The following is a 56555-nucleotide window of genomic DNA, read 5'->3' as shown; positions in this document are numbered from 1 at the left end:
AATAGCGGCCGAAAAGCGCCTGCCGACCGACAAAGTTCAGGGCACCGGCCACGGGCAAACCGTCACGCATTGCCAGAACCAGCAGCATGTCATCGCGCAAGGTTTCCTGTGCAATCTCGAAAAACCGGCGCGTCAGATAGGGCGTGCCCCATTTGCGTGCGCCGGTGTCCTGATAAAACCGCCAGAAATAGTCCCAATGCCAGTGTTCGATCTGGTCGCCGGCCAGCGAGACAATCTGCCCGCCGAAACCCTGTGCCCGCTCGCGTTCCTTGCGAAGCATCTTGCGTTTGCGGGATGACAGCGACGCAAGGAAGCCGTTGAAATCGGTATAGCTGTCATTCTCCCAGTGATACTGCTGGGTCACACGCTGCATCAGCCCCATCTGACCGCCTGCCTCGGCTTCGGGCTGGGTGCAAAAGGTGATGTGGAGCGAGGACAGACGGTTCTTGGCGGCAAGTTCCACCGCACCTTGCACCAATGCGGCTTGTCCGGCCTCCTCGAATCCGGGGCGTGTCAATAAACGCCGCCCCGTTGCCGGTGTGAACGGCACGGCGATCTGGAACTTTGGATAGTATCGCCCGCCCGCTCGCTCAAAGGCATGAGCCCAGTTGTGGTCAAAGATATATTCGCCCTGACTATGCGACTTGGCATACATCGGCGCGCAGGCAATCATCTGTCCATTCTGGCGGGCGGTAAGATAACTTGGTTGCCATCCCGAACCCGCGCCAACAGACCCGCTGTCTTCTAGTGCTTTCAGGAACCGCCACGTCGTGAAAGGGTCATTGGGCCGCCCGCCATCCATGGTTTCAGGACAGGCGCAGGCGTCCCATTCCGCCTGTCCGATCTCGGACAGGTTTCCTGACATAGATATTTCGATGGTGTCATCCGTCATGACGGTGCGCCCCCTATGCACGCCCTTCTATCTGGAGCGGTGGCAAGGCCGATCAAGCAGGGATTGCAGCGGCATAGCCCTCGAACGTGACATTCTGTGCGATCTGTCGTGCCTGTGCTTCTTCGCGGGCTGATTTGATCGTCCAGCACAGAATCGCGGCACCGCGTGCCTTGAGGTCTGCAACGCGCGTTGCTTCCAGATCAGACGCATCGTGACTGATGAAACAGGCGCGCGCGGCGTCAAAATCTGGGATCGCGCGCAGGCGGTCCCGTGTGCCTTTGGGCAGCAGGGGCCAATCCTCGGCCGCATAGTCGCACGTGGTCAACCCGCGTGGAATGTCGGGCGCAAGCGCTGCCATGGCAATCATGGAATGCGGGTTGAAGGACATGACGGCCACAAGACCCTTGTAACCGCCCAGCACCTTTGCCGCCGCTGCCTCAAGAGCGCCGACACGCGCGCCCATAGCCCCGTCCTGATCCTTGATCTCGATCAGCAGCGGCACACGTCCTGCTACCTGATCCAGTACCTGTTCAAGCGTCGGTATCGTGTCGGTTCCACCTTTCAGTCGGATCTGTCCCAAGGCTGCGGCGCTTACTTGTCGAACCGCACCTTTGCTATCTGTCAGGCGCCCGAGATCGTAGTCGTGAAACACCATCGCCACCCCGTCAGAGGAGAGTTGCAAGTCGATCTCGATCCCGTAGCCCGCCTTGCAGGCAGCCTCGATTGCGCTGGGCCCGTTCTCGGGCCGTCCTCTTGACAGGTCATGTAGCGCGCGATGCGCGATCGGGGCCTTCAGGAAGTCTTCAGGCAACCTGCTCATCTGATCTGGAAAATGGCTTCGATTTCCACAGCGACGCCAAGAGGCAAAGAGGCTGCCGATACAGCAGAGCGCGAATGCCGCCCGATATCCCCTAATGCTTCGACCAGAAAATCGGACGCGCCGTTAATCACTTTGGGCTGGTCGGTAAAATCAGGCGTAGAATTGACAAAGCCCGTCAGCTTGACGACCCGCACCAGACGATCAAGATCGCCGTCGCAAGCGGCCTTCAACTGCGCCAGCAAGCTGATTGCACAGGTTTTTGCGGCTGCAGCACCTGCAGCCACATCCATGTCCGCACCCAGTTTGCCGGTGATGAATCCGTCTGGTCCGTTCGAGATCTGTCCCGATACGAAAACCAGATCACCCGACTGCACGAAGGGCACATAATTGGCAGCAGGTGCCGGCGCGTTCGGCAAGGTGACACCAAGATCGGCAAGACGTGTTTCAAGGATGCTGGTCATGGACATGCTCCGTTTCAAAAGGTGGTTCGCGGCGGACGCTAGCTGGCTTGGCCAGAGATTGAAACCGCAAAGAGAAGGCAGATTGCAGCGCTTGCAAAATTGAAAGCCGGTCCGCGATGTAGCGCGCTGTAGCGGTTCGGGCGCGCTGGCCGCAAGCCTTAGTCCTCGCGCAAGGCTGTGCTGAAATAATCAGACAACGGCTTGATCAGATAGTCCAGCGGCGTGCGGTCGCTGGTACGGATAAACGCCTGAACCGGCATGCCGGGTATCAGGGTTGTGTCCGCCGGTAGACGCGCCTGCTCGCCTTTTTCCAGAGCGATCTCGGCGCGGTAAAAAGATGTGCCTGCGGCATCGTCCGTAAACGCATCGGCTGAAGTTTGGACAACCCGTCCCGTCAACTCAGGCGTGCGTCGCTGGTCAAGGGCTGTAAATCGCAATGTCACCTCCTGCCCGGGAAAGACTTGATCGATATTCACGGGGTTCACTTGCGCCATGATGATCAGCGGACGGTCCTGCGGAATGATGAAAAGCACGGGATCGGCAGCGCGCAGCACGGCGCGGCGGGCAAAGACCTGCAGACTGTAGATGATCCCTGCTACGGGCGCGCGAATTTCCAGCCGCTCCATTTGCTGCAAAAGTGCGCGGCGTTGTTCAAGAAGCTCCAACTCGCGGAATTGCAGATCGCGCAAACGGGTGATCGCTTCTTCCCGTCGCGATTCGGTCAGGCGCAGAATGTCGATCGCGGTTTCGGTGATCCGGCTTTCGGCGGTGGCGGTTTCGGCGGTCAGCGCCCCGATATCTCCGTTCAGGCGGGCCAGTTCGCGTTGTAGCGCCAAAACACGGCTGGCTTGGGCAAGACCGCGATCCAGAAGGCTTTGCTGGTCTGCAAGCTCTTGCTCGATCAACCCCACTTGCAAGCCCAGTGCGTCGCGTTGGGCTGCGATCCCTGTAATCTGGGTTTCGATTTGCTGGCTCCGCTTGGTCAGTTGCTCGACCTGACTGGCAAGCGATGTAGCGCGCGCCTGCAAAAGCTGTCGCTGACCATTCACCAGCAAGGCGACATCGGGGTTGGATGCCGCAGCCGCCACTAAGAGGGGATCGAATACCGCCTCGTTCCGCGCGTCCCGCTCGGCCTCGTGGCGGCCGCGGCGGGCCATCAGTTCGTAGAGTTGGCCTTCGATGATGGTCAGATCGGACATCAGGCCCGAAGGGTCCAGCCGGATCAGCACCTGATCCTTGGTCACGCGCATCCCCTCGCTCACCAGAATGTCTTGAACGACGCCGCCATCAGGGTGCTGGACAACCTGCCGGTTCTGGTCGACTTCGATACGTCCATTGGCTACGATCGCACCGGCAATATTGGCAATGGCAGCCCATGTGCCAAACCCGCCCAGAAGCAGCAACAAGGCCGCAAGCCCTACGATAACGGGGCCGCGAACAGAAACGCGCCTGTGTCGGTCAGGGGTCATCCTACCCCTCCAGCAATGTTCTGGCCAAGGCTGTTTTGGACATCGCTATAATTGCTGAGCACCTGCTTCAGCACGGCATCCCTTGGGCCGAATGCTGTACGCGCGCCCGCTTCCAGCACAAGAATCACGTCGCATTCCTGTATCGCGGCAGGCCGGTGCGCCATAATCAGGACCGATTTGCCCTCGGCTTTCAGGCTGCGTATCGCCGTGTTCAGCGCCTGCGATCCTTCATTGTCGAGGTTGGAATTAGGCTCGTCCAGAACAAGGATCACCGGATTACCATACATGGCCCTTGCCAATCCAATCCGTTGGAGCTGGCCGCCGGACAATCGCCCGCCTGCAACCGAAACTGCGGTGTCATAGCCGTTGGGCAGTTTCAGGATCATCTCATGCGCTGCGGCCTTTTGGGCTGCTGCGACAACAAGCGCTGGGTCGGGCTGCAAGGACAACCGCGCGATGTTTTCGGCGATCGTGCCATCGAACAGATGCACCCGCTGCGGGAGATAGCCGATATGCTGCGCCAGCGTGGCTGCGGGGTATTGATCAAGCGTTGCTCCGTCCAGCCGGATGCTGCCAGTTGCGGGCAGCCACATGCCGGTGACTGCGCTGGCAAGCGTCGACTTGCCTGCGCCGGACGGTCCGATAACACCCAGCGCCTGCCCCGGTTCGACCGTGAAGCTGAGCATGCGGAGCACCGGTGATCTCTCGCCCGGAGGGATCAGCGTAAGGCTCTGAACCTCGAGACGGGCGCGCGGAACCGGCAGGGCGGTACGCGCTTCTTCGGGTGCCACATCGGACAGCAGTTGCGCCAGATCTGACCAGCCTTTGACCGCGCGCTGGACAAGCGTCCAACTGCCTATTGCCTGTTCTATCGGGGCCAGCGCCCGCCCAAGCAGAATGGACGCCGCGATCATGGCGCCCGGCGTCACTTCGCCCCTGATCACCAGAAAGGCGCCCAGTCCCAACATCGCGGATTGCAGAAAAAGCCGGAGTGTCCGCGAGACTGACCCGAAACTGCCGCCAAGATCGGCGGCCTGCAGATAATGCCTTGAGGCAGTATCGCGCACCTGTTGCCAGCGTGTGAAGACAGCATCGTTCATCCCCATTGCCTGCACCATCCGGGCTTCGCCGCGTGTTTGCGTTGCGATGGTGTCGGCCCGCGCTTGCGAATAATTGGCGCTGGCCACGGGGGTGCGTGTCAGGATCTGATTCGCCAGTGTCACTAAAACCAGCAGTGCCCCGCCGCCAAGCGCAAGATATCCCAGCCAAGGATGAAACACCGCGATTCCCACCAGAAACACTGGCGTCCAAGGTATATCGAAAACGGTCATCGCGACCGGAGAGGTCAGGAGGCGGTGCAACGCGTCAAGGTCGCGCAACCCCGGCCCTTGTGTATGGCCGGGATCGAGCGCCGATTTTCGCAAGGCCGCATCGAACACCCGCCGTTCAAGGCCCGATTGGAATCGTGCGCCGACCCTTGCCATGATTCTACCGCGGGCGAAATCCAGTAGACCCATCACCGCATAGAGAAATGCAACAAGCACCGTCAGAGCGACAAGCGTGGCGACAGACCTGCTGCCAAGCACCCGGTCATAGACCTGCAGCATATAGAGCGGTCCGGTCAGCATCAGGAGGTTGGCAAAGACACTGAACAGTCCGACGATCCAATAAAGATGGTGGTCTGCACGCCTTGCCGCGCGCAATTCTTCGCGCCCTCGTGCGGAATCCGTCTTTACCATCTACCGTTTCCCGCCACTCGTACCACCAAATTGCCGGTTTTACCGACTGCTCCCTTTCGTCCAACGGGTGGACGTTATAAGAACAAACCCTACTATGGGGTTAAGTGCAGCACCTTTTTAGTGCTGCAAAACCGCCCCTTCCGCTGGCCAGGAATTCGACCAGACTCCTGAAACACAAGCATATAACCTGTGAGATATCTAGTGTCGCAAACGCCCACGATTATGCCCGCCCTTTCGCTGCGCAACTTCGGCAAGGCCGTTGTCATCCCGTTTCTGTTGGTTGCGACCCTGTCGGCCTGTGCGACGCCCGAAGGATATGTCGCGCGGGACGGGATCAACGATCCGTTCGAGGAGCGGAACCGCAAGGTTCATGCCTTCAACAAATCCATAGATCAGGCTATTCTGCGTCCCGCCTCACGCGGATACAACAAGGTGCTGCCGCCGGAAATGCGGATGATGGTGAACAACTTCTCGGACAACTTGTCCGGTCCGGGTCTTGTTGTGAACAATCTGCTGCAGGGGAATTTCAAAGGCGCGATCACCAATACCTACCGGTTCGCCCTCAACTCGACGCTTGGTTTTGCCGGACTTGTGGATGTTGCCGAGATGGCAGGTGTGTCCGAGGTCGACACTGATTTTGGCGAAACCCTGCATGTCTGGGGGGTCGGAGAGGGCCACTATGTCGAAACACCGTTCCGTGGGCCATCAACCGAACGCGATACCGTTGGCATGGTGGTCGACTTCTTCACAAACCCGTTGTCTTACGCCATGTCAGGCACAACGAACGAGTACCGTCAGGGAGTGCGCGTACTGGACATTGTCGGCGATCGTGGCCGTTTCGGTGACACGATCGATTCCGTCCTGTATGACAGCGCCGACAGCTATGCGCAGTCACGCTTGATTTACCTGCAAAGCCGCCGGTTCGCGCTGGGCAGGTCTGGCGATGCGACTTATGACGACCCATATGCTATTGGAACAACGGACCCTTATGACGACCCCTATGAGGACCCCTATGCTGAATAAAGTAAACCGACGCTTTGCGATTGCTTCGATAGCCGCGTGGGCCGGAACGGCCATTATGGGGCTGGGCTGGCCGCAAACCGCCCATGCCATGACCCAAGCGCGCGCAAAAACGCTCGTTGATGCGCTGGTCGCCGATATCAACGGCGTGATTGCATCGGGTAAGTCCGAGCAGGCCATGTATGTGGAATTCGAAAGGATTTTTACCCGCTACGCCGATGTTCCGACGATTGCGAGCTATGCTTTGGGTGTGGACGCGCGGCGCGCAACCTCCGCGCAGATGCGCGACTTCACGGTGACTTTCAGGCGCTACATCTCGGTCAAATACGGAAAGCGCTTCCGCGAGTTTATCGGCGGCCAGATCGAGGTGCAGGGCGCGCGGGCCATCAAGAATTTCTACGAGGTCAAAAGTCTGGCCCGTTTGCGCGGGCAAGCCCCTTTCGAGGTGACTTTTCTGGTATCCGACCGCAGCGGCAAGGACCTGTTTTTCAACCTCTTCATTGAGGGGATCAACATGCTGCTGACAGAAAGGACCGAGATCGGCGCGATGCTGGACCGTCGCGGTGGCAATATCGACGCGATGATTGCCGATTTGCGCGCTGCGGTCTGACGATCTGACCGCTGGGAAAAAGAAGCAGGCGCGCCATGACCGGCGCGCCTGCTTCTTTTTGCTTTCAGTGAGGCCTAGTTCCGGCGACTGCCGAAAAGGTCACGGAACAATTGTTCGATGGCGTTCTGTGTTTCGGGTTGGGCGGTGCGACCGCCGGATTGGCCCTGTGCCTGTCCGCTATTGGGTTGCTGCACAGGGGCCTGTGTAACCGGCGCCTGCATCGGCAAGGGGCGCGCAGGCAGGCCATCATGAACGCGCACCATCACTTCGTGCCAGATCTCTGACGGCAATCCGCTGCCGGTCACGCCCGTCAGTGGGGTATTGTCGTCATAGCCCATCCAGACGCCTGCCACGTAGTCAGCCGAATATCCGACGAACCATGCGTCACGTGCCGCTTGGGTCGTGCCGGTTTTTCCTGCGACTTCGCGGTCTTTCAGGTTGGCCCTTGTGCCGGTGCCGCGCGTGGTCACCTGATGCAACATCCATGTCAGCTGTTCGGCGGCCTCCTGGCGAATTACCCGCTCTCCCATACCGCCTGTTGCGGTCATCAGCGGCTCGTCGTCGTCGCGCATCCGCAGTTCGATCAGGCCGTAAGGCGTGACAGCCGAACCACCGTTCAGAATGCCAGCAAAAGCGCCTGTTGTTTCGATCAAGGTCGCCTCGGACGCGCCAAGCGCCAGCGCTGGGCCCGCAGCCAGATCGGACTGGATGCCGAATTGCGCGGCGACATTGCGCACGAGTTCAAGGCCCACACTCTGCGCGACCTTGACGGCTGGCACGTTCAAGGAACGGCTTAGCGCCTCGGTCAGTGTGACCTGCCCGCTAAAGCTGCGGTCATAGTTGTTGGGACACCACTCTCCCGATCCGGCGATGTTCACACAGTAAGGTGAGTCATCCACAATGTCGTTCGGTGAATAGCCAAGGTCTAATGCCGCGGCATAGACAAAGGGTTTGAAGGCCGACCCGGTCTGTCGCCGCGCTTGTGTTGCGCGGTTGAATGCCCCCACAACGCGCGTATCGCGCCCGCCCACCATTGCGCGCACAGCGCCGTCTGCGGACATGACGACGATGGCCGCCTGCGCCTTTGAGCCTTCGCGCACCTTGTTTTCAAAAATGAATTGCATCGCCTCTTCGGCGGCTTTCTGGATGCGCGGGTCGAGTGTGCTGCGGATCACGACATCTTCGGTCGTGTTGCGGGTAAAGAATTCGGGGCCGGACGACATGACCCAATCCGCAAAGAACCCGCCTGCGCGGGCTTCGGCGGCTTCCGACAGTCTGGCAGGATTGGCAAGCGCGTTGCTGGCCTCTTCTTGTGTCAGATAGCCCTGTTCGCGCATCAACCTGATCACCACCGCCGCACGGTTCTGGGACCGCTCCAGATTATTTGTCGGAGCAAGGCTGGTGGGCGCGGTCAACAGGCCTGCCAGCATCGCAGCCTCGGCTGGGCTGACCTGGCCCGAAGTCTTGCCGAAATAGCGCTGCGAGGCAGCCTCGGCGCCGAAGGCGCCGCCACCCAGATAGGCGCGGTTGATATAAACTGAAAGGATCTCGTCCTTGGTATATTTTGCCTCGAGCGCAAAGGCGTAAACCGCCTCCTTGATCTTGCGCGACAGGGAACCGCGACGGCAATCGGCCTCGTATTCCTGTTCGGTTTTCCAGACCTGCGGATCGTAGGGCACCCCAAGGCACAAAAGCTTTGCTGTTTGCTGCGTGATGGTAGAGCCGCCATTGCCCGACAATGGGCTCCGGCCTTCGCTGACGTTGATACGGATCGCACCGGCGATACCGCGCGGCGATACTCCGAGGTGACGGTAGAACCTTTTATCCTCGGTGGCGATGACAGCATTCTTCAGATGGGGCGAGATCGCATCCGCACTGACGACGCCGCCAAACTGATCCCCGCGCCAAGCGAATACCTTGCCATCCGCGTCGAGCAAGGTGACCGATCCGCGTTGGCGACCGTCAAGCAGCGTGTTTACATCGGGCAGGGTCGTGTAGAAATACCCTACAGCCCCTAAAAGGATCAGGCCTGCCACAAGGCCGACGCGCCAGGAAAACCCCCAGACCAACCGCCATATCCAGCTGAAAATCCCTACGACAAAGCGGACCACAGGGTTGCGGTGCCCGCTTTTCTTGCGTGCCGGTGTCTTGCGTCCCGAACGGCTCGCCGATTTCGCAGATGCGGGTTTGGCCGCTTTTGCGGGTGGTTGCGCGCGACTGCGCTTGTCCGCCACCAAGGGGGGCTTCCTGCGACCTGAATCACTCATGCTGTGCGATGCCTGACATTTGTTGTTTTGGGCAATATAGCGATGCGCGTGGGAAATGTTGACCCATGCCGCAGCAGACAATGCCTTTTTGTTTAGCTCAGAATGTGGGCGAAAAATATTTAACGCACAAATATTAGGCAAAAAGCCGGGAATCCGAGACGGGTTTGCCCCGTTTATCTTCCTTTCACACGCTTTCGCCCGTTTTGCTGCAACTGCAACATGCGGGCCTGATCCCGCTCCAGACGAAGGGGACAAAGGTGAAACTCATCATTGCAACGATCAAGCCGTTCAAGCTCGAGGAGGTCCGTGAAGCACTGACCGATATCGGCGTGCGCGGCATGATGGTCACTGAAATCAAGGGCTTCGGATCGCAGTCCGGGCATACCGAAATCTACCGTGGCGCTGAATATGCCGTGAATTTCGTGCCCAAGGTGAAACTTGAAATCGTGGTGAACGACGCGATGGCCGATCAGGTTGTCGACACCATCACGACGACCGCCAAGACCGGCAAGATCGGCGACGGCAAGATTTTCGTGCTGGATGTCTCGCAAGCTGTGCGCGTGCGGACCGGCGAGACCAATGAGGACGCGGTTTAACCGCGCCGGGGGAAAGGAAAAATGAACATGAACCGTATCACGAAACTGGGACTTGCAGCGACGCTGATCGCCTTGCCAAGTCTGGGTCTGGCGCAGGACGCTACCGAAGAGGTAGCTGCCGTTTCGCCGGAAGTCGTCTGGATTTTCAATACATTGCTGTTCCTGATCGGGGGTTTTCTAGTTTTCTGGATGGCGGCCGGTTTTGCCATGCTCGAAGCGGGTCTGGTGCGTTCCAAGAACGTGACCATGCAGCTGACCAAGAACATCGCGTTGTTCTCGATCGCCGCAATCATGTATTACCTGATCGGCTATAACCTGATGTATCCGCTGGGTGACTGGGCGGTTGAGGGTGTCTTCTCGGCCTTGTTCCCGATGGTGGCAGTTCTCGAAGATGTCGGTATCGCGCTGGCTGATGCGGACGATGCCGAATATGCGGCAACCAGCTCGGATTATTTCTTCCAGTTGATGTTCGTCGCCGCAACTGCGTCAATCGTGTCGGGTGCCCTGGCCGAGCGTATCCGCCTGTGGCCCTTCCTTGTTTTCGTCGTCGTTCTGACCGCAATCATCTATCCCTTGCAGGCTTCCTGGAGCTGGGGCGGCGGTTTCCTGAGCGAAGCAGGCTTCTCCGACTTTGCCGGCTCCAGCATCGTGCACTCGGTTGGCGGTTGGGCAGCTTTGACTGGCGCAATCATCCTTGGTCCGCGTCTGGGCAAATATAGCAAAGATGGCCGCGTCGTTCCGATGCCCGGCTCCAATCTGGCCCTCGCAACGCTGGGTACGTTCATCCTGTGGATGGGTTGGTTCGGCTTCAACGGCGCGTCGCAGCTTGCGATGGGTTCGGCAGGCGATGTGGCTGATATCGGTCGTATCTTCTCGAACACAAACGCCGCTGCTGCAGGCGGTGCAGTGACAGCGCTGATCCTGACCCAGCTTTTGTACAAAAAGCCCGACCTGACAATGGTGCTGAACGGTGCTCTGGCCGGTCTGGTGGCCATCACGGCTGAGCCGCTGACGCCGACCCTGGGCGCAGCAACCTTGATCGGTGCCGTCGGTGGTCTGATTGTGGTCCTGACCGTACCGCTTCTTGACAAGCTCAAGATCGACGATGTTGTCGGCGCTATTCCGGTCCACCTTCTGGCCGGTATCTGGGGCACACTTGCCGTGCCGCTGACCAACTCTGAAGCGTCCTTTGGCACGCAGATCTATGGCATTCTCGTGATCGGTATCTTCGCGGCTGTATCGACCGCTGTGGTCTGGTTTATCCTGAAAATGGTGGTTGGTATCCGCGTATCCGAAGAGGCCGAAATCGCCGGTCTGGATACGGCCGAACTTGGAATGGAAGCCTATCCTGAATTCAGCAAAGGCTAATCTGTCCTCCCATAGATTGGCAAAGGAAAACCCGGGCGGTGACGCTCGGGTTTTTTCAATGCGGTTAATACTCTGGAAAGGCGCGGGTGTTAGGTTTGCCAGACTGCAGAAGCATCCTGTCTGGTCCGTAGCTTCGGCGCCGTTGTCCGACCGGCGGACCAGATAGTGTGCGCCTCGTCGATCTCAGCTGACTTTTTGGGGCGCTCCTGTCGCCATATTGGTCCCGATATGGGGCAGTTTCGCAGCCTTCCAAGCAGCGAACCCGCCTTCCAGATGGGCGATGCGGGTCACACCCGCGTCAATCGCAGCACGACAGACCCTTTCGCTCCGCACACCGGAACCACAGTGGAACACGATCCGTTTGTCAGACTGCCCCGGTAGTTTCGCGGCGTCGAAAAAGGCCAGCGGCATCAGCAGCGCGCCTTCGATATGTTCGAACATGTATTCCTGCGGCGTCCGGACGTCGATCACGACTACATCGTTGCGATCGAAAGCCGCGGCCAGTTCTGCGGCGGTCCATGTCTCGAAAACAGCATCGCCAATAGCTTCGGTCTTCATAGGGTTCTTCCTTTCATCTGGATGGCTGGACTGGAATGGTATCAAGGCCCGCCAGCGCTTCTTTACAATGGGCGATCATAACGTCGGTAAAGCGCTGCACCTTGGGATCGCGATATTTCCGGCTGGGCGATAGGCAGGCAAGTTGCGTAGGCAGCGGCGGGGTGGTTGTTGCTACGGGCACCAACGTGCCTTTGCGAAGATGCTCAGCTACCTCGAAGATCGGCTTCATCACGATTCCGGCCCCGTCCAATGCCCACCCCGTCAGAACATCGCCATCATCGGACTCCAAAGGCCCCGATACGTCGAATCGCCTTGGACCGTCCGACGTCTGGAGCGTCCATTGGAATTCCTTGGCACCGGGAAAACGCAGGTTCAGGCAATCGTGTTTTTCGCGCAGAAGGGCGTTGCCGTCTTCCGGCATGCCGCGCCGCGAAATATAATCTGGCGCTGCACACAAGACGCGCGGGCAATCGGCAATCACGCGGACTTTGAGATCGCTATCGGTCAAGGGACCAAGGTGAAAGGCCATGTCCAGCCCCTCACCAGTAACGTCGATCACCCTGTCGGACAGGCGCAAGCGTATGTCGATCTGCGGATAATCCCGTTTGAACCCCGGAACGGCAGGCGCGATAAAGCGGCGCCCCACGCCCAAAGGCGCTGACACGAACAAGGTTCCACGTGGCGATTGGGTGGCGGCCATGACCTCGGCCTCGGCCTCGTCGATCGTTTGTAGGATGCGCGCGGCCCCGTCATAGAACATCCGCCCGTGTTCGGTCGGGTTCAACGCGCGCGTTGTCCTGTTGAACAGGCGGACCCCCAGATGTTTCTCAAGCTCGGCAATCCGCGACGACGCAACAGCAGGTGATGTGCGCTGATCACGCGCGGCGGCACTCATGCTGCCCAATTCATAGACGCGCAGGAACATCCGGATATTGTTCACATAAGCCATTATCAGTCTTTGCTTGAAACTCTTGCGGTTATTGGAAGGATTAACAAACAAGTCGCGCTAAGGGTAGCCTGCTTGAAACCCCTGTTCTAAGGAGAGCGCGATGTACGATCTGGCTGCAATGGGCGCCTGGCTGGAATTTGCGATCCGTTGGCTGCATGTGATCACCGCGATCGCGTGGATCGGATCGTCTTTCTATTTCATCGCGCTTGATCTGGGGCTGCACCGCGACCGCAATCTGCCCTCTGGTGCGGATGGCGAGGAATGGCAGGTCCATGGGGGCGGTTTCTACCATATCCAGAAGTATCTGGTCGCCCCGTCGAATATGCCCGACGGTCTGATCTGGCATAAATGGCAAAGCTACTGGACGTGGATGAGCGGCTTTATCCTGCTCGTGCTGGTCTACTACCTTGGCGCGGAATTCTATCTGATCGACCCTGCCGTGATGGAGCTTGCCACTTGGCAGGCGGTAAGTATCTCGCTGGCATCGCTAGCCTTTGGCTGGCTCGTTTATAACACGCTTTGTAAGGTCTTTGTCGATGCCAACCAGACCGGCTTGATGCTGGCCCTGTTTGTCGTTCTGGTGGCGATGTCCTATTTCTACGCCAGCGTGTTTTCAGGCCGTGCCGCCATGCTGCATCTGGGCGCATTCACCGCCACGATCATGAGCGGGAACGTCTTTTTTGTTATCATTCCCAATCAGAAGGTGGTGGTCGCCGACCTGATCGCAGGGCGCAAACCCGATCCGAAATATGGCAAGATCGCCAAGCAGCGCAGCACGCATAACAACTATCTGACGCTTCCTGTGATCTTCCTGATGCTGTCCAACCATTACCCGCTGGCTTTTGCCACCGAAAACACATGGATCATCGCCAGCCTGGTGTTCCTGATGGGTGTGACGATCCGGCATTACTTCAACTCGATGCATGCGCGTACCGGTAACCCGACCTGGACATGGGCCGCCACTGTGCTGATTTTTATCGCGATCATGTGGCTAAGCACGGCACCCATGTTCCGCGCCGAGGCATCCGAAGAAGCGCAGGGTGCCACCTTGCGTTTCGTGCAGGCAGAGGGTTTCAGCGAGGTGCATGATATCGTCATGGGGCGTTGTTCCATGTGCCACGCAGCGGAACCTTTCTGGGAGGGGTTGCTTTGGGCCCCGAAAGGCGTGCGGCTGGATACCGAGGCGCATATCGCCGGTGCGGCGCGCGCCATCTACCTGCAATCCGGCGTAAGCCACGCCATGCCGCCTGCGAACCTTTCCTATATGGAAGATGATGAACGCGCAGCCATCGTCGCTTGGTACAAGGCCGCAACAGGCGGTTGATCTGACCTGTGGTCGAATCGGATCACAACATGCTAAGTCTTGGGGCATGGCTCAGGCAAACCCCAATATAGGCGATACTCGTCCGGTCATCCGTCAGTTGGATGAGGCCGCGATCAACCGGATCGCTGCGGGTGAGGTCGTGGAACGCCCTGCCTCGGCGGTCAAGGAACTGGTCGAGAATGCGCTGGACGCGGGCGCGCGGCGCATCGACATTGCCATGGCCGATGGTGGCAAGACCCTGATCCGCGTTACAGATGACGGCTGCGGCATGGCACCGGATGATCTGCCGCTTGCGTTGTCACGACATGCGACCTCCAAGATCGACGGAACCGATCTTCTCAATATCAACAGCTTCGGTTTCCGTGGCGAGGCGTTGCCATCCTTGGGGGCGGTAGGACGGCTGACAATGACCAGTCGCGCCAAAGGGTATGAAGCGGCGCAAATCGCCGTGGCTGGAGGGCAGATCGGCCCCGTTAAACCCGCCGCCCTGACAGCAGGCACCGTTGTCGAACTGCGCGACCTCTTCTATGCCACCCCAGCACGGCTAAAATTCATGCGATCGGACCGTGCCGAACAGCAGGCCGTCAGCGACATCATCAAGCGCCTTGCCATGGCAGAGCCTTTTGTCAGCTTCATACTACGCGATGTGTCTGGTGGTGGTGAAGGCCGCGTGCTGTTTCGTGCGGATTCCGAGACTGGTGATATGTTCGACGCATTGCACGGCCGACTTGCCCGCGTGCTGGGAAGCGAATTCGCGGATAACTCCTTGAAGGTCGACGCGGAGCGCGACGGTTTTCACCTGACCGGTTATAGCGCACTTCCCACCTATTCGCGCGGCACCGCGGTGGCGCAATTCCTTTTCGTGAACGGACGACCGGTTCAGGACCGTTTGCTGATCGGCGCGTTGCGTGGGGCCTATAGCGATTTTCTGAGCCGTGACCGGCATCCCGCAGCCGCTTTGTTTCTGGATTGCGATCCGCAGATGGTGGATGTGAACGTCCATCCCGCCAAATCCGAGGTGCGCTTTCGTGATCCCGGTCTGGCGCGTGGTTTGATCGTCACGGCCCTGCGCCACGCATTGGCCGAAGCGGGACACCGCGCCTCAACCACTGTCGCGGCGGCCACTTTGGGTGCATTCCGGCCCGAACCCGTTGGCCATCACCAGCCTGCACGCATTTACCAGATGGACAGGCCCGGCCCTGCTGCAAGGCAGGCCGCCTATGCGGCGCAGGCCCCCGGTTTTGCCGACATGCCGGCGACCTATACCGCGCGGGTCGAGGAGACCTCGCCCGAGGTCGAAGAGACCGCACTGCCCCTGGGTGCCGCACGCGGGCAGGTGCATGAAAACTATATCATCGCCCAGACAGATACCGGCATGGTGATCGTCGATCAGCACGCGGCCCATGAACGGTTGGTCTACGAGCGTCTGAAACGTCAGATGGCGGAAAACGGCATCGCGGCCCAAGCGCTGCTGATCCCCGAAATTGTCGAACTGTCGCCTACCGACTGCGCCCGTTTGTTGGAGCATGCGGATGATCTGGCAAAACTCGGACTGGGGATCGAGCCGTTTGGCGGCGGTGCAATTGCCGTGCGCGAAACGCCTGCTTTGCTGGGGCCGGTCAATGCCCGCGCCATGATCCTTGATATCCTTGATGAACTGGCTGATCAGGGCAGTTCTGCAAGCGTCCGGACGCAGCTTGACGCGATCCTCAGCCGTGTTGCCTGTCACGGTTCCATCCGGTCGGGACGCCGCATGCGCGCCGAGGAGATGAACGCATTGTTGCGCGAGATGGAAGCAACGCCACATTCCGGCCAATGTAACCATGGCCGCCCCACATATGTCGAACTTAAGCTGGCCGATATCGAACGGCTTTTCGGGCGGCGATGATTACGATTGGCGGGCAAAGCTATGCGCTGGATGATCCGGCGGTGATGCTGGTTCTGGCAGGGCTTGGTATTGCCTTGCTTGTTGTGATCTTGCTGATCCTTGCTCTGCGCGCCGCAGCGCGTTCCGCCCGTCTTGCTGCCCCAATGGCGCAGCAGATGGCTTATATGGCCAGCCGTGTGCAAGGCTTGGGTGACGGGCAGCAACAACTCTCCGGCGGTCTGTCGCATGTCGCCGAGGCGCAGGCTGCCTCGCAGGCGCAGATGATCCGCCTGATGGAACAGCGTCTGGCCCATGTCACAGGACAGATGACCGAGACCTTGCACGGTTCCGCCCGCCGCACAGAGCAATCGCTGGGCGAGTTGCAACAACGCCTTGCGGCGATCGACAAGGCTCAGGACAATATCACCAAGCTGTCAGGCGATGTGTTGTCTTTGCAGGACATCCTGTCAAACAAGCAGACGCGCGGCGCTTTTGGCGAAATCCAGCTTCACGATATCGTCGGCAAGGCATTGCCTGCCGACAGCTACAAGATGCAGGCCACGCTGTCGAACGGCAAGCGCGCTGACTGTCTGATCCATTTGCCCAATCCGCCTGGTCCCATTGTCGTGGACAGCAAATTCCCGCTTGAAGCTTATGAGGCGCTGCGCCGCGCTGACAATCCCGCCGATCTGAATCGCGCTGCCAGCCTGCTGCGCCAGTCTGTGCGCGCGCATATCAAGGCAATATCGGAGCGTTACATCATCGAGGGCGAAACCGCTGATGGTGCGCTGATGTTCCTGCCTTCCGAAGCTGTCTATGCCGAGTTGCACGCCAATTTCCCCGAACTTGTGCGCGAAGGGTTCGCGGCACGGGTCTGGATCGTGTCACCCACCACATGCATGGCGACGCTGCATACGATGCGCGCCATCCTCAAGGATGCACGGATGCGCGAACAGGCAGGAGCCATCAGACGTGAATTAGGGCTTCTGGCGCAGGACATGGACCGGCTGGGCCAAAGGGTCGAGAATCTGGACCGTCATTTCGGGCAGGCCTCGCGCGACCTTGCGGATATCAAGATCAGTGCCGACAAGGCAGGGCGGCGTGCGAAAAGGCTGGATAACTTCGATTTCGAGGATGTCGTGCCCGACATTGCCCCTGATGCGTCGCCTCTGGTTCTGGCACAAGGGCTGCGCCGCGATACCTGAGCGCAGGGCATTGCCCAAAGCAAAAAAGGCGGCCTCGCATGGACCGCCTTCAAAAAAATTCGCCCAAGCTGACGCCTCAAATCCTGAGGAACGGTTGTGCCATACGTGGAATCAGTTTGTTGAACCGCAATGGCGCATCGGTGGCCGCAAGGCAGATACAATCCTCGCCGATATCGGCAATCGGGGTGTGGTTCAGGTCTTCGTCAGCGATTTCGATATCACCAGGGCCGAAGCGGTCCGTTTCATCCACGAAAGCGCCCTGCAACACCAGGGTCAGTTCCATCCCGCGATGCCCGTGATCCGGTACCGCCGTGCCGGCAGGGATATAGAGCAGGCGGATAGACGCTTCTTTCGAGGTGGGAAGGATGGCTTGTTTGACACCCATACCGATGGGGCGCCATTTCACCTTGTCCAGATCACCGCCAATGTAGTCGCGCAGCGGTGCGGGCAACACCGATTTCGCCGCCTTCTCTTGTGGCTGCCGGATCGGGTCGGATACCGCGCCCGAATTGATCAGTCGCATGGTTTCGGCAAAGCTGTTGTCGTCGATGCTGGCGGTTCCGGTTTCTTCCAGAAGCGCGCCGCCCACGCTGTCAAAGCTTGCCAGTCGCGCGCGGCATTCATCGCACATGGACACATGCGCGGCGACGATCAGATTGAACGCCTCGGGCAGGTTGCCAGCTGAATAAGCCATCAGCAACGAGTCGGTCAGGTGGTGTTTCACATTATTCATCTGCGTGTTCACTTCATTTCATGGCGAAGTCGGTCCAACGCCAATCTGATACGGGATTTGATCGTGCCAAGGGGCAGGCCGGTCTGTTCTGCAATTTCGCTATGCGACAAATCGCCGAAGTAGGCTTTTTCGATCAGTTCCTTCTGTTTGTCGGGCAGGGCGGCGATTGCGCGCCCCAGTTGTTCGCTTTCCTGTTGCATGCTCAGGACATCTGCCTGGTCAGGCTCTTCCTCGGGGCCCCAAACCAGATCTTCGGGTTCGGGACGGCGCTGCTTGCGTAGCGCGTCTATCTTGCGATTACGGGCTATCGTGAACACCCATGTTGCGACTGATGCCCGCGACGCATCGAAAAGATGCGCCTTGTGCCACAGGGTTGCCATCACCTCTTGGGTGCATTCCTCGGCCAGCGTCGCGTCAGCACCGGACCGCATCAGGAAAGATTTCACCCGCGGGGCGAAATACATGAACAGTTCGGCAAAGGCCGTCTGGTCCTGATCGTCCCGAATCCGAGACATATGGGTGATCCAATCCGTCGGATCGTATTTTGTCTTTGTGGCCAACGGCTGCGCCTTCTCGGACAACATTTTACTGACCTCTGTCCTAGCATGCTGGGCAGCCGGGGACGAGGCAACATTTGGCTCCGAAGGATCAACAATGTTGAACATACCAACGAATACGCAGGCCAAATCTGTTCGGATCACCGCCAAGCATAATTTGTTTTGTGTTTCATCCAAATGCGGACTTTCAACGTAACTCTTGCACTACCCCAGTGAATCAGCCGGAGCCAAACCTAGATGCCATTTGAAGCGGGCCGTATTGCCCCAAAAAAAATCGCCGTCATCGGAGCAGGTATTTCAGGGATGGGGGCGGCGCATATGCTGGCGGATTCCCATCATGTCACACTGTTCGAAGCAGAACCGCGGCTTGGCGGGCATGCCCGAACCATCATGGCGGGAAAACGCGGTGATCAGCCTGTCGATACAGGCTTTATCGTGTTCAACTACGCCAACTATCCGCATATGGCCGCGCTGTTCGACAGGCTTGATGTGCCTGTCACCAAATCGAACATGAGTTTCGGGGCCTCGCTCAAGGGCGGTGCGCTGGAATATGCCCTGACAAGCCTGCCTGCTCTGTTCGCCCAAAAGCGCAATATCGTGAACCCCAAGTTTATCGGCATGGTGCGAGACATCCTGCACTTCAACGCAAATGCCCTTGATGTGGCACGGGACCGTAGCCTGACCACCGGGCATTTTCTGGAAAAGCTGGGAACAGGCGATTGGTTCCGCGACTATTACCTTCTGCCCTTGTCCGGCGCGATCTGGTCCACGCCGGTCGAGCAAATCATGGAGTTTCCGGCCCATGCCATGATCCAGTTCTTCGAGAACCACGCCCTGCTGAACACAACAGGGCAGCATCAGTGGTATACGGTGCAGGGTGGTTCCATCGAATATGTCCGCCGCCTTGGTGACGCGATGAAAGAGCAGGGCGTGACCTTCCGGTTGGGAACACCGGTAGACGCGGTTCGCCGTCCGCATATCGGCGTCGAAATCAAAGTGCAGGGCGGCGAATGGGAAACCTTTGACGAGGTGATCTTTGCGACCCATTCGGATGATAGCTTGCGTTTGCTCGCAGATCCTACGCCTGAAGAAAAAACCAATCTTGGTGCTATCGCCTATCAGCCAAACGATATCGTGCTGCATGCCGACCCGTCGGTGATGCCGCGGCGCAAGGTGGTCTGGTCTTCGTGGAACTACACAGAAGTGGTGGGCAAGCAGACAGACAAGATCGACCTGACCTACTGGATGAACTCGTTGCAACCTATCCCGAAGGACGATCCGCATTTCGTAACGCTGAACAGCACGCGCCCGATCCGCGAGAATCTGGTCTATGACCGCGTCACCCTGCGCCATCCTGTGTATGATCTGGAAGCGCTGGCCGCGCAGGACAGGGTGCGCCTGACCAACGGAACTCGCAACACATGGTTCTGTGGCGCGTGGATGCGGCACGGCTTTCACGAGGACGGGCTGTCCAGCGCTGTCGATGTCGTGGAAGCCTTGCGTCGAACAGATGTTGCGCTGGTAGCGGCGCAGTGAACGGGATCGATCATATCGCAGGATATACCTGGCATGGTCGCAAGGGCGGTATCGAAAACGCCTTTCGCTACAGTGTCGACTATGTACTGTTGGATGCTGAAAAGCCAGCAATGTCGCCTGCCTTGTTCGGCAGGAACAAGGGCAACCTTGTCTCGCTGTGGGACATGGATCACGGGGGCGTGCCCAAGCAGGGCCGCGGGGCTGCGTGGGTCCGCGATGTTCTGGCAGCCAATGCGGTTGAGACGCCTGACCGGATCGAATTGCTGACCCAACCCCGCGTTCTTGGCCACGTGTTCAACCCCGTCTCTTTCTGGCTGTGTCATGATGTGGATGACGGGTTGCGCGCGGTTATTGCCGAGGTGACCAATACCTTCGGGGATCGCCATTCCTATCTGGTCCTGCCCGAAGATCATGGCGTCATCACGTCCGAGGATCGGTTGCGGGCCACCAAGCTTATGCATGTGAGCCCCTTTCAGCCTGTTGATGGAGGTTACGAGTTCCGCTTTGATATCCGTCCTGACCGGATCGGCATCTGGATCGACTATACCGGCGGCAATGGCGGTGTGATCGCAACACTTGTTGGCGCGCGTAAACCCATCAGCAACGCAAGCATTTTGCGTAGCGTGTTGCGTCGGCCGTTCGGGTCACGCCGTGTGCTAGCCCTGATTCATTGGCAGGCGCTCAAGCTTTGGTGGAAGGGTGCCACCTATCGCCCGCGTCCAGAACCTCCTGCGGAAGAGGTCAGCAGATGACCGTCTGGAAGGTCTCGCTTCCGGCCTACGGCGTATTTGCAGCGCTGCTCGCGGCGGCGGGCTTACCGATCTATATCCATGCGCCAAAATTCTATGTCGACGAATACGGCGTTTCGCTGGCGGCTTTGGGGGCGGTCCTGTTTGGACTGCGCCTGTTCGATGTCATCCAGGACCCGTTGCTGGGCCGACTGGCAGGTGCCTTGCGGCACTGGCGGGCAGCGGCGGTGACCTTTGGCGTGGCGCTTATGGTTGTCTCGATGTTGGGTTTGTTCGCCGTTGCGCCGCCTGTCGCCCCACTGATCTGGTTCGCGTTGATGCTGGCAGGCGTTTTTTCCGCCTTCAGTTTTCTGACGATCTGTTTCTACGCCCAAGGCGTCCAGACGGGCGGCAGGCTGGAAGGTGCAGGGCATCTGCGTCTGGCGCGCTGGCGCGAAACCGGTGCTTTGCTGGGTGTCTGTGTTGCGGCCGTTGCGCCGGTGATATTGGGCGGGTTCATCGGCTTTTCCTTGGGGTTTGCCATTCTGGGTCTGACAGCGCTTTGGGTGATGCGCCGTGAATGGGGCAGCGAGGGCGAGATCCCCGAGGGTGGTTTTGCACCGGTTCTGCAAGATCCGGTTGCGCGCCGCCTGCTGTTGATCGCCTTGGTGAATGCAGCACCCGTCGCGGTCAGTTCGACCCTGTTTCTCTTCTTCGTCGAAAGCCGCCTTGCCGCGCCCGGTTGGGAAGGGCCATTCCTGTTGCTGTTTTTCCTTTCAGCAGCGATCGCGGCCCCTTTCTGGGGGCGTGCCGCCGAACGCTTTGGCCCCAAACAGGTGCTGATGTCTGGGATGGTGCTGTCGATCATCGCCTTCGCCTTCGCCCTGACCTTGGGGGCGGGCGATGTGTGGGCCTTTGGCCTGATCTGTCTGGCGTCGGGTGCCGCGCTGGGCGCGGATATGACCCTGCTGCCCGCAATATTTTCTGCGCGTATGGCGCGGGTCGCACCGGGGGCATCGGGCGCGTTTGGGCTGTGGTCCTTTGTGTCCAAGCTGTCGCTGGCCTTTGCCGCGATTGCTCTTTTGCCGGCCCTTGAAACCGCAGGGTTCCGTGCCGGAACCGAGAATACAGAAAGCGCGCTTTGGGCGCTGAGCCTTGCCTATGGTCTGGTGCCCTGTGTCCTGAAGCTGTTGGCCATCGGACTGCTTGCGACCACTCACTGGAAGGAGGACTAGATGGCCGATCCAATTCTCTTCACGTTCCTCGGCGCCTTTGGCGTTCTGGCAATTCTATGGGCGAAGGCGCGATTTTGGTCATTCGTGGCGCAGCGCCCCGAAGATTATGAGGGCGGCAATCTCCAGTTTGACCTAAGAGAGCACCTTAACGGTCCGATACTTTGCGAAGGCGTTATTTACGGCCCTCTCGGACGTGTTACTTCGCGGTTTGTCGGCAGGTTCGAGGCGCGCTGGGACGGAAACCGCGGCATCATGCGTGAACATTTCATTTATGACAGCGGTGCAACGCAAGACCGTGAATGGCGGCTCGAGCTTGGTAATGACGGGCGCATCAAGGCAGATGCGGATGATCTGGTGGAAACAGGCATCGGCGTCATGCAAGGCTCTGCGGTGCGTTTGAACTACCGGATCCGTTTGCCCGAGGATGCTGGCGGTCATGTGTTGGATACCGTGGACTGGATGTATCTGGCCCCGAATGGTACCGTCGTGAACCGAAGCCAGTTTCGCAAATTCGGGATACCCGTGGCCGAACTGGTGGCCACAATGCGGAAGGTGGATGCGGTATGATTGATTGGCAGGGAAAACGGTATTGGCTGATCGGTGCCAGCGAAGGCTTGGGGGCCGCGCTCGCCCATAAACTCAGCAGCGCCGGTGTCGAGGTGATCGTTTCCGCACGCAACGAGGAGCGGTTGCAGGAACTGGTGGCGGCACTGCCTGGCAAGGCGTCATTTGTGACCGTTGATGTCAGTGATAGCGCCAGCCTGGCGGCAGCGATGCAGCAGATCGGCCAGATCGACGGTATGGTCTATCTGGCAGGTGTCTACTGGCCGATGAAGGCGCAAGAGTGGCACACTGGTCAGGCGGAAGCCATGGCCGACATCAACTTTACCGGCGCCATTCGTTCCGTTGGCGCGGTGTTGCCGCAAATGGTCGAACGCGATTCAGGCCATGTCGTCATCACAGGATCACTGTCTGGCTTTCGTGGTTTGCCCGGTGCTATCGGCTATGCCGCATCCAAGGCGGGCACGATGTCGCTGGCCGAAAGCCTTTATGCCGACCTTCGGAAAACAGGCGTGCGCGTTCAGGTCGCCAACCCCGGTTTCATCCGCACGCGCCTGACCGACAAGAACGAGTTTGCCATGCCCTTCCTGATGGAGCCGGATCAGGCCGCACAGGAAATGTTCGAGCTGATGAATGATGAAGGCACGTTCAAGCGCAGTTTCCCGCGCATTTTCAGCTGGTTGTTCCGCATGTCGCAATTCATGCCGGATTGGCTTTATTACCGCCTGTTTGCTTGAGGTCAAAGACGCTTCCGTTTGGAGAGATCAGGACTGTCTGGCATAGTGCCAACAGGAGGACCCCGCCATGCTGGAAATTTCCATCAACAAAGTTGCTCAAGTCGTGCTGATGTCACGCGAACTTTCGCGTGCCGAAGGCGAGTTGCGCGCGTTTATCGAACGCCTGAGCGACGAGGAGCAAGTCAGCCTTGTCGCCCTGATGTGGATCGGTCGCGGCTCTTTCGAGCCGGAAGAACTGGCCGAGGCGATCCAGACTGCAGCAGAAGAGGCAACCACCCCGACAGCCGATTACCTGCTGGGCACGCCGCATCTGTCCGACCATCTTGAAAACGGGCTGGACGCCCTGGGGATGTCCGCCACAGACGAAGAAGATGATTTGATTCGAGGAGGTTAGCCATTTTAGAGCACGGGATGCTCTGGGTTTCTTGCTTTAATGTGCAAAATTGCACAAACTTCGTGCACAGTACCGCATTTCACGTCAGTTTGGACGTTGGGTCAATCATCACAAATTCCCTGTCGCGCTTATCGAGGAACCGTGACCTGTGAGTAATAATTCATGTGAGTTCATAGAAATATAATCGTAAAATACTGAAATTGTTGTTAAAATATTTCAAAATGTGCCGCTAGAGAATTAGTTTCATCTTTCAAGATCGCAAGATCACACGTTCCCTTGAGCGGGTGTGTTTTGAATGTGCGCTCGTGCAGGTCCATATTGGCTGCAGATCGAAAATGATCGTAACCAGAAAAATGGAGTTACAAAATGAACCGCATTATTATGACCGCTATCGCCGCCGCCACATTCGGAACCGCTGCCTACGCAGGTGATATGGTCGCAGACGACACGCTGGCTACCCGTTCGGAGCCCGCAAGCGTTATCGTATTCCAGCAGGACCGCGGTATTTCGGACAGCGACACCATCGCTGCAACAGCCGGTGTACCCTTGACGGTCGACGCTAGCCTGATCATCAATCCTGGCCGTGAAGCAATTGCGGAAGATGGTGAGGTGACCGTTTACAGCTTTAACGCACCCACCGACAACAGCGCCGTAACCTTCTCGCCGCGCTAAAACATATGTTCTGACGTGGTTCCTCCCTCCGCGTCAGAGTTGAACAGCTCCCCGTTGTTCAAAACCCCGCTCCGGATGTCCGGAGCGGGGTTTTTATTTGGCACAAAGGGCGCTTTGCGCCGTTTTAGACAGTCGTGCGGTCCACAATCGCAAGATGTTGCGCCAGTCGGCCAATTTCATCCATCCACTTGCCGACAAGTCGCGGATCGGACGGTGCGGCAGTGACGCCTGCGGGCACGGCACGCGTCAGAACAGCCTCCACCGCAAGCGACACCGGTACTGACACAAGCCGCGCCATGGCCGTGCCGCGCGCATCACCCCAGGCATCCATGACGTAAGATTTGTGCCATACGATCTTGCCATCTTTTGCCGCTTTCAATTCCACACAAAGAACAACCCTGTCAGGCTCGCCGTCGTCATAGGCGTTCTCGGCCCAGAACTGGTCTGACATTTCTTTAAGCCGGGCGTCGCCTTCAGGACCGGACAATGACTCGATCTCGGCAAAGACATCGGCCCATGCGTCCGACCAGCCATTGAGGCGCAGCGTGCCGCGCACGAAATCGCGGACCGGCCATGCGGGGTCGAAGCGGTAATCCTCGATAAAGGGAACTGAATCGCGGTTGGGGTAAACCTCGAAGGTCTCGGCTTGCGGTAGTGGCGCGTCATAGCTGCTCAGCGCGTTCCACGGGCGATCCACGCGCAGCTCGGAAAAGTTACGGATTGAACGCGACGGCGAGCGCAACGCTTTCAGCACGCCCAACGGCGACCAACTAAATTTGTAGCGGAACGCATTCGCGATCTTGGGAACGCCCCCGCAATAGGACAGGAAAGAGATTTCATTGGCCGGATCATAAGCGTCAGAGGCGCGGTATTCCGCGACAAGATGATGCGCCATCAGGTGGTCGATGCCGGGATCAAGCCCGACCTCGTTGACCGAAGACAAGCCCTTGTTGCGAAACGCATCGTCTAGTGCCCGCATTTCCGGTGCGATATAGGAAGATGATACGAAATGCGTGTCTTTCTCAAGGCACAGCTTCGCCAGTGGCACATGCCACTCGGCAGGCAGCATCGAGACAACAACATCGCCTTTGGACAATTCCGCGCCCAGCGCTTCGATGTCAAAGGCCTTGATCCGGTCGGTCAGATCGCCCACGACCTTGCGCGCCTTGTCGGTCGAGCGGTTCCAGACGGTGACCTCATGTCCTGCCTCGATCAGTCGACGCAAGCCGGGAATGGCCGAGAGGCCGGTGCCGCACCAATGGATGGTCATGGGTTATCCTTTCGTTATTTGAACTTCAGCTTGGCCGATACAATGGCGATCATCGCTGTGACCGAGACGACATTGGCAAGGATCAACGGCCAGTCGACAATCATCACGCCGTACGCCAGCCAGAGAGAGACCGTCGCCAGAAACAGGATCTGTGCGATCAGCGACAGGCTACGCGTGTCACGCGTCCGCCAGACCTGCAGGGCCTGCGGAATCCAGCAGATCGTACCAAGAATGGCAGCAGCATATCCGATATAGAGAGGGGTCATGTCAAATCTTTGCCAAATGGGTCTGGAACGTATCCTTGGCACGTCCCCAGACACCGGTTTCAAGGTCGTTCAGAGATAGCAGTGTCGATAGAAGCTGGTCTGCGTAGTCCTGCGAGCTTTCTACAGGCAACATGGACGGCAGATTGTCGATGGCCGTGACATCCAGTGGCGGTGTATCATGCACGCGCAACGCAGGCGCATCCCATGTGGTTGTGCGGTCATAGACCTTGATCGGAGAGAAATCGCTGGTTGGATCGCAGGCAATATCACCGATCACGCGCAGGTCATGGAGCGCACTCAAGGCGCTTTCAGGCACGAATACCGGTGTTCCGGGGCGCGCCAGAATGCAATTAAGGAAAAGCTCATGCTCGAATATCTGCGGAAACGGCCCGCCACTGGCGGTTTCGGCTATGTCCCAGCGTGTCACCTGCATTCCTAGGGCCTCGCAAAGATCGGATGCACCCGTTCCCACGCGCCCCAAAGCGCCGATAACAATCGCACGTGGCCGCGATTGATTGCGCGGCATCGTGGCGGTCAGATCCGCGACCAGCGCATCGCGTCCGGCATAGACACCGACCGGATCACAGATGCCGCCCTCCTGCTGGGCAATCCAGCATTTTAGTGCAATGGCGGCCCCTGCAAAACCTGCCCAGTAGCCGAAAGCCGCAACACGCCGGCCGTTCTCGTCCACCAGATATTCAAGATCAAAAAGCGTCCCGCCGCCTGCCTTGAACCGCTTGAGCAGTGCTTGACCGGCGGGCTGGCCCTTGAAGGCATGGCCGAACATGATGTGACGATGCGGCAAAGGCGTGCCATCGTCCGGCAGTTCCTTGAGGCCGAATATGATCGCGTCGGCGGGCGCGGCAGGCCAGCTGTTCTGCGCGGCGATCTCGGCACCGGCGTCGCGATAGCCGTCAATCGGCAAGGCGCGTACATCGCTTTTCTCTATTGTAACGCGTATTCCTGCGGCAATCAGTGCGGCGCAACCATCAGGGGTCAGGCCCACCCGCTCCTCATTGGCGCGTTGTTCGGCGCGCACCCACAGATGTGTCATTCAGGCGTCTTTCGTTCTCAGGATCGGCCTGCACCATAGCCAAGCTTGCAGGCGGCTTAAAGATGCGTTTGTGCATACTGCCGGTCGGGGCGGTCCAGATGTGGTACCGCATTGAACTGGGTGAGGGCCATGTCCTGTCCCAGCCGGTGCAGACGGTGGACCGAAGTGTTCATTATGGCAATGCAGGCCCGTGCGAATGCGGGCATGCCAAGCCCCATGGTCTGGCGCAACACCATCCCGATCAGCCCGCCCGACGTGACCACAAGAGCTGGACCTTTCCCTGCGGCAATCTCGGCAATGGCATCGGTCACGCGCTCGGAAAATTCTACAAAACTCTCGGGCGGGTTCTCGATTTCTCCGGCCTCCCATGCCATCAGAAGACGCGGCATATAGGTGACGAACTCTTCGCGTGTATCCGGTAGAGGCACGGCATGTTGCACACCGTAAAGCTTTGCCAGCGTGAAAAACTCCATCTCGTTCAGGCGTGCGTCCTGAATGATCTCGGCATGGGTTTCCGCGCCCATGGCCGAGGCGGTTTCGACATGCCGGATCAGGGTGCCACAATAGACACGGCTGACCTTTTCGCGTGTCTCGGACAGATGCTCGCCCAGCCATGCCGCCTGCTGGTGACCAAGCGCGCTCAGGCTGTCATACTCGTGTTCATCCCGCGCTTTGGTTTGGGCTTGCCCGTGACGGACAAGGGTGATCTGCGACATTGTCTGTCTCCCTGTGCTTGCGCGGCAGAGTTAAGTGAGCGCCAAGGCTAAGACAACTGCGAAACAGCGGATGGACATTCCGGTTCCGTGAAGTTTTGCTCATGGCCGAACATAGCGGAGGAACAGGTGATGCGAGTGAACGGCGAACGGTTCTTGAAGGATCTGCACGATCTGCGCCGGTTCGGGGCATCGGGTGTCGGCAAAGGGGTCATCCGTCCCGCTTATTCACCGGCAGATATTGCCGCGCGGGAATGGCTGGCGGGGCGCATGGCCGATGCGGGACTGGAGCCGCACTTTGACGCGGTGGGCAACCTTTTCGGGCTCGCGCAGGGCAAGTCGCTTCTGATGGGATCGCATAGCGACAGCCAGCCCGAAGGTGGCTGGTTGGATGGGGCGTTAGGTGTTGTCATGGCGCTGGAATTGGCGCGATCATCGCAGGAAAGAGGCGGCCCCACCATTTCCGTAGCGAATTTTCAGGACGAGGAAGGTCGCTTTGGCGTCACGACCGGAAGTGCGATCTGGTCAGGCCAGCTGCCGCTTGATCGCGCCGATAGCTTGACGGACAGTGCGGGCGTCTCCTTTGCACAAGCGCGCGGCGATGGCCCATTTTGCAGGCGATGCCGTCGATCCGGCGCGGTTTACCGGCTTTGTCGAATGCCATATAGAACAGGGTCCGTGGCTGCAGGAAGCGGGGCAGGCCGTCGGGATTGTGACGGATATCGTCGGCATTCGCGATATGACGATCACGCTGGTGGGCGAGCAGAGCCATGCAGGCACAACGCCCATGCACCGCCGCCGCGATGCCTTTCAGGCGCTGTCGGCTTTCAACGCGGCTTTGAACGACCGCTTGCGCAATATCGTCACGCCGCAATCCGTGTGGACAATCGGTCACGTCAGCCTGCATCCCGGCGCGCATTCCATTGTGCCGGGGCGCGTGACTTTTTCGATGCAGTGGCGTGATGGGGACAGTTCGCGTTTGAAAAGAATGGAGAACGTCATCCGCCAGACAGCCACCGAAATCGCAGGGCAGTCCGGCATGGCCCTGTCCTTTTCCGACATGATGGGATTGGAACCTGTCACGATGGACCCCGCCCTGCGCGCGGCCCTGACGTCTGCCGCGAAGGCAAAAGCCCCCGACCGCTGGCGCGAAATGCCCTCTGGCGCTTTGCACGACGCAACCAATGTTGCGATTCTGATGCCTGTGGCAATGATGTTCGTCCCCTCCATCGGCGGCATTAGTCATACTTTCACCGAGGATACCGCCGAGGATGATCTTCTGACCGGGCTTCAGGTCATGGCACATGCCTTGCCGCACATGGCGAAGGCCAATTGATGCGGCTTCTACTTGCCCGAAATATCCCCGAGTCCGGGGCAGCGCCCCGATCTACCCCAGCCATTCAACGTCCCCGACAAAGATATAGCCCGCGCCATAGATCGTCTTGATCAGTCGCGGGTTCTTCGGGTCTTCGCGCAGTTTCGTTCTTAACCGCGATATACGGACATCCATCGCGCGGTCAAAACTTTCACCCGCCGCACCGCCAAGGATTTCCTGCATCATCCCGCGCGAGATCAAACGCTTGGGTCGCTCCAGAAACAGGCGTAGTACTTCGCCTTCCGCGTGGGAAAAAGGTGTTTCCACCCCACTTTCATCCTCAAGCGCGTAATGATCGAAATGCGCGGTCCAGCCGTTGAACCGTGCGGTCTGTCCGGTTTGCGTCGCGGGCTGGCCGCGGCGCAGGCGGGCACGGATACGAGCGACCACTTCCGCTGGATCGAAAGGTTTGATGATATAGTCATCGGCCCCCAGTTCCAGACCGGTGACGCGATCCTGCACCTGCGCACGCCCCGAAATGATGATGACGACAGCACCTTTTTCCAGCGCCAGCCGGTGCACCAGTGTCAGACCATCCCTGTCGGGAAGGGACAGATCAACAAGACAGATATCGGGTGTGGCGGTTTTCAACGCCGCCTCGAATTCGGTGGCGCGCCCAAAGCTCATGGTGCGGAATCCGGCTTCGTTCAGCGCATCGGCCAGCATTGTCCTGATCGCAGGTTCATCGTCCAGAATGGTGACAAGTGGTGCAGTCATTTAGTTTCGCCGGAGTTTTGCAAGAAAGCGGTCAGGCCGGTTGCAGTAAAGGGCTTCATCAGGACGGGAACCCTGCCCGTTGCTGCGATATGGCAAGGGTGGTCCTTGGGCAAGGACGTCATGAGGCGGCAAGGCGGATGGATCGCGGGCAGGCGGTCCAGCAGGTCCAGCCCCGTCGCGTCGCCCTCCAAGGTGATATCGGACAGGATCAGGGTGATATCGGGCAATTGGGACAACAGCGCCAAAGCCTCGTCGACACTGGCGGCCTCAATTACCGCATGGCCTTGTTCGCGCAGCATCTCGCGGATTCCGGCGCGCAGGTCGGGGCTGTCCTCGACCAACAGTACCAGTCCCGGCGCCAGCGCGGATGGTGCGGGGCGTAGCGGCAGACGAAGGCTGACCTTGCCGCCCTCTTCGGTATTGCCGATCCAGACACGTCCGCCCGCAAGCTTGACCATGTCGTAGACCATCGCCAGCCCAAGCCCTGTGCCCTCGCCACCCTTTGTGGTGAAGAAAGGCTCCAATGCGTGTTTCAAGGCGCTTTCCGAAAATCCGGGCCCTGTATCGGTGACAGTAAAATCTGCCCATGTGCCCTGCACAGCGAACACGTTGAGCCTGATTTCACCACGACCGCCGCAGGCGTCACGGGCATTCAGGATGAGGTTGAGCAAGGAATCCTGCAACATGCCTGTGTCCAGCATCAGGGCATCGGAGGCGATATCATTCTGGATCATCAAGCGGATCCCATCGGGCAGGGCCGATGCTGCAAGCGTGTCGAGATCGGACAGCATCACCCGCAGATCGGCCGGAACCGGATGCCATTCCCGCGCGCCGGTGATATCGGCGATCCGGTTTAGCAAGCTACCGCCGCGATGCGCTGCGGATAGCGTTGCCGTCACCAGATCGCGCGCCTCTGCCGGTAGGGACAGGCGTTGCAGTCTGGACTGGCTGCCCATGATGATCGTCAGAAGGTTCGAGAAATCATGCGCCATTCCGCTGGTCAATTGCGCCGCCATCTCGCGCCGCTTTGTCTGTTGTAGGGCGGAACGGGCCTGGGTTTCCTCGGTCACATCCATCGACAGGATATAGACGCCGTTGATCTGGCCATCGGTGGCGCGGTCAGGGGTAAAGGCCGCGCGGATGCGGCGCGAGCTTTCCTCGTCGTTGAATTCGAATACGGATGCGGTTCCGAAAAAGGCGGCATCCAGATGCGGCTGGATCGCGCCATAGGCGGCCTCTCCCAAGGCTGTGTCGATTGGCAAGCCAAGGATATTTGCCGGACGCCCGGGCATCACCACCCCCAGTTTGCGGTTTGAAAACGTGTAGCGCCGGTTGCGGCCGACATGTGAGATATGCGCGGGCATCATCTCGGTTGTCAGGCGGGTGCGGGCCTCGGTTTCCGTCAACTGCCGCTTCGCCTCTTCCAGTGCGGTTATCGTGGCTTCAAGCTTGCGGTTGGTCGCGCTCAACTCCTCGGCATAAGCCAGCACCTTGTCGCTCAATTCCTCCGACCGCGCGCGCAGCAACGTTTCTTGCTGTTTCACACGGGTGATATCGGTATAGACCGTCACCCAGCCACCTTGCGGCAGCGGCGACCCCTCGACGCTGATGCTGCGCCCGTCCGGTCGTAGGCGCTCCATGTAATGCGGTGCAAAAGCGCGGGCCTGATCGACCCTGATCCTGACAGCCTCCTCAACATCCGAGACCTGACCGTATTCGCCGCGCGTGACCAGAAAACGGATCGTATCCTCGAACCGCGCGCCCGGTGTGGTCAGTTCGGGCGGCAAATCGAACATGTCGCGGAATGGGCGGTTGCAGACGACCAGCCGCAACGCGTTGTCATAGATCGACAGCGCCTGCTGGATCAGGTTCAGGCCCGCCATCGTCATTGCAGACGTATCAATTGTTCCTGTGCTCATCCCCAACCCTTTTGACCGATATGGCTATCACCATGCATCGGCTGCGCCTAGTGCCACGATCCACGGAATGCCTGTTACAATTCGTTACAATTGAGAAATCATCAGGAAAAAGTTGACGTAGAGCTTAGCAGGTGCACCATCGAAGATCGGTAAAGAATCGCCGACAAGGTGGTCGCCGGCCCGAAGGAGAGCGGGCTTAAGGGAGGAACAGAATTGGCACAGTCGTCACAGGCGACCGGTGGACTTGTGTCCATACCGGCGCTGTTGCAGCGCAACGCACAAGGTTTCGGGGACAAACCGGCCTATCGCGAAAAAGAATATGGCATCTGGCAGAGCTGGACATGGAAAGACGTCCAGCGCGAGGTGGATAGTCTGGCGCTGGGCCTGATCAATCTTGGTGTGAATGAGGGCGATTTCATTGCCATCATCGGGGGCAACCGCCCGCATCTCTATTGGTCTATGGTCGCGGCCCAATCTGTCGGCGCAGTGCCGGTTCCGCTTTATCAGGATTCAGCCGCCGAAGAGATGGCCTATGTTCTGGACCATTGCGGTGCGCGTTTCGTGATCGTCGAGGATCAGGAGCAGGTGGATAAGGTGATCGAGATTCAGGATCGCCTGCACCAGTTCCAGCATATGATCTATCTCGATCCGCGCGGCTTGCGGAAATATGACCATTCGCATCTACATGAGTTCCGTCATGTTCAGCAGCAGGGTCACGCCGCACGTGACGAATTCTTGCCCGAACTGGAACGGCGGCGCGCCAAGTTGGATATGACCAGCACCTGCGTGATGCTGTATACTTCGGGCACGACGGGCAAGCCCAAAGGGGTTGTGCTAAGCAATCGCAACATTATCGAAAGCGCGCAGAACTCTTCCGATTTCGACAGTCTTGGCGCGGGAGAGGAAATCCTGGCCTATCTGCCGATGGCATGGGTTGGCGATTTCATCTTCTCGGTCGGGCAGGCCTATTGGACAGGTTTCTGTGTCAACTGCCCCGAAAGTCCCGAAACCATGATGACCGATCTGCGCGAGATCGGGCCGACCTATTATTTCGCTCCACCGCGCGTCTTCGAGACACAGCTGACAAATGTGATGATCCGGATGGAAGACGCCAGCCGGATGAAAAAGTGGCTGTTCGATTTCTTCATGGCGCATGCGCGCCGCGTCGGACCGGACATTCTGGACGGCAAACCCGTCGGTTCGTTCGACCGCCTGAAATACAAGCTGGGCGAGCTGTTCGTCTATGGCCCGCTGAAAAACACCCTGGGTTTCAGCCGTGTGCGGATCGGCTATACTGCAGGCGAAGCGATCGGCCCCGAGATTTTCGATTTTTACCGCAGCTTGGGGATCAATCTCAAACAGCTCTATGGTCAGACCGAAGCTACCGTTTTCATCACCATGCAACCTGACGGAGAGGTTCGCTCCGATACCGTGGGGGTTCCCGCGCCGGGTGTGGAGTTGAAGATCGGCGACAACGGCGAGGTTTATTATCGCAGCCCGGGTGTGTTCGAGTATTACTACAAGAACCCCGAAAGCACGGCTGATACCAAGGATGCCGACGGCTGGGTGGCGACAGGCGACGCCGGCTTTATCGAGGAAGGATCGGGCCATTTGCGGATCATCGACCGTGCCAAAGATGTGGGTAAAATGGCCGATGGTCGCCTGTTTGCGCCGAAATATGTCGAGAACAAGCTGAAATTCTACCCCAACATCCTTGAGGCGGTTGTCTATGGCAATGGCCGCGAACGCTGCATGGCCTTCGTGAACATCGACTTGAGCGCTGTTGGCAACTGGGCCGAGCGCAACAACATCTCGTATTCCTCCTATCAGGAACTGGCAGGGCACCCGCGTGTTCTGGATGCTGTTCAGGCTCATGTCGAAGAGGTCAACCGCTCGATCGCGGAAGACCCGATGCTGTCCGGCTGTCAGATCCACCGCTTCCTGATCCTCCACAAGGAACTGGACGCGGATGATGGCGAAATGACCCGCACCCGCAAAGTGCGCCGCCGGATCGTTGAAGAGAAATACAACGACCTAATCACCGCGCTTTATGACGGATCGGAGCGGGTCAGCACTCGCACCGAAGTGACATACGAGGACGGGCGCAAGGGATACATCAGTGCGACGCTCGAAATCCGCGACGCAGCGGTGCAATCGGGCTCGACGCAGAAGATGGCAGCAGAATGAACGACATGAGCACAGAGGGATATGTCACACCCGACGGTCGCAAGATCGGTGGAGTGATGATGGAAATGAAAAACATCACGCTGCGTTTCGGCGGTGTGAAGGCAATTACCGATATCAGCTTCGATATCCGCGAAGGCGAGATCCGTGCGATCATCGGCCCCAATGGTGCGGGCAAGTCGTCGATGCTGAATGTGATTTCAGGCTTCTATGTCCCGCAAGAGGGCGAGGTATGGTTTCGCGGCACAAAGCGCCCGCAGATGAAACCCTATCAGGTCGCGCAGCAGGGCATTGCGCGCACCTTTCAGAACATCGCTCTTTTCGAAGGAATGAGCGTTCTGGACAACGTGATGACTGGCCGTCTGACCCATATGAAAACGGGCATGATAGCGCAGGCGATCTGGAAGGGCAAAGCAGAACAGGAAGAGGTCGAGAACCGCGAAGTCGTGGAAAAGATTATCGACTTCCTTGAAATTCAGGCGATCCGCAAAACGCCTGTAGCGCGTTTGCCCTACGGCTTGAAAAAGCGTGTCGAACTGGCACGCGCCTTGGCGGCAGAGCCCAAGCTTTTGCTACTGGATGAGCCGATGGCCGGCATGAACGTCGAGGAAAAAGAGGACATGAGCCGCTTCATCCTTGATGTGAACGACGAATTCGGCACCACCATCGCACTGATTGAACACGATATGGGCGTGGTTATGGATCTGTCCGACCGCGTTGTCGTGATGGATTACGGCAAGAAAATCGGCGACGGCACCCCTGACGAGGTTCGCAACAACCAGGCCGTGATCGACGCCTATCTTGGGGTGGCTCATGACTGAGTTTGCCCATGCCATTCACCGCCTCATAGGGAGCATTCCCCATGCCTGAACAACTGTTTTTCGCCGCTGAAGTGATTATGAACGGCCTCATGGCGGGCGTTCTTTATGCGCTTGTCGCACTGGGCTTTGTGCTGATCTACAAGGCCAGCGGCATTTTCAACTATTCGCAGGGCGTCATGGCCTTGTTCGCGGCAGCCACGCTGGTTGGCATCATGGACGGGCAGGTGCCCTTCAGTCACCTGATCAATGCGATCCTTGGCACCAATGTCCACCATTTCGGCTGGCATGTTCCCGCAGTGTTGGCGATTCTCATGACGATGGCCGTGATGGTATTGCTGGCTTGGGCAGTGAACCGTTTTGTGTTCAAATATCTGGTTAATCAGGAAGCGATCATCCTGTTCATGGCCACGATCGGTCTGGCTTATTTCCTTGAAGGCACAAGCGATCTAATGTGGGGCGGACAGCTCAAGACGTTGGACGTCGGTTTGCCGCAAGGGATGAACGCGACACTGGACGAAGTGACCTTTGGCATGTTCGGCTACGGCTTCTTCATCGACAATCTGGATATTGTCGCCTCGATCGTGGCGCTGATCCTTGTGGTCACCCTGACCGTCTATAGCCAGTATTCAAAACAGGGTCGGGCCCTGCGCGCTGTAGCCGACGACCATCAGGCGGCACTTTCGGTCGGGATCTCGCTGAACTTCATCTGGATTCTGGTCTGGTCCATCGCCGGTTTCGTGGCGCTGGTCGCCGGTATCATGTGGGGCGCCAAATCGGGCGTGCAGTTCTCGCTCTCGCTGATGGCGCTCAAGGCGCTGCCAGTGTTGATGCTGGGCGGCTTTACGTCGATCCCCGGTGCGATTGTCGGCGGTCTGATCATCGGTGTGGGTGAGAAACTGTTCGAATTCACCCTTGGCGGCATGATGGGCGGGGCCACCGAAAACTGGTTTGCCTACGTGCTGGCGCTGATCTTCCTCGTGTTCCGGCCACAGGGCCTGTTCGGCGAGAAGATCATCGAAAGGGTCTGACGATGAACAAGCTTATCGCCATCATCAATGTGGTTGCGTGGTCGGGATTCTGGGCCTTCGGCTATCTGGCACTGACAGCCAGAGACCTAAGCACAGAGCAGATCACCATAGCCAGCTTTCTGGCCGGTCTGGGCTTCGTCACGGGCATGATCGCCTATCTGAAACTGTCACATGAGGCGCCTGCATTGCGCCACATGTCGAAAATCCGCGAAGAGGGGTAAGGGCATATGTTCTACCGTGAGGCAGGCGACTTCAAGACATCCTACGTGGATGACAACCAGACCTTCCCGATCAAATTCGACCGCTACCGCTACTACGTGGTGCTGTTCATCGCCTTTGCGATTATTCCCTTTCTGCTCAATGACTACTGGGTCAATGCGGTCTTCATGCCCTTCCTGATCTACGCCATTGCCGCGATCGGGTTGAATATCCTTGTCGGCTATTGCGGACAGGTCAGCCTTGGTACAGGCGGTTTCATGGCAGTGGGTGCCTATTCCTGCTACAAGTTCATGACTGGCGTAGACATCTGGTGGGGTGGCGAGCTTTTGTTCCGCCTGCCCGAGTTCAACATCTTCTTCAGCGTGTTGATGGGCGGTGTCATGACCGCACTTGTGGGCCTGCTGTTCGGCTTGCCCTCGCTGAGGATCAAGGGGTTCTACCTTGCCGTGGCGACGCTTGCGGCGCAGTTCTTCCTTGTCTGGCTGTTCAACCGCGTGTCCTGGTTCTACAACTATTCCGCATCCGGTCAGATCTCGGCCCCTGAGCGCACCCTTCTTGGTGTGGCAATTTCCGGACCCAGCGCTCCTGCATGGGCGATGTACCTGTTCTGTCTGGTCTTTCTGGCCGTGAGCGCAATCATAGCACGCAATCTAACGCGTGGCTCTTTCGGGCGCAAATGGATGGCTATCCGCGATATGGATATCGCTGCCGAGATCATCGGCGTCGATCCGCTGCGTGCCAAACTCAGCGCCTTTGGCGTGTCGTCCTTCTTTGTCGGTATCTCTGGCGCGCTTTTCTTCGCGGTCTATCTCGGCGCGGTCGAGGTCGGTGAGGTCTTCGGCATCCAGAAATCCTTCCTTGTGCTGTTCATGGTCATCATTGGCGGTCTGGGCTCGATCTTCGGCTCCTTCGCGGGCGCGGCGTTCCTGGTGCTTTTGCCTGTGTTCCTCAAAAACTTCCTGGTGGGTGGCCTGGGCTGGCCTACGGACTTGGCCGCGCATCTGGAATTCATGATCGTCGGCGCATTGATTATCATCTTTCTGATCGCCGAGCCGCATGGTCTTGCGCAACTCTGGCGCGTGACCAAGGAAAAATTGCGCCTCTGGCCCTTCCCGCACTAGGGCGGGGGCTAGGCAAATATTCGAGGGCTTGCCTTCGGACACCACCATCGGAAAAACCAAGGGAGGATAACCCGATGAAACTGAAACTGATCACTGCGGTGACCGCGGCCATGATGGTAGCGGCACCTGCGATGGCAGAGCTGACCTTCTCGGCGCTCAGCTATCGTACAGGGCCATACGCGGCCAACGGCATCCCTTTCGCGGATGGTTATCAGGACTATTTCACCCTGATGAACGAACGCGACGGCGGCATCGGTGGAGAGCGCATCAACCTTGTTGAATGCGAAACGGCCTATAACACCGAAAAAGGTGTGGAATGCTACGAGGCCACCAAAGGCCAGGGCGTTCTGGTTTATCAACCGCTTTCCACGGGCATCACCTATCAGCTGATCCCCAAGGCAACCGCTGATAATATCCCCATGCACACGATGGGCTATGGCCGGACATCTGCCAAGAACGGCAATACCTTCAGCCATATCTTCAACTATCCTGCCAACTACTGGGATGGTGCGTCTATTGCGATCAAGCACATTCTGGATGTGAACAACGGCGACATCAGCGGCAAGAAGATCGCGCTCGTCTATCACAACTCGGCCTATGGTAAGGAACCGATCCGCACGCTGGAAGAACTGGCCAAGAAGCACGGCTATGAACTGACCCTGCTGGCGGTCGATCACCCCGGTCAGGAACAGAAAAGCCAATGGCTCCAGATCCGCCGTGAGCGTCCCGACTACGTCCTGATGTGGGGATGGGGGGTGATGAACTCGGTCGCCATTCAGGAAGCCGTGAACATCCGCTATCCGATGGAAAACTTCATCGGGATCTGGTGGTCCGGTTCCGAAAATGACGTGTTGCCTGCAGGCGAAGGCGCCAACGGTTATAAGGCGCTGACCTTCCACAACCTCGGCTCCGACTATCCGCTCTACGCCGATCTTCAGCAGTATGTGAAGGATGCGGGCAAGGCGGCAGGCGCGGGTGACCAGATGGGCACCGTGCTTTACAACCGTGGTCTCTATGCCGCGATGCTGGCTGTCGAAGCCGCCAAGACCGCGCAGGAAATCCACGGCACAGCCCAGATCACACCTGCGATGATGCGCGACGGTATGGAAGCACTTGAGATCACCGAAGAGAAGATGGCCGCGATCGGCCTGCCGAACTTCGGACCGACTTTCAGCGTATCTTGCGAAAACCACGGCGGTGACGGCTTTGGTGCCGTGAAGCAGTGGGATGCAGCGGCTGGCGAATGGTCCCTGATCACTGACTTCTTCCAGTCGGATCAGGACGTTCTAAACCCGCTGATCGCAGAAGATTCGGCTGCCTATGCTGCCGAGAACAACATCGCCGCGCGCTGCGAGTAAGCGTGCCCCACTGCGGGCAGTCCCTGTGGCTGCCCGCAGATTTTGGATACTTGATGCAAGAAGAAGACTGGATGTGACCCGGCCAAGTGACGGGGGCTTTCAGGAATCTGACAACAACGCAATTTCGAATCGAAAAAGTCAGTCAACTTTTTCTGAAATTGCTCCAACGGAGCGTGAATGATGCTGGACGCAGGCCGGACCGAAGAGACCCTTCTTGAGGTCAACAATATCGAGGTGATCTACAATCATGTGATCCTCGTGCTCAAGGGCGTGTCGCTTAAAGTGCCCAAGGGCGGGATCACCGCGCTGCTGGGAGGCAACGGTGCGGGCAAGACGACCACGCTCAAGGCCATCTCGAACCTGCTGCATTCGGAACGCGGCGAGGTCACAAAAGGCAGTATCTTGTATCGTGGCGAGCGCGTTCAGAACCTGAGCCCGACCGATCTGGTGCAAAAAGGTGTTATCCAGGTGATGGAAGGACGGCATTGCTTCGAGCATCTGACGGTCGAGGAAAACCTGTTGACCGGTGCGTATACCCGCAAGGATGGGAAGGGCGCGATCGAGGCCGATCTGCAAATGGTCTACAACTATTTCCCGCGCCTGAAAGAGCGGCGCAAAAGCCAAGCCGGATACACCTCGGGCGGCGAGCAGCAGATGGTGGCCATTGGTCGCGCCTTGATGAGCAGGCCGGAAACGATCCTGCTGGATGAACCCAGCATGGGGTTGGCCCCGCAACTGGTCGAAGAGATTTTCACCATCGTGAAGAACCTCAACGAGAAAGAGGGCAATACATTCCTGCTGGCCGAGCAGAATACCAACGTCGCCCTGCGCTTTGCACATTACGGCTATATTCTGGAATCAGGTCGCGTTGTGATGGATGGCCCAGCTGCCGACCTGCGCGAAAACCCCGATGTGAAGGAATTCTATCTGGGGGTTTCCGAGGAAGGACGCAAATCCTTCCGCGACGTGCGTTCCTATCGTCGTCGCAAGCGCTGGCTGAGTTGATTTCGCAAACGATCCGGACCATTCCCAACCATCCTGAAAGCTTTCCCGCCATGACCCGCTATTTTGACGATTTGGAGACCCGCAGCGCAGACCAGCGCGCGGCGGCGCTTGCCAAGGCCTTGCCTGACCAGATCGCGCGCGCAAAGGCGCTACCGGGATATGCGGGCGCGCTGGACAGTGTAACGCCTGCGTCGATGACGTCGGTTGCGACATTGGCGGCTTTGCCTGTCCTGCGGAAGTCCGATCTGGGACGGGCGCAGGCATCGACTGCCCCGTTCGGCGGTCTGACCACGCGGCCGGCCAGCGGTTTCGCACATATTTTCCAATCTCCCGGCCCGATTTACGAACCCGGCGGGACCGAGCATGACTGGTGGCGTATGGGCCGTTTCCTGCATGCCTGCGGGATAGGGCGCGGGGATATCGTGCAGAACTGTTTTGGCTATCACCTGACGCCCGCGGGCATGATCTTTGAATCGGGTGCACGCGCGGTGGGTGCGGCCGTGCTGCCTGCTGGCACAGGCCAGACCGAATTGCAGGTCACTGCAAGCCGCGATGTCGGTGTCACTGCCTATGCCGGCACGCCGGATTACCTGAAGGTGATCCTTGATAAAGCCGACGAGATGGGCATCTCACTCGGCATCACACGCGCGGCTGTCGGCGGCGGGGCGCTGTTTCCGTCGCTACGGCAGGAATACAAGGATCGCGGTATCCTGTGCCTGCAATCCTATGCGACCGCCGATCTGGGCAATATAGCCTATGAAAGCGAGGCGCAGGAAGGGATGATCGTGGACGAGGGTGTGATCGTCGAGATTGTGACCCCCGGCACCGGCAATCCCGTAGCCCCCGGTCAGGTGGGCGAGGTCGTTGTGACCTCTCTCAATCCCGATTATCCGCTGATCCGTTTTGCAACGGGTGATCTTTCTGCGGTGATGGAGGGAAGCAGCCCCTGCGGTCGCACCAATATGCGGATCAAGGGCTGGATGGGCCGTGCGGATCAGACCACCAAGATCAAGGGGATGTTCGTGCGCCCCGAACAGGTGGCCCAACTGGTCGCGAAACACGCCGAAATTAGCCGAGCCCGCGTCATTGCCAGCCGTGACGGTGAGATGGATGTGATGACCGTGCAGATCGAGGCCAATGGCGGCAGTGCGGATACCTATGCAGGTACCGTGGCCGAGGTGCTGAAACTAAAAGGTAAGATCGAACTTATGACACCAGGCAGCCTGCCGAATGATGGCAAGGTGATCGAGGACCAGCGCGTTTACGACTGACATGCGTTGAATCTGAGGTTCTTGCCGGGAAGACATAAAAAAAGACCGCCCTGAAAAGCGGTCTTTTTCTTTTCTATACGAAGCTCTTAACCCTGACGGGCTTTGAACCGGCGCTGCGTTTTGTTGATCACGTAGACGCGGCCTTTGCGGCGCACGACACGGCAATCGCGATGCCGGTTCTTGAGCGAGCGGAGGGAATTCTTGACCTTCATGGTCATCTCCTATCAGTCGCGGCGCGGGCCTTGCGCCTTGTGGTTGCCTTGCCCCGCTAGTGCAGGACGGTGAAAAAGCCCCTTTTGCGAGGAGCCGGTCGAACATCCCGTATCCGGAATGGAGAAATCATGGTGGGCGATACAAGGTTCGAACTTGTGACCCCTTCGATGTCAACGAAGTGCTCTACCACTGAGCTAATCACCCATGATACCGTTACAGGCCCTTGCCCCTCAAACGAAGAGGGGCGCGGAAATCCGCGCCGGTTCGTGGTCTATAAAAGGAGTCGCAGGCGGGATCAAGGGCTTTTGGCAAAGCGATTTATCGCGCTATGATAGGGCCAGAACAAGGATACAGCATGACCAAGGATGCCTACCGCCTGATCCGGCCCGAACAATGGCGCAGCAGCGTTGTTTTTGCCTCTCCGCATAGCGGCCGTGATTATCCTTGGTCATTTCTGCGCGGCACGCTGCTGGATGAACATTCCATCCGCACATCCGAGGATGCCTTTGTGGACCGGCTTTATGAAGCGGCCCCGTCTTTTGGAGCGCCATTGCTTCTGGCGGCCGCCCCTCGGGCGTTTGTCGACCTGAATCGCAGCGCGGACGAGCTTGACCCTGCCTTGATCGACGGAATTCGCAGCACCACGCATAATCCGCGTATTGCTTCGGGGCTTGGTGTGGTGCCGCGCGTCGTTGCGGGTGGTCGGTCGATCTATCGCGGCAAGCTGCCTCTGGACGAGGTGCAGGGCAGAATCACGCGCTACTGGCGACCCTATCACATTATGCTTCAACGTCTTTTGGACGAGGCGCATGCCCAATTCGGCGAGGCCATCCTGATTGATTGCCATTCGATGCCGCATGAGGCGATGGACGGCGTTGCTCGGTCCGGCGCGCGCCGGCCCGATATTGTTCTGGGCGACCGCTTTGGCGCTTCGGCCTCTGGGTGGGTCGTGGACCGGATTGAGGCGGCATTCGAGGGCACGGGGCTGGTCGTGGCGCGCAATGCACCATTCGCGGGGGCCTATACAACCCAGCACTACGGTCGCCCTATCCGTCAGCAGCATGTGGTGCAGATCGAAGTGGACCGTGCGCTTTATATGAACGAGCAGTTGATCCGTCCGAACGGCAACTTCGTGGCGTTCCAGAAGATCCTGACGGGTGTGATTTCAAGGATTGTCGAGATCGGCGCGCGTGATCAAAGGCTTGCTGCGGAATAGGTGACAGGCGCTATCGCAAGGCCCGACCCTTGAGAATGGCGTCTTCGCCGAACCTCGCGCGAATCGCGTCTGTTGCACGCTCGGCGCGTTGGCGTGCCTGCGCTTGCGGATCAAGCAGGTCATGCGACAGATCGGCAGCACTTTCCGCGACAAGTTCTGACAGTCCAACACCGATCAGACGATAGGGGCCTGCTGTGGTCCCCTGATCGAACAGCGCGCGCGCTTCATGATAGAGCCGGTCTGCCAGTTGCGTTGCATCCCGCAGACTGTGTCGCCGCGTCAAGATGCGGTGGTCCGCCTGCTTTAGCTTGAGGGTCACTACCCTCCCAGCCAGCGCCTTGGCCTTGGCACGGTCTGCGACCTTTTCTGCCAGCCTCCAGATATGGCCGTCCAGAATATCAGGATCGGATGTATCCGCGTCGAATGTTGTTTCATTCGAGATGGATTTCATCGGGCTGTCGCGCGCGACGCGGCGATTGTCCTGCCCCCTGGCCAGATGCCACAACCTGTCGCCCATGCTGCCGAAACGCGCTGTCAGGTCGCGCGCTTCCCAGCGCAGCAAATCGTCGAAACTGCGGATACCTGCCTGCTCCAGCGCGGCTTGGGTCGCTTGCCCGACGCCCCAGATCATCCGGACCGGCTTGCCGCGCAGGAAGGCGGCCGTATCGGCGCGCCCGATCACCGAGAACCCATGCGGCTTGTTCATGTCTGACGCGACCTTGGCCAGAAATTTGTTATGGCTCAGTCCGATTGATCCGGTCAGTCCCAGTTCAGTCCGCATGCGCCGCACAAGCCGCGCCAGCATCACGGCAGGCGGCGCGCCATGCAGACGTTCAGTGCCTGTCAGGTCCAGAAAGGCCTCATCCAGCGAGAGCGGCTCGATTGCGGGGGTCAACTCCTCCATCATCGCGCGGATTGCGCGCGAGGCATCAACATAGGCCTGCATCCGCGGCTTGATCACCACCGCCTCAGGGCAGAGCTTGAGAGCCTGAAACATCGGCATGGCGGATCGCACACCCTTGATCCGCGCGATATAGCAGGCGGTCGAGACCACGCCACGCCGTCCGCCGCCGATGATGACGGGTTTGTCGGCCAGCGCGGGGTTGTCGCGTTTCTCGACCGAGGCATAGAAAGCGTCGCAGTCCATATGCGCGATGGTCAGACTGTCCAGTTCGGGATGGCTGATGATGCGCGGGCTGCGGCAAGCCGGACAGCGTGCGGCCGCATCGAAACGGGTCAGACAATCACGGCACAGACATGACATCGGGAAATTTCCGAGCGTGGGGGATGGGTAGACGCTGCTTTCCAGCATATAGAACAGAAATGGAGCAGGAAACCGATATCATGGGCGCGGCTTTTGTCGGGGCAAAGCTTGCCCTGTTTCTTGGCGACCATCTGGCGGTGATCCTGCGCGATGACCGTCCTGACATTCCTTGGCCCGGACGGTTGGATCTGCCCGGCGGAGGGCGTGACGGGGATGAAAATCCGCAAGATTGCGTATTGCGTGAAACCCGCGAAGAACTGGGTCTGGCGCTTGACAGCAGCCAGTTGCGTTGGGGGCAGCGGTTCAGCGGACGACTTGGTCCTGTCTGGTTCTTTGCAGCCCATCTGGAGGCCGCGCGGGTGAATGAGGTTGTCTTTGGCGATGAGGGGCAGGGCTGGCGGTTGATGCCGCCCGCTGCCTATCTGGCAGATCCGTTGGCAATTCCGCATTTTCAGGACAGGTTGCGGCTTTATCTGGCCAGCCGCATGTAATTCGCCGATTCCCCTGACCGTCACATCAGGCTATTGTCACGGCCATCTCAAGGAGTGGATTTCATGGACGAGAATTTGACAGATCTTCTGGGTGGCAATGCCGTTTGGTTGGCGATTGCTGTTCTGGTAATCGTAACGCTCTACAAAGGCATCAAGATCGTGCCCCAGTCGGAAAAGCATGTGGTCGAACGCTTCGGTCGCCTCCGCACGGTTCTGGGCCCCGGGATCAATTTCATCATTCCGTTTCTGGACGTTGTTGCGCATCGTATTTCCGTTCTGGAACGCCAGTTGCCAAATGCCGAGCAGGACGCCATCACGATGGACAACGTGCTGCTGAAGGTCGAAACCTCGGTTTTCTACCGCATCACAGAGCCGGAAAAGACCGTTTACCGTATCCGTGACGTGGACGGGGCCATTGCGACGACCGTGGCAGGGATCGTGCGGTCGGAAATCGGCAAGATCGAACTGGATGCGGTGCAATCCAACCGCGCTGATCTGATACAGAAGATTCGTGATCAGGTGGTCGCCATGGTCGATGACTGGGGGATCGAGGTGACGCGGGCCGAAATTCTGGATGTGAACCTTGATGCAGCTACCCGTGCCGCGATGCTACAACAGTTGAACGCTGAACGCGCCCGCCGTGCACAAGTGACCGAAGCCGAGGGCCGCAAGCGCGCCGTCGAACTGGCTGCCGATGCCGATCTTTACGCCGCTGAACAGCAGGCCAAAGCGCGCCGCGTCGAGGCAGATGCCGAAGCCTATGCCACAGGTGTTGTCGCTGCTGCGATCAAGGAAAACGGGCTTGAAGCGGCGCAATATCAAGTTGCCCTGAAACAGGTCGAGGCGCTGCAGGCCGTGGCGACGGGTGACGGAAAGCAGACGATCCTCTTGCCAGCCTCGGCGCTTGAGGCATTTGGCAACGCATTCTCGTTGTTGAAAGGACGCGGCTGATGGCGCTCTGGCAGGAATGGTGGGTTTGGATCGTCATTGGCGTAACATTGGCCGTGGCAGAGGTGATGTTGCCCGGCTTTATCCTGTTGGGCTTTGCTATCGGGGCGGCACTTGTCGGACTATTGCTGCTGATCGGTTTGCTGGGCGGTAACTTCTACGTCTTGCTGTTGATCTTCGCGGTGGCCTCGCTCGCCGCGTGGGTCGTACTGCGGCGACTGGTCGGTATCCGCAAGGGACAAGTCAAAATCTGGGACCGCGACATCAATGACAACTGACACCTGCGCGGGTCAGATCCCGCGCAGTTCCGCCAGAATATCCAGCGCCGCCTGACGCGGATCGGTGGCTTGCCAAATCGGGCGACCGACCACGATGTGATCCGCACCGTTCATCACCGCCTGCGCCGGAGTGGTGATCCGCTTCTGGTCGCCCTTGTCGGTCCCTGTCGGGCGCACACCCGGCGTCACGATCAGCCGACCTTTGGACTGTGGCAAGGCGCGGATCAACGCAGCCTCTTGCGGTGAGGCGATCACGCCATCCGCGCCAGCGTCGAACGCCAGCGCTGCGCGCTCTAGCACCAGATCGGTCACATCGCCTGCCTTGATCAGCCCTGCATCCAGATCGGCGCGATCCAGCGAGGTCAGAATGGTCACGGCCAGAATTTTCATTTCCTTGCCGCCCACCCCGTTGCGCGCGGCGCGCACGACATGCGGGTCACCATGCACGGTCAGGAAGTCCAGATCATACTGCGCCAAACCGCGCACAGCAGCCTCGACGGTCGCCCCGATATCAAACAGCTTCATATCCAGAAAAATGCGCTTGCCCTGCTCCTGCTTCAACTCGTTCGCCAAAGCCAGGCCGCCGCCTGTCAGCATGCCCAAACCGATCTTGTAAAAACTGACAGCGTCCCCCAGTTTTTCGGCCAAGGCCAACCCCTCAAGCGCGTTTGGCACGTCCAAGGCTACGATCAGGCGGTCATCGGCAGTGGTCATGGCGGGCTTCCTTCCATCCGGTTTCGGGCGGTGTTAGCTGTTGCCCCACGGTCGGGCAAGACTTGAGATTGACCGCAGCGGCCGCGCACAGCATCATTCCCTGAAGACGGTGCGAGGTAAAATGCAGTTTTCAGTGACATATGACCGGGACGAGACAGATCCCAAAAGTGGACCGATCACCGTAGGCTGGTTTCTGACCAGCGATAAAGGCGGCATCCTTTATGAGGCCCCTGAAAGGCTGACCTCGCGCCAGACCAACAAGGGGCACGCCAAATCTGCATCTCGTTGTCCGGCGGTTGTGCAGATGGAAAGCCGCTATTTCGTGGTCAAATCGCCATTTGATCTGAACATCGGGTTCAAGCGCGATGACAAGGGCAAGCCTGTGCTGGTCAATCTTGCGGGCGGCGCCTCGCCCGTGCGTGGTAGCAAACTGGGTCAGTTGCTGACTTTGGTGAACGAGGTCGAGTGGCGCTATCCGGATCGTCCAACCGTTCAGATGGCGCTGCCATATTGCTTTATCGCAGACGAGGTTCTGTATCTGACGCAACTGGGCACTTTTGCCCATTACCGCGCTGATCCCTTGCCCGGCACTATCTTTGGCGGACGTTTTCCGGTCAATATCTGGCCGCGCCCCCTGATGTGGGCTTTCGAGTGGCACGACACTGACAAACCGCTTGTGCTGCGGCGGGGCGAGCCGTTGTTCTATTGCCAGTTTGAGGGAAACACCCCAGACCGCCCGATCCAGATGGTCGAGGCAGAGCGCACGCCAGAACTGGACGCCTATATGGAAAAGCTGTCAGGGGTGGTTAATTACGTGAACCAGACATTCAGCCTGTTCCAAGCCGCTGAGGCGATCCGGCCTCCGAGTTTGTTGAAACCCAAGGGCCGCTGAACGCATGTGGCAAGCCAGCAGGCCTTCCGCGATGTGGATTTGGCGTTTGCCGCTGCGGTATTCGTGCATCAGGGCGGATCGGCGGGTGGCAGGCTCTATCGGGTCGGTGGAAATCTGGCAGTCCACCAGCACGCGGCCACTATCGGCTGTGATGGCGACCTGAGCATGCAAACTGCTGTCCAACGCTTCGACCTTGATTCCGGCTATGTCGATTTGCGAAATGAACACCAATGATCTCGGTTAAGATGATCAGTTATCTTTTGAGATCGACCGCTGCTGAATTGCGGCATGATTGGTAAAAGTTCGAGTCTTTCAAATTGTCCTCTGATTTGCAGCAAGCAAGGTCTTGAACAGGTTGCGCCGCGCAACCATCTTGTTTGTGAGGCCCGTAAACAGGTGTGCCGCAAGGGCGGGCACCATACACCACGGGCGCTTTGAAAAAGGAGAGAGACCATGGACTTGAGCAAGTTCACGGAACGGTCGCGCGGCTTCATTCAAGCGGCGCAGACGATCGCCATGCGCGAGGAACACCAGCGACTGGCACCGGATCATATTCTGAAAGCGCTGATGGACGATGAACAGGGGCTTGCGAGCAACCTGATCAAACGTGCCGGAGGTAATACCGCACGCGTCAACGATGCGCTGGCATTGACCCTTTCTAAATTCCCCAAAGTGTCGGGTGATGCAGGGCAGGTCTATCTGGACAATGTGACCGTCAAGGTTCTGGATGAGGCATCCAAGATCGCGACCAAGGCGGGCGACAGTTTTGTTCCGGTCGAACGCATCCTGATGGCGCTTTGCATGGTAAAATCTACCGCTAAAGAGGCGCTTGAGACGGGCGGTGTGACCGCACAGAAGTTGAACGAAGCGGTCAATGACATTCGCAAGGGCCGCACCGCTGATACGGCGAGTGCTGAAGAAGGATATGACGCCCTCAAGAAATATGCGCGTGATCTGACAGAAGCCGCCGAGGCCGGCAAGATCGACCCTATCATTGGCCGAGACGAGGAAATCCGCCGCGCGATGCAGGTTCTCAGCCGCCGCACCAAGAACAATCCGGTGCTGATCGGCGAACCTGGTGTTGGGAAAACCGCAATTGCCGAAGGGCTTGCTTTGCGGATCGTGAACGGCGATGTGCCGGAATCCCTGCGCAACAAACGCCTGATGGCGCTGGACATGGGTGCGCTGATCGCCGGTGCGAAATATCGCGGCGAGTTCGAGGAGCGGCTTAAGGCCGTCTTGAACGAAGTGACGAATGCTGCGGGCGAGATCATCCTGTTTATCGACGAGATGCACACGCTGGTCGGTGCCGGTAAATCCGATGGGGCCATGGATGCGGCCAACCTGATCAAGCCGGCACTGGCACGGGGCGAATTGCATTGCGTCGGGGCCACCACGCTGGATGAATATCGCAAATACGTGGAAAAAGACGCGGCTTTGGCGCGGCGCTTCCAGCCTGTAATGGTATCGGAACCCACGGTCGAGGATACAATCTCGATCCTGCGGGGTATCAAGGAGAAGTATGAGCTGCACCACGGTGTGCGGATCAGCGATTCGGCTTTGGTGGCTGCGGCAACGCTCAGCCATCGCTACATCACCGACCGTTTCTTGCCCGACAAGGCCATCGACCTGATGGACGAGGCGGCAAGTCGGCTGCGAATGGAAGTGGACAGCAAACCCGAGGAACTCGATGCACTGGATCGTGAGATCCTACAAAAGCAGATCGAATCCGAAGCGCTGCGTCTTGAGGATGATGCGGCCTCCAAGGATCGTCTGACCACGCTGGAAAAAGATCTGGCCGAATTGCTTGAACGCTCGTCCGAGATGACAGCGAAATGGCAGGCGGAACGCGACAAGCTGGCGGGTGCGCGCGATCTGAAAGAGCAGCTTGACCGCGCGCGCGCCGATCTGGAGATTGCCAAGCGCGAGGGCAATCTGGCCAAAGCTGGCGAGTTGTCTTACGGCGTGATCCCCCAGCTAGAGAAAAAGCTTGCAGATGCGGAAGAAGTCGGGGCCGATGGCGTCATGGTCGAAGAGGCCGTGCGCCCTGAGCAGATCGCACAGGTGGTCGAGCGTTGGACAGGAATTCCGACATCGAAGATGCTGGAAGGCGAACGCGACAAGCTGTTGCGGATGGAGGAAGAGCTTGGCCGCCGCGTGATCGGGCAGGGCACAGCGGTGAAGGCGATTTCCAATGCCGTCCGTCGCGCCCGCGCAGGCCTGAACGATGAGAACCGTCCGCTGGGGTCATTCCTGTTTCTGGGGCCAACGGGTGTCGGCAAGACAGAACTGACCAAGGCAGTCGCCGAGTATCTGTTTGACGACGACAGCGCGATGGTCCGTATCGACATGTCCGAATTCATGGAAAAGCATTCGGTCGCGCGTCTGATCGGTGCCCCTCCGGGCTATGTCGGCTATGACGAGGGCGGGGTGCTGACCGAAGCTGTGCGCCGCAGGCCCTATCAGGTTGTGCTGTTCGACGAGGTGGAAAAGGCCCATCCCGATGTGTTCAACGTCTTGCTGCAAGTGCTGGATGACGGTGTTCTGACCGATGGTCAGGGCCGCACGGTCGACTTCAAGCAAACGCTGATCGTTCTGACATCGAACCTCGGCGCGCAAGCGTTGAGCCAGTTGCCCGACGGTGCGGATGCGTCGACAGCCAAGCGTGACGTGATGGATGCGGTGCGAGCACATTTCCGTCCCGAGTTCCTGAACCGTCTGGACGAGACCATCATATTCGACCGCCTGACGCGCAAGGATATGGACGGAATCGTCGAGATTCAGTTGCGCCGGTTGCTCAAGCGGTTGGTCGGGCGCAAGATCGTGCTGGAACTGGATGCAAGTGCCAAGACATGGCTGGCCGATGAAGGCTATGATCCTGTGTTCGGCGCGCGCCCCCTCAAGCGGGTGATCCAGCGCACGTTGCAGGATCCGCTGGCTGAAATGCTGCTGGCCGGCGATGTGAAGGACGGATCGGTTGTTAACGTGTCAGCAGGCGCTGAAGGTCTGATTATCGGGGATCGTGTTGCCGCGTCGAACCGGACAAAGCCCGATGATGCGGTTATTCACTAACCCATCTCTTCTTGGAACGAAGTTGCTGTCATAAGCTACCAAAAAAAGGCCCGCCATATCGGCGGGCCTTTCCCTTTTGTCCTGTCTATTTAACCGACGTTGAAATCGCCCGGATCCAACGCCCAGAAGAAATCGCTGTTGTCGATAAGCGCTGCATCGACATTGTCTAGAAGAACCAAGTTCCCAGAGTTTACACGTATTTCCGTGGCCGATCCGACCTGTGTGACCGTCAGGCTGGAGATGTTGAAGAAACCGAAGGCCGAGAAATCTAGTCTGTCCAGCCCGTCTTCGAAATCGGTGATCCGGTCCTTGTTCATACGGTTTGCAAAGACAAACACATCCGTACCCGAACCACCGGTCAGGATGTCCGCGCCAAGCCCGCCATCAAGGACGTCATTGTCGACACCACCCTCCAGCGTATCTTTACCTGCACCGCCAAAAAGCTGGTCGGTCCCGCCGCCGCCGTAAAGCTTGTCATTCCCGCTTTCGCCGATCAGCATGTCACTTCCGCCGTCGCCATATAGGCGGTCATTGTCAGCGCCGCCATCAATGGAGTCGGCCCCGTTTCCACCATAGATCAGGTCGTTGCTGGATGCGCCGTGCAGCGTGTCATTCCCGCCGCCACCGTAGATATTGTCTGCACCGGAACCGCCCTCAATGGTATCGCGACCCTCTTCGCCGTAAAGGCGGTCTTCACCGGTTCCGCCGATGATCTGGTCATTTCCCCTGCCACCAAAGACCTTGTCGCTGCCTGCGCCGGCGTCGATGACATCATTGTTGCCGGTGCCGAACAGGACGTCGCCACCTTCGGTTGGTTGGGCAGGTTTGGGTGCTTCATCCAGAATGAAATCAGCGGCTGTCAGCGACTCTAGGCCGACGCCCGCAAGCGCGATAGAGGCGCCACTGCCAAGGTCTATGTGTGTCTCGCCTGAACTGTCCGACAGGGCCAGTTGCAAAATGTCCCAGAACCCCGATCCAGACAGGTCGATCCTGTCCAGCCCGACCTGGAAATCAGAGATCGTGTTGCCACCGGAACCGCTGCGGAACACGAAAACATCCGCACCTGCGCCGCCGGTCAGGAGATCGTCACCTTTGCCGCCATTAAGGACATCGTCGCCATCCCCACCCGAAAGGCTGTCATTGTCGGCTCCGCCCAGCAATGTGTCATGGCCTGTGCCGCCCTCCAGCAGGTCGTCACCGTTGCCAGCATCCAGCATATCATCGTCGGCGCCACCGAACAGCCTGTCGCGGCCAGTGCCACCGTAGAGAACGTCCAACCCGTCGCCACCCTCCAGCAGATCGTTGCCGGTATCGCCGGACACCGTGTCGTTGCCCGCACCGGCAAAGATGCGGTCGGAACCACCATCGCCCGAATAGCTGTCATTGCCATCCAGAAGGTCAATCACATCCGAGCTTGACGAGCCGCTCAGCACATCATCGCCAATTGTTGGCACCAAAGAAGGGGTAGAAGGTAGGGGGCCAAAGTACAGGCTGTAGTCAATCCCGCCAGTGCCGAGCATGGAGATGCTGTAGGTCCCGGTGTATGTGGCGGTAAATGTCAGGATCAGGGTGCTTGAATCATTCTCGATCAAAGAGCCGCCTGTGACGCTGCCGGATTCCAGCCCGTTGTCATAGGTAAGCGAAATATGGTCTGGCAAACCGCTGCTTACCAATGAGAAAGTATAGGTCTCGCCTGCAACAAGGGATGCGGTGACTGTATCGCCGCTATCGTCTATGTCGATTGAGCCTTCAAGGACGTCGCCTTCAACAAGTGAATAAATTGATGTCGCACCAAGTGCAGCATCTGCCGTTTCAATAATCGTCGTCATCGCATACTCCGAAAAACTTGTAACTCACAACTGCGCGACAAGCTTGAACTAGCCAGATTCTTGTTGGCAGGCTATCCACGACAACCTGTTGACGCAAAAGCAATTTGGCAAACCTTGACGAAATTGAGAACGAAAAACGGCAGAAACGTGGTAATCAAAGAAAAAGCGGGCAACAAAGGCCCGCTTTTAATTTATTTTGTTTCCGTATCGTGAACCCGAAATTACTCTGGCAGGATCACTGCATCAATCACGTGGATCACGCCGTTTGACGCTTTGATATCGGCTGTGACGACATTTGCACCGTTAATGGTCACGCCACCTTCGGTCATGATGGTGATGTCACTACCCTGAACAGTGGTTGCGGTCATACCATCCGAAAGGTCACCCGACATCACCGCGCCTGGAACGACGTGATAGGTCAGGATTGCTGTCAATTGGTCGATATTCTCTGGCAGCAGCAGATCCTCGACAGTGCCTTCCGGCAGTGCTGCAAAGGCCTCGTCTGTCGGCGCGAAAACGGTGAACGGGCCCCCGCCCTTCAGCGTGTCGACCAGACCTGCGGCTTCGACGGCTGCGACCAGTGTTGTGAAAGAGCCTGCTTCCACGGCTGTATCGACGATATCCTTGGAATGCATATCGGCGAATGCGGGACCAGCCATCAGAGCGGCTGTTGTGAGGGCAAGGTAGGTTCTGCGGAACATCTTGGTCTCCATAGTCTGTTAAGGGCTGCCTTCATTGGCAACACTTGGACTACTCCCGAGATGCGACATTGGTTCAGCGGGGATTCCCGCCGATCCTGCTTGACAGTAAACGGCACCGCCCTAAGCCGCGCCGCGATGTGTTTTCCAATAAGATCCTTGTGATCAGGCGCGAGTGAGCCGTGAACAAATCCGCTTTAGGTTGATCTGATCTACTGCCCGATGGCGGTGCGTGCGATCTGGTCCAGAAGCGCCTCGACCTCTTTCATTGGGCCTTCGGGAAAGCTGCGATACCCGATCATGGTCTGGTCAGGCTTGTCAGGCGAGACGGCGACGAAAATGTCATAGGGGCAGAAGACGATGTTCATAGGGTCCGCTTCCATTACCTTGCGCGACACTTGGGCCGAGCAGAAGCTGTAGACATCGGCCTTCACGAAAATCGTGACATCCGATCCCACATCCGCCTTTGTCCTTTCGAGCATATCGCCGACATGGGACGTTGCATCAATCACCAGTCCTTCACCGATGATCGCGTTCTCCAGTCCGAAGACGACGTCGTCAAAGGATTGATCGGTGGTATAGGTAACCATGTCCTGCGCCAGCGCAGTGGTTGCAGCAAATGCGGACATGCACAGACTCATCATCAATCTTTTCATCACGGTGTCCTCCCTGAAGGCCCGACAAGGCCGAATTCGGCAAGAAGATGTCTTGCCGCTGTTTCACAATATAACCAGTCTAAGCTTTGCGGCTTTAGGTGCTTTGATACAAATCAAAAGGGTTAAATATATGGATTTCGCGATGAATGCGCTGCTTCTGCTCGCCTTGTTGTTCGTTCTGGTTCTGGGCGTTGCGGCTCTGGCGGCGATGATTTTCTTTGTCGTGGACAAGGTGCAGACTGGCGATGCGGTGCGGCGCAACTATCCGGTAATCGGCCGTTTCAGGCATCTGTTTACCGCATTGGGAGAGTTCTTTCGCCAGTATTTCTTTGCGATGGACCGCGAAGAAATGCCGTTCAACCGCGCGCAACGTGACTGGGTCTATCATGCGACCAAAGGGCAGGGGAACACGGTGGCCTTCGGGTCCACCCGCAATCTGTCGATTCCCGGCACCGCAATTTTCGTCAATGCGGTCTTTCCGCCGCTGGATGATCAGTTTTCGGTCACGCAACCCATGATAATCGGTCCGACAGCCGCGATTCCCTATCGCGCGAAATCCATCTTCAATATCTCGGGGATGAGTTATGGCGCGATCTCGCGTCCGGCGGTCGAGGCGCTGAGCCGTGGTGCGGCCAAGGCGGGGATATGGCTCAACACAGGTGAAGGCGGCCTGTCACCTTTCCATCTGAAAGGTGCTTGTGACATTGTCTTCCAGATTGGCACCGCGAAATACGGCGTCCGGGACGAACATGGCAATCTGTCCGACGACAAACTGCGCGAAGTGTCCGAGCATCCACAGGTGCGGATGTTCGAACTGAAACTGGCGCAAGGGGCGAAGCCGGGCAAAGGCGGCATCCTGCCCGGTGAGAAGGTGAATGCCGAGATCGCCGAGATCAGGGGAATTCCATTGGGGCGCGATAGTGTCTCTCCGAACCGCCACCCCGAAATCGACAGTTTCGAAACGCTTCTGGATACGGTGGCGCATATCCGCAAGGTTACGGGCAAGCCGGTCGGGTTCAAAACCGTCATCGGCTCGTCCGAGGCATGGGAAGATTTCTTTGCACTGATCAATGCGCGCGGGCCGGATTCGGCGCCCGATTTCATCGCTGTCGATGGTGGCGAAGGAGGAACCGGTGCCGCGCCCATGCCCCTGATCGACCTTGTTGGCATGCCCCTGCGCGAGGCGCTGGTACGGATCGTCGACCTGCGGGATCGCCACGGGCTGAAAGAGCGTATCCGCATCATTGCCAGTGGAAAGCTGGTGAACCCGTCGGATGTCGCATGGGCGATTTGCGCGGGGGCCGATTTTGTGACATCGGCGCGCGGCTTCATGTTCAGCCTTGGTTGCATTCAGGCGCTGAAATGCAATCGCAATACCTGTCCTACGGGAATAACGACGCATGATCCGAAATTACAGGCAGGACTGGTGGTCGAGGACAAGTTCGAGAAAGTCGCCAATTACGCAAAGTCCATCATCAAGGAGGTCGAGACCATCGCCCATTCTGTTGGCGTGTCCGAACCGCGGCTGATGCGGCGCAGGCATGTGCGGCTTGTTCAGACGAATGGCGAGTCGATCCCGATGAACAAGATCCGACCAAGTTACAACCCAACCACGCCAATGTGAGGCATCGTGGTTTTGCCGAAAGCGAAACTTGGGATAGATCTCCTCAAATAATGTGAGGGAGCAGTATATGGCCTATCGTTGGAAGTCAGACCTGAAAGAACGGGATGTGACCCCCGAAAGCCTCTACCTTGACCGGCGCAACCTGTTGGCAGGGATCGCGGGGCTTGGTCTTGCGGGCTTGGCGGGGCAGGGCCGTGCACAAGACGGCCAGCTTGCCCCCAATAGCTGGGAAGAGATCACCACCTACAACAATTTCTACGAGTTCGGCACCGACAAGGGTGACCCTGCAAAGAATGCAGGCCAGATGACGACCGCGCCCTGGACGGTCAAGATCGACGGCATGGTGGACCGCCCCGGGGACTATGCCTTCGAGGATATCATGGCGCGCATGACCGTCGAGGAACGCATCTATCGTTTCCGTTGTGTCGAGGCATGGTCGATGGTGATTCCGTGGAACGGCTTTGAACTGGCCGACATGCTGGAAATGGCTGGTGTCCAGTCCGGTGCGACACACGTGGCCTTTGAAACCCTGCTTCGCCCCGAAGAAATGCCGGGTGTCAGATTTCCTGTGCTGGACTGGCCCTATGTCGAGGGCTTGCGCCTGGACGAGGCGATGCATCCCCTGACGATCATGGCCACCGGCATCTATGGCCGCGACATTCCCAACCAGAATGGCGCGCCCCTGCGTCTGGTTGTGCCTTGGAAATACGGCTTCAAGTCGATCAAGTCGGTCGTGCGGATCACGCTGACCGACAGCGAGCCCCCCACCAGTTGGAATAAGGCCGCGCCGCGGGAATACGGCTTCTATAGTAATGTGAATCCCGAAGTGGATCACCCCCGCTGGTCGCAGGCGAGCGAGCGGCGTGTCGGCGGCGGTCTGTTCGCGCGCAACGAGCCGACGCTCATGATGAACGGATATGCCGACGAGGTGGGTAGCCTCTATGCGGGCATGGACCTGCGGGAGTTCTTCTGAGAAATGCTGGCGGAGCGTGTGAATGGCGCGGTCCGACGCGTGCCAGTGTGGCTGATCTATATGGTCGGCCTCTTGCCTGCGCCGTGGTTCCTGTATCTTGGGCTAACCGGCGGGCTGGGGGTCGAGCCGATCAAGGCGCTGGAACATGAATTGGGGTTGTTTGCCCTGCAGTTGCTGATCGCGGGGCTTTGCGTGACCCCTTTGCGACGGTTCGCGGGTGTGAACCTGATCCGCTTTCGTCGTGCGATCGGCGTTCTGGCCTTTACCTATGTGGCCCTGCATCTTCTGGTCTGGCTTGTATTGGATGTTCAGACCCCTGCTCGCATCTGGGCAGACATTGTGAAGCGGCCCTATATTACCATCGGGATGATCGGCTTTCTGCTGATGCTGCCTTTGGCGCTGACCTCGAACAACTTGTCGGTGCGGCGGTTGGGGCCGAAATGGCGGCAGCTTCACAAACTCACCTATATAGCGGTGCTACTGGGCGCGGTGCATTTCGTGATGCTCAGCAAAGGATTCCAGATCGAACCGCTGCTCTATCTGGTGGCCATCGTGATGCTGCTCGCAATGCGTCTGCCATTCGGGATGATCGCGTCCCGCATGTCGCGCGCCTGATCCTGTTCCGCTGTTCAAGATTCGCAGCCAATCCGGACAAAAGCGGCGAATCTCTGCATTAAAAACGGGCAGATTAAGAACGACTCGCGGCTGTTAGGCCGCTCCGTGCGCTGTTTGGCGGCTGGAACGACTCATTCTACTGACCCCGCCACGTCGAGTCTTCACGGTTTGGGGGGTGAACTGGCGGATGAGTCTGCGACGGATCGTAGGTCGTTTGTGGACAGGCCTGTGGATAACGCAACATCTAGTCGATGACCCTGCGCAGGGCGGGCAATATTGTTTCTCAAAGCGAGCGCCTGGCGCAATTCCTGCAATCTAACCCCCTCAAAAACCTTGAAAAAAGGGCTGGATGAAAAAATTATGACGTTTGTGAAAAAAGCACTTGCGGCCCACCGCATCAAACCGTAGAACCCCCCTCACGGCGACGCAGAGACGCGACGTTGTTGACCGGAC

At 58.4% G+C, this 56555-nt stretch carries 54 protein-coding genes, 1 tRNA gene and 1 pseudogene (1 of these 56 running past the window's edge); 33 read left to right on the top strand and 23 right to left on the bottom strand.

What is annotated here, in order from left to right:
• The 5 genes from K7H22_RS02130 to K7H22_RS02110 form a co-directional block, all read right to left on the bottom strand.
• Positions 1 to 892, bottom strand: the 5' portion of a protein-coding gene (locus K7H22_RS02130; RefSeq protein WP_230799061.1) for a GNAT family N-acetyltransferase. The gene continues 296 nt to the left of window position 1, outside the view; 892 of the gene's 1188 nt are visible here — the first part of the coding sequence; it begins with the start codon at positions 890 to 892; its stop codon lies off the left edge, out of view.
• Positions 893 to 944: 52 nt separating this feature from the next.
• Positions 945 to 1712 carry a glycerophosphodiester phosphodiesterase family protein gene (locus tag K7H22_RS02125; RefSeq protein ID WP_230799059.1) on the bottom strand — a complete coding sequence of 256 codons (768 nt, stop codon included), beginning with the start codon at positions 1710 to 1712 and terminating at the stop codon, positions 945 to 947.
• Positions 1709 to 2173 (bottom strand): RidA family protein, encoded by a 465-nt coding sequence (locus K7H22_RS02120; RefSeq protein ID WP_419248134.1) that lies wholly within the window; start codon positions 2171 to 2173, stop codon positions 1709 to 1711. The genes K7H22_RS02125 and K7H22_RS02120 overlap by 4 nt, the downstream gene beginning before the upstream one ends.
• A gap of 158 nt (positions 2174 to 2331) precedes the next feature.
• Positions 2332 to 3642, bottom strand: coding sequence for an HlyD family type I secretion periplasmic adaptor subunit (locus K7H22_RS02115; RefSeq protein ID WP_230799055.1), 1311 nt, complete (start codon positions 3640 to 3642; stop codon positions 2332 to 2334).
• Entirely contained in the window at positions 3639 to 5381 is a 1743-nt protein-coding gene (locus K7H22_RS02110) for a type I secretion system permease/ATPase (RefSeq protein WP_230799053.1), read from the bottom strand. The genes K7H22_RS02115 and K7H22_RS02110 overlap by 4 nt, the downstream gene beginning before the upstream one ends.
• Before the next feature lie 189 nt (positions 5382 to 5570).
• Between K7H22_RS02110 and K7H22_RS02105 the strand changes: the two genes are divergently transcribed.
• Both K7H22_RS02105 and K7H22_RS02100 read left to right on the top strand, forming a co-directional pair.
• Positions 5571 to 6404 carry a VacJ family lipoprotein gene (locus tag K7H22_RS02105; RefSeq protein WP_230799052.1) on the top strand — a complete coding sequence of 278 codons (834 nt, stop codon included), beginning with the start codon at positions 5571 to 5573 and terminating at the stop codon, positions 6402 to 6404.
• The gene (locus K7H22_RS02100) at positions 6394 to 7011 is read left to right on the top strand and encodes an MlaC/ttg2D family ABC transporter substrate-binding protein (RefSeq protein WP_419248133.1); all 618 of its coding nucleotides are present in this window, start codon (positions 6394 to 6396) and stop codon (positions 7009 to 7011) included. Before K7H22_RS02105 ends, K7H22_RS02100 begins: the two co-directional genes overlap by 11 nt.
• A 74-nt stretch (positions 7012 to 7085) precedes the next feature.
• Here K7H22_RS02100 and K7H22_RS02095 read toward each other — a convergent pair whose 3' ends face one another.
• Positions 7086 to 9278 (bottom strand): transglycosylase domain-containing protein, encoded by a 2193-nt coding sequence (locus K7H22_RS02095; RefSeq protein WP_230799050.1) that lies wholly within the window; start codon positions 9276 to 9278, stop codon positions 7086 to 7088.
• A 257-nt stretch (positions 9279 to 9535) separates the two neighbouring features.
• Here K7H22_RS02095 and K7H22_RS02090 point away from each other — a divergent pair, with 257 nt between their 5' ends.
• Together K7H22_RS02090 and K7H22_RS02085 are read left to right on the top strand one after the other, a co-directional pair.
• Positions 9536 to 9874: a P-II family nitrogen regulator gene (locus tag K7H22_RS02090; protein WP_230799049.1), complete on the top strand. Its 339-nt coding sequence runs from the start codon at positions 9536 to 9538 to the stop codon at positions 9872 to 9874.
• A gap of 27 nt (positions 9875 to 9901) precedes the next feature.
• Positions 9902 to 11242 (top strand): ammonium transporter, encoded by a 1341-nt coding sequence (locus tag K7H22_RS02085; RefSeq protein ID WP_230799048.1) that lies wholly within the window; start codon positions 9902 to 9904, stop codon positions 11240 to 11242.
• A 183-nt stretch (positions 11243 to 11425) separates the two neighbouring features.
• On the opposite strand, the gene K7H22_RS02080 is transcribed toward K7H22_RS02085, so the two are convergent.
• Both K7H22_RS02080 and K7H22_RS02075 read right to left on the bottom strand, forming a co-directional pair.
• Complete coding sequence (locus K7H22_RS02080; protein ID WP_230799046.1) at positions 11426 to 11800, bottom strand: rhodanese-like domain-containing protein; 375 nt, start codon at positions 11798 to 11800, stop codon at positions 11426 to 11428.
• Positions 11801 to 11813: 13 nt separating this feature from the next.
• Positions 11814 to 12749, bottom strand: coding sequence for a LysR family transcriptional regulator (locus tag K7H22_RS02075; protein WP_230799044.1), 936 nt, complete (start codon positions 12747 to 12749; stop codon positions 11814 to 11816).
• Positions 12750 to 12849: 100 nt separating this feature from the next.
• Here K7H22_RS02075 and K7H22_RS02070 point away from each other — a divergent pair, with 100 nt between their 5' ends.
• The 3 genes from K7H22_RS02070 to K7H22_RS02060 are packed head-to-tail and all read left to right on the top strand — an operon-like array spanning position 12850 to position 17145.
• A complete protein-coding gene (locus K7H22_RS02070) occupies positions 12850 to 14073 on the top strand; it encodes a urate hydroxylase PuuD (protein WP_230799042.1) in 1224 nt (407 codons plus the stop codon).
• Between the two features lie 46 nt (positions 14074 to 14119).
• Complete coding sequence (mutL, locus tag K7H22_RS02065; RefSeq protein ID WP_230799040.1) at positions 14120 to 15961, top strand: DNA mismatch repair endonuclease MutL; 1842 nt, start codon at positions 14120 to 14122, stop codon at positions 15959 to 15961.
• Entirely contained in the window at positions 15958 to 17145 is a 1188-nt protein-coding gene (locus K7H22_RS02060; RefSeq protein ID WP_230799038.1) for a DNA recombination protein RmuC, read from the top strand. Before mutL ends, K7H22_RS02060 begins: the two co-directional genes overlap by 4 nt.
• A gap of 76 nt (positions 17146 to 17221) precedes the next feature.
• Here the strand turns inward: K7H22_RS02060 and K7H22_RS02055 are convergent, their stop codons facing one another.
• A complete protein-coding gene (locus K7H22_RS02055) occupies positions 17222 to 17878 on the bottom strand; it encodes a ChrR family anti-sigma-E factor (RefSeq protein WP_230799037.1) in 657 nt (218 codons plus the stop codon).
• An 8-nt stretch (positions 17879 to 17886) separates the two neighbouring features.
• Positions 17887 to 18393, bottom strand: coding sequence for a sigma-70 family RNA polymerase sigma factor (locus K7H22_RS02050; protein WP_419248139.1), 507 nt, complete (start codon positions 18391 to 18393; stop codon positions 17887 to 17889).
• A gap of 279 nt (positions 18394 to 18672) precedes the next feature.
• On the opposite strand from K7H22_RS02050, the gene K7H22_RS02045 reads away from it, so the two are divergent.
• The 7 genes from K7H22_RS02045 to K7H22_RS02015 all read left to right on the top strand — a co-directional run bounded on the left by K7H22_RS02045 (position 18673) and on the right by K7H22_RS02015 (position 24298).
• Entirely contained in the window at positions 18673 to 19971 is a 1299-nt protein-coding gene (locus K7H22_RS02045; RefSeq protein WP_230799033.1) for an NAD(P)/FAD-dependent oxidoreductase, read from the top strand.
• Entirely contained in the window at positions 19968 to 20723 is a 756-nt protein-coding gene (locus K7H22_RS02040) for a DUF1365 domain-containing protein (protein ID WP_230799032.1), read from the top strand. Before K7H22_RS02045 ends, K7H22_RS02040 begins: the two co-directional genes overlap by 4 nt.
• Positions 20720 to 21934 carry an MFS transporter gene (locus K7H22_RS02035; RefSeq protein WP_230799030.1) on the top strand — a complete coding sequence of 405 codons (1215 nt, stop codon included), beginning with the start codon at positions 20720 to 20722 and terminating at the stop codon, positions 21932 to 21934. Before K7H22_RS02040 ends, K7H22_RS02035 begins: the two co-directional genes overlap by 4 nt.
• Positions 21935 to 22501 carry a DUF3833 family protein gene (locus K7H22_RS02030; RefSeq protein ID WP_230799029.1) on the top strand — a complete coding sequence of 189 codons (567 nt, stop codon included), beginning with the start codon at positions 21935 to 21937 and terminating at the stop codon, positions 22499 to 22501. It abuts the gene before it with no gap.
• The gene (locus K7H22_RS02025) at positions 22498 to 23232 is read left to right on the top strand and encodes an SDR family NAD(P)-dependent oxidoreductase (RefSeq protein WP_230799027.1); all 735 of its coding nucleotides are present in this window, start codon (positions 22498 to 22500) and stop codon (positions 23230 to 23232) included. The genes K7H22_RS02030 and K7H22_RS02025 overlap by 4 nt, the downstream gene beginning before the upstream one ends.
• A gap of 67 nt (positions 23233 to 23299) precedes the next feature.
• Positions 23300 to 23626, top strand: a complete 327-nt coding sequence (locus K7H22_RS02020) for a DUF3775 domain-containing protein (protein ID WP_230799026.1) — start codon at positions 23300 to 23302, stop codon at positions 23624 to 23626.
• 366 nt (positions 23627 to 23992) lie between these two features.
• Positions 23993 to 24298, top strand: a complete 306-nt coding sequence (locus tag K7H22_RS02015) for a hypothetical protein (RefSeq protein ID WP_230799025.1) — start codon at positions 23993 to 23995, stop codon at positions 24296 to 24298.
• 124 nt (positions 24299 to 24422) lie between these two features.
• Here K7H22_RS02015 and K7H22_RS02010 read toward each other — a convergent pair whose 3' ends face one another.
• The 4 genes from K7H22_RS02010 to K7H22_RS01995 are packed head-to-tail and all read right to left on the bottom strand — an operon-like array spanning position 24423 to position 27604.
• Positions 24423 to 25568: a saccharopine dehydrogenase family protein gene (locus K7H22_RS02010; RefSeq protein WP_230799024.1), complete on the bottom strand. Its 1146-nt coding sequence runs from the start codon at positions 25566 to 25568 to the stop codon at positions 24423 to 24425.
• A gap of 14 nt (positions 25569 to 25582) precedes the next feature.
• Complete coding sequence (locus K7H22_RS02005) at positions 25583 to 25834, bottom strand: SemiSWEET family sugar transporter (RefSeq protein ID WP_230799023.1); 252 nt, start codon at positions 25832 to 25834, stop codon at positions 25583 to 25585.
• A gap of 1 nt (position 25835) precedes the next feature.
• Positions 25836 to 26888 (bottom strand): saccharopine dehydrogenase, encoded by a 1053-nt coding sequence (locus K7H22_RS02000; protein WP_230799021.1) that lies wholly within the window; start codon positions 26886 to 26888, stop codon positions 25836 to 25838.
• 56 nt (positions 26889 to 26944) lie between these two features.
• Positions 26945 to 27604 (bottom strand): histidine phosphatase family protein, encoded by a 660-nt coding sequence (locus tag K7H22_RS01995; RefSeq protein WP_230799019.1) that lies wholly within the window; start codon positions 27602 to 27604, stop codon positions 26945 to 26947.
• Positions 27605 to 27733: 129 nt separating this feature from the next.
• Here K7H22_RS01995 and K7H22_RS01990 point away from each other — a divergent pair.
• Positions 27734 to 28937 (top strand): annotated as a pseudogene (locus K7H22_RS01990) (Zn-dependent hydrolase).
• 51 nt (positions 28938 to 28988) lie between these two features.
• Here K7H22_RS01990 and K7H22_RS01985 read toward each other — a convergent pair.
• Both K7H22_RS01985 and K7H22_RS01980 read right to left on the bottom strand, forming a co-directional pair.
• Positions 28989 to 29693: a response regulator transcription factor gene (locus tag K7H22_RS01985; RefSeq protein WP_230799018.1), complete on the bottom strand. Its 705-nt coding sequence runs from the start codon at positions 29691 to 29693 to the stop codon at positions 28989 to 28991.
• Positions 29690 to 31612, bottom strand: a complete 1923-nt coding sequence (locus K7H22_RS01980; protein WP_230799017.1) for a PAS-domain containing protein — start codon at positions 31610 to 31612, stop codon at positions 29690 to 29692. Before K7H22_RS01980 ends, K7H22_RS01985 begins: the two co-directional genes overlap by 4 nt.
• Positions 31613 to 31825: 213 nt before the next feature.
• On the opposite strand from K7H22_RS01980, the gene K7H22_RS01975 reads away from it, so the two are divergent.
• From K7H22_RS01975 to K7H22_RS01940, 8 genes are all read left to right on the top strand, one after another.
• Positions 31826 to 33799, top strand: coding sequence for an AMP-binding protein (locus K7H22_RS01975; protein ID WP_230799016.1), 1974 nt, complete (start codon positions 31826 to 31828; stop codon positions 33797 to 33799).
• A complete protein-coding gene (locus K7H22_RS01970) occupies positions 33796 to 34617 on the top strand; it encodes an ABC transporter ATP-binding protein (protein WP_230799014.1) in 822 nt (273 codons plus the stop codon). The genes K7H22_RS01975 and K7H22_RS01970 overlap by 4 nt, the downstream gene beginning before the upstream one ends.
• Positions 34618 to 34658: 41 nt before the next feature.
• Positions 34659 to 35645: a branched-chain amino acid ABC transporter permease gene (locus K7H22_RS01965; RefSeq protein WP_230799012.1), complete on the top strand. Its 987-nt coding sequence runs from the start codon at positions 34659 to 34661 to the stop codon at positions 35643 to 35645.
• A 2-nt stretch (positions 35646 to 35647) separates the two neighbouring features.
• Positions 35648 to 35866: a hypothetical protein gene (locus tag K7H22_RS01960; protein WP_230799010.1), complete on the top strand. Its 219-nt coding sequence runs from the start codon at positions 35648 to 35650 to the stop codon at positions 35864 to 35866.
• Between the two features lie 6 nt (positions 35867 to 35872).
• On the top strand, positions 35873 to 36985 hold the full coding sequence (locus K7H22_RS01955) for a branched-chain amino acid ABC transporter permease (RefSeq protein WP_230799008.1): 1113 nt from the start codon (positions 35873 to 35875) through the stop codon (positions 36983 to 36985).
• 74 nt (positions 36986 to 37059) lie between these two features.
• Positions 37060 to 38343: an ABC transporter substrate-binding protein gene (locus tag K7H22_RS01950; protein WP_230799006.1), complete on the top strand. Its 1284-nt coding sequence runs from the start codon at positions 37060 to 37062 to the stop codon at positions 38341 to 38343.
• A gap of 180 nt (positions 38344 to 38523) precedes the next feature.
• The gene (locus tag K7H22_RS01945; RefSeq protein WP_230799348.1) at positions 38524 to 39348 is read left to right on the top strand and encodes an ABC transporter ATP-binding protein; all 825 of its coding nucleotides are present in this window, start codon (positions 38524 to 38526) and stop codon (positions 39346 to 39348) included.
• 50 nt (positions 39349 to 39398) lie between these two features.
• Positions 39399 to 40619, top strand: a complete 1221-nt coding sequence (locus tag K7H22_RS01940; protein WP_230799005.1) for a phenylacetate--CoA ligase family protein — start codon at positions 39399 to 39401, stop codon at positions 40617 to 40619.
• 86 nt (positions 40620 to 40705) lie between these two features.
• On the opposite strand, the gene ykgO is transcribed toward K7H22_RS01940, so the two are convergent.
• Both ykgO and K7H22_RS01930 read right to left on the bottom strand, forming a co-directional pair.
• The gene (ykgO, locus tag K7H22_RS01935; RefSeq protein ID WP_008562923.1) at positions 40706 to 40831 is read right to left on the bottom strand and encodes a type B 50S ribosomal protein L36; all 126 of its coding nucleotides are present in this window, start codon (positions 40829 to 40831) and stop codon (positions 40706 to 40708) included.
• Between the two features lie 130 nt (positions 40832 to 40961).
• Positions 40962 to 41036, bottom strand: a tRNA-Val gene (locus K7H22_RS01930).
• 151 nt (positions 41037 to 41187) lie between these two features.
• Here K7H22_RS01930 and K7H22_RS01925 point away from each other — a divergent pair.
• Positions 41188 to 42048: an N-formylglutamate amidohydrolase gene (locus K7H22_RS01925; RefSeq protein WP_230799003.1), complete on the top strand. Its 861-nt coding sequence runs from the start codon at positions 41188 to 41190 to the stop codon at positions 42046 to 42048.
• 10 nt (positions 42049 to 42058) lie between these two features.
• Here K7H22_RS01925 and K7H22_RS01920 read toward each other — a convergent pair whose 3' ends face one another.
• Positions 42059 to 43312, bottom strand: a complete 1254-nt coding sequence (locus tag K7H22_RS01920) for a DNA polymerase IV (protein ID WP_230799002.1) — start codon at positions 43310 to 43312, stop codon at positions 42059 to 42061.
• A 59-nt stretch (positions 43313 to 43371) separates the two neighbouring features.
• On the opposite strand from K7H22_RS01920, the gene K7H22_RS01915 reads away from it, so the two are divergent.
• From K7H22_RS01915 to K7H22_RS01905, 3 genes are all read left to right on the top strand, one after another.
• Positions 43372 to 43803 carry an NUDIX hydrolase gene (locus tag K7H22_RS01915; protein ID WP_230799001.1) on the top strand — a complete coding sequence of 144 codons (432 nt, stop codon included), beginning with the start codon at positions 43372 to 43374 and terminating at the stop codon, positions 43801 to 43803.
• A gap of 63 nt (positions 43804 to 43866) precedes the next feature.
• Positions 43867 to 44754 carry an SPFH domain-containing protein gene (locus tag K7H22_RS01910; protein WP_230798999.1) on the top strand — a complete coding sequence of 296 codons (888 nt, stop codon included), beginning with the start codon at positions 43867 to 43869 and terminating at the stop codon, positions 44752 to 44754.
• A complete protein-coding gene (locus K7H22_RS01905) occupies positions 44754 to 45029 on the top strand; it encodes an NfeD family protein (RefSeq protein WP_230798997.1) in 276 nt (91 codons plus the stop codon). The genes K7H22_RS01910 and K7H22_RS01905 overlap by 1 nt, the downstream gene beginning before the upstream one ends.
• Positions 45030 to 45041: 12 nt before the next feature.
• Here the strand turns inward: K7H22_RS01905 and pyrF are convergent, their stop codons facing one another.
• Positions 45042 to 45743: an orotidine-5'-phosphate decarboxylase gene (pyrF, locus tag K7H22_RS01900; RefSeq protein WP_230798996.1), complete on the bottom strand. Its 702-nt coding sequence runs from the start codon at positions 45741 to 45743 to the stop codon at positions 45042 to 45044.
• A 121-nt stretch (positions 45744 to 45864) separates the two neighbouring features.
• Here pyrF and K7H22_RS01895 point away from each other — a divergent pair, with 121 nt between their 5' ends.
• From K7H22_RS01895 to clpB, 3 genes are all read left to right on the top strand, one after another.
• Positions 45865 to 46635 carry a hypothetical protein gene (locus tag K7H22_RS01895; RefSeq protein WP_230798994.1) on the top strand — a complete coding sequence of 257 codons (771 nt, stop codon included), beginning with the start codon at positions 45865 to 45867 and terminating at the stop codon, positions 46633 to 46635.
• A 6-nt stretch (positions 46636 to 46641) separates the two neighbouring features.
• Positions 46642 to 46869, top strand: a complete 228-nt coding sequence (locus K7H22_RS01890) for a hypothetical protein (protein WP_230798992.1) — start codon at positions 46642 to 46644, stop codon at positions 46867 to 46869.
• Positions 46870 to 47088: 219 nt separating this feature from the next.
• The gene (clpB, locus tag K7H22_RS01885; RefSeq protein WP_230798991.1) at positions 47089 to 49707 is read left to right on the top strand and encodes an ATP-dependent chaperone ClpB; all 2619 of its coding nucleotides are present in this window, start codon (positions 47089 to 47091) and stop codon (positions 49705 to 49707) included.
• 89 nt (positions 49708 to 49796) lie between these two features.
• Here the strand turns inward: clpB and K7H22_RS01880 are convergent, their stop codons facing one another.
• The 3 genes from K7H22_RS01880 to K7H22_RS01870 all read right to left on the bottom strand — a co-directional run bounded on the left by K7H22_RS01880 (position 49797) and on the right by K7H22_RS01870 (position 52890).
• Positions 49797 to 51536, bottom strand: coding sequence for a calcium-binding protein (locus tag K7H22_RS01880; protein ID WP_230798989.1), 1740 nt, complete (start codon positions 51534 to 51536; stop codon positions 49797 to 49799).
• 221 nt (positions 51537 to 51757) lie between these two features.
• Complete coding sequence (locus K7H22_RS01875; RefSeq protein WP_230798988.1) at positions 51758 to 52237, bottom strand: fasciclin domain-containing protein; 480 nt, start codon at positions 52235 to 52237, stop codon at positions 51758 to 51760.
• Positions 52238 to 52446: 209 nt separating this feature from the next.
• Positions 52447 to 52890: a DUF302 domain-containing protein gene (locus tag K7H22_RS01870; RefSeq protein WP_230798987.1), complete on the bottom strand. Its 444-nt coding sequence runs from the start codon at positions 52888 to 52890 to the stop codon at positions 52447 to 52449.
• A gap of 130 nt (positions 52891 to 53020) precedes the next feature.
• On the opposite strand from K7H22_RS01870, the gene K7H22_RS01865 reads away from it, so the two are divergent.
• The 3 genes from K7H22_RS01865 to msrQ all read left to right on the top strand — a co-directional run bounded on the left by K7H22_RS01865 (position 53021) and on the right by msrQ (position 56102).
• Complete coding sequence (locus tag K7H22_RS01865) at positions 53021 to 54514, top strand: FMN-binding glutamate synthase family protein (RefSeq protein WP_230798985.1); 1494 nt, start codon at positions 53021 to 53023, stop codon at positions 54512 to 54514.
• 67 nt (positions 54515 to 54581) lie between these two features.
• Positions 54582 to 55487: a protein-methionine-sulfoxide reductase catalytic subunit MsrP gene (gene msrP / locus K7H22_RS01860; RefSeq protein ID WP_230798982.1), complete on the top strand. Its 906-nt coding sequence runs from the start codon at positions 54582 to 54584 to the stop codon at positions 55485 to 55487.
• Between the two features lie 3 nt (positions 55488 to 55490).
• Complete coding sequence (gene msrQ / locus K7H22_RS01855; protein WP_230798980.1) at positions 55491 to 56102, top strand: protein-methionine-sulfoxide reductase heme-binding subunit MsrQ; 612 nt, start codon at positions 55491 to 55493, stop codon at positions 56100 to 56102.
• Positions 56103 to 56555 lie beyond the last annotated feature (453 nt).

Origin of the sequence: Seohaeicola saemankumensis, from assembly GCF_021021435.1 — a bacterium.
Classification (GTDB): Bacteria; Pseudomonadota; Alphaproteobacteria; order Rhodobacterales; family Rhodobacteraceae; genus Seohaeicola.
Note: the sequence above shows the minus strand (reverse complement) of the source record. Positions and strands in the feature narration are given on the sequence as shown.

Coding starts and splice junctions, on each gene's coding strand:
- K7H22_RS02125 (WP_230799059.1), bottom strand. CDS start 1,712: ATGAGCAGGTTGCCTGAAGACTTCCTGAAGGCCCCGATCGCGCATCGC.
- K7H22_RS02120 (WP_419248134.1), bottom strand. CDS start 2,173: ATGACCAGCATCCTTGAAACACGTCTTGCCGATCTTGGTGTCACCTTG.
- K7H22_RS02115 (WP_230799055.1), bottom strand. CDS start 3,642: ATGACCCCTGACCGACACAGGCGCGTTTCTGTTCGCGGCCCCGTTATC.
- K7H22_RS02110 (WP_230799053.1), bottom strand. CDS start 5,381: ATGGTAAAGACGGATTCCGCACGAGGGCGCGAAGAATTGCGCGCGGCA.
- K7H22_RS02100 (WP_419248133.1), top strand. CDS start 6,394: ATGCTGAATAAAGTAAACCGACGCTTTGCGATTGCTTCGATAGCCGCG.
- K7H22_RS02095 (WP_230799050.1), bottom strand. CDS start 9,278: ATGAGTGATTCAGGTCGCAGGAAGCCCCCCTTGGTGGCGGACAAGCGC.
- K7H22_RS02085 (WP_230799048.1), top strand. CDS start 9,902: ATGAACCGTATCACGAAACTGGGACTTGCAGCGACGCTGATCGCCTTG.
- K7H22_RS02080 (WP_230799046.1), bottom strand. CDS start 11,800: ATGAAGACCGAAGCTATTGGCGATGCTGTTTTCGAGACATGGACCGCC.
- K7H22_RS02075 (WP_230799044.1), bottom strand. CDS start 12,749: ATGGCTTATGTGAACAATATCCGGATGTTCCTGCGCGTCTATGAATTG.
- K7H22_RS02070 (WP_230799042.1), top strand. CDS start 12,850: ATGTACGATCTGGCTGCAATGGGCGCCTGGCTGGAATTTGCGATCCGT.
- mutL (WP_230799040.1), top strand. CDS start 14,120: ATGGCTCAGGCAAACCCCAATATAGGCGATACTCGTCCGGTCATCCGT.
- K7H22_RS02060 (WP_230799038.1), top strand. CDS start 15,958: ATGATTACGATTGGCGGGCAAAGCTATGCGCTGGATGATCCGGCGGTG.
- K7H22_RS02055 (WP_230799037.1), bottom strand. CDS start 17,878: ATGAATAATGTGAAACACCACCTGACCGACTCGTTGCTGATGGCTTAT.
- K7H22_RS02050 (WP_419248139.1), bottom strand. CDS start 18,393: ATGTCTCGGATTCGGGACGATCAGGACCAGACGGCCTTTGCCGAACTG.
- K7H22_RS02045 (WP_230799033.1), top strand. CDS start 18,673: ATGCCATTTGAAGCGGGCCGTATTGCCCCAAAAAAAATCGCCGTCATC.
- K7H22_RS02035 (WP_230799030.1), top strand. CDS start 20,720: ATGACCGTCTGGAAGGTCTCGCTTCCGGCCTACGGCGTATTTGCAGCG.
- K7H22_RS02030 (WP_230799029.1), top strand. CDS start 21,935: ATGGCCGATCCAATTCTCTTCACGTTCCTCGGCGCCTTTGGCGTTCTG.
- K7H22_RS02025 (WP_230799027.1), top strand. CDS start 22,498: ATGATTGATTGGCAGGGAAAACGGTATTGGCTGATCGGTGCCAGCGAA.
- K7H22_RS02020 (WP_230799026.1), top strand. CDS start 23,300: ATGCTGGAAATTTCCATCAACAAAGTTGCTCAAGTCGTGCTGATGTCA.
- K7H22_RS02015 (WP_230799025.1), top strand. CDS start 23,993: ATGAACCGCATTATTATGACCGCTATCGCCGCCGCCACATTCGGAACC.
- K7H22_RS02010 (WP_230799024.1), bottom strand. CDS start 25,568: ATGACCATCCATTGGTGCGGCACCGGCCTCTCGGCCATTCCCGGCTTG.
- K7H22_RS02005 (WP_230799023.1), bottom strand. CDS start 25,834: ATGACCCCTCTCTATATCGGATATGCTGCTGCCATTCTTGGTACGATC.
- K7H22_RS02000 (WP_230799021.1), bottom strand. CDS start 26,888: ATGACACATCTGTGGGTGCGCGCCGAACAACGCGCCAATGAGGAGCGG.
- K7H22_RS01995 (WP_230799019.1), bottom strand. CDS start 27,604: ATGTCGCAGATCACCCTTGTCCGTCACGGGCAAGCCCAAACCAAAGCG.
- K7H22_RS01985 (WP_230799018.1), bottom strand. CDS start 29,693: ATGACTGCACCACTTGTCACCATTCTGGACGATGAACCTGCGATCAGG.
- K7H22_RS01980 (WP_230799017.1), bottom strand. CDS start 31,612: ATGAGCACAGGAACAATTGATACGTCTGCAATGACGATGGCGGGCCTG.
- K7H22_RS01970 (WP_230799014.1), top strand. CDS start 33,796: ATGAACGACATGAGCACAGAGGGATATGTCACACCCGACGGTCGCAAG.
- K7H22_RS01965 (WP_230799012.1), top strand. CDS start 34,659: ATGCCTGAACAACTGTTTTTCGCCGCTGAAGTGATTATGAACGGCCTC.
- K7H22_RS01960 (WP_230799010.1), top strand. CDS start 35,648: ATGAACAAGCTTATCGCCATCATCAATGTGGTTGCGTGGTCGGGATTC.
- K7H22_RS01955 (WP_230799008.1), top strand. CDS start 35,873: ATGTTCTACCGTGAGGCAGGCGACTTCAAGACATCCTACGTGGATGAC.
- K7H22_RS01950 (WP_230799006.1), top strand. CDS start 37,060: ATGAAACTGAAACTGATCACTGCGGTGACCGCGGCCATGATGGTAGCG.
- K7H22_RS01945 (WP_230799348.1), top strand. CDS start 38,524: ATGCTGGACGCAGGCCGGACCGAAGAGACCCTTCTTGAGGTCAACAAT.
- K7H22_RS01940 (WP_230799005.1), top strand. CDS start 39,399: ATGACCCGCTATTTTGACGATTTGGAGACCCGCAGCGCAGACCAGCGC.
- ykgO (WP_008562923.1), bottom strand. CDS start 40,831: ATGAAGGTCAAGAATTCCCTCCGCTCGCTCAAGAACCGGCATCGCGAT.
- K7H22_RS01925 (WP_230799003.1), top strand. CDS start 41,188: ATGACCAAGGATGCCTACCGCCTGATCCGGCCCGAACAATGGCGCAGC.
- K7H22_RS01920 (WP_230799002.1), bottom strand. CDS start 43,312: ATGTCATGTCTGTGCCGTGATTGTCTGACCCGTTTCGATGCGGCCGCA.
- K7H22_RS01915 (WP_230799001.1), top strand. CDS start 43,372: ATGGAGCAGGAAACCGATATCATGGGCGCGGCTTTTGTCGGGGCAAAG.
- K7H22_RS01910 (WP_230798999.1), top strand. CDS start 43,867: ATGGACGAGAATTTGACAGATCTTCTGGGTGGCAATGCCGTTTGGTTG.
- K7H22_RS01905 (WP_230798997.1), top strand. CDS start 44,754: ATGGCGCTCTGGCAGGAATGGTGGGTTTGGATCGTCATTGGCGTAACA.
- pyrF (WP_230798996.1), bottom strand. CDS start 45,743: ATGACCACTGCCGATGACCGCCTGATCGTAGCCTTGGACGTGCCAAAC.
- K7H22_RS01895 (WP_230798994.1), top strand. CDS start 45,865: ATGCAGTTTTCAGTGACATATGACCGGGACGAGACAGATCCCAAAAGT.
- clpB (WP_230798991.1), top strand. CDS start 47,089: ATGGACTTGAGCAAGTTCACGGAACGGTCGCGCGGCTTCATTCAAGCG.
- K7H22_RS01880 (WP_230798989.1), bottom strand. CDS start 51,536: ATGACGACGATTATTGAAACGGCAGATGCTGCACTTGGTGCGACATCA.
- K7H22_RS01875 (WP_230798988.1), bottom strand. CDS start 52,237: ATGTTCCGCAGAACCTACCTTGCCCTCACAACAGCCGCTCTGATGGCT.
- K7H22_RS01870 (WP_230798987.1), bottom strand. CDS start 52,890: ATGAAAAGATTGATGATGAGTCTGTGCATGTCCGCATTTGCTGCAACC.
- K7H22_RS01865 (WP_230798985.1), top strand. CDS start 53,021: ATGGATTTCGCGATGAATGCGCTGCTTCTGCTCGCCTTGTTGTTCGTT.
- msrP (WP_230798982.1), top strand. CDS start 54,582: ATGGCCTATCGTTGGAAGTCAGACCTGAAAGAACGGGATGTGACCCCC.
- msrQ (WP_230798980.1), top strand. CDS start 55,491: ATGCTGGCGGAGCGTGTGAATGGCGCGGTCCGACGCGTGCCAGTGTGG.